Source organism: Synechococcus sp. OH30, from assembly GCF_047462175.1.
GTDB lineage: Bacteria > Cyanobacteriota > Cyanobacteriia > Thermostichales > Thermostichaceae > Thermostichus.
In genome coordinates, this window is sequence record NZ_JANSIP010000010.1 from 1 (window position 1) to 57,671 (window position 57,671).

Sequence of the window (57,671 nt, forward strand, 5' to 3'; positions counted from 1 at the left end):
TTGGCTACGAGTTCTAGGGAGGGCTAAGAGGCTGGCAGGTGCAACAGGCACTCTCTTGGGGGGTGGTGATCCTGAGCAGAGAACCACCCTGCAAGGGGACACCGCTGCTGGGAAGGAGCGACCCACCTAGGTGCGCCCGTGGAGCCCAGAACAAGAATCCCCCTGCCTTCAGGCAGGGGGGTAGGTCAACCTTTATCCTTAGCTTTTCTCCTCGCGGAGAGGGGAAGCTAAAACTTTATCCTCCATAGGTTACATGACGTTCGGTGGTGCGGAATTGCAGGATCGTCAGGCCTACCACAATTAAGAAGAGCACAATTGATTGGGCGGCTGCTCTGCCCAAATTGCCCGACGATATACCGATTTTGTAGATCTCGTAGATCAGCACCGAGGTGGATCCAGAAGGGCCGCCAGCAGTCAGCAGATCAATGGTGCCAAAAATATCAAAAAAGGCGTAGGTCATGTTGGTGATTACCAAAAAGAAGGTGACAGGGGAAAGCAGCGGTAGGGTGATGGAAAAAAAGCGGCGAAGGGCCCCCGCCCCATCGATGGCAGCCGCCTCCTGCAAGTCTCTAGGCAGGTTTTGCAGCCCGGCCAAATAAAACAAAATGTTGTAGCCCATCTGCTTCCAAACGCTGGCAAAGATCACCACCCAAGGGGCTAGCTTAGGATCCCCCAACCAGTTCAAACGTGGGATCCCTACCAGCCCCAGTAAGTAGTTGGCTACACCGCCCAAGGGGTTGAAGATAATGAAAAAGATGATGCCGGCCACTGCTGGCGAAATGGCGTAGGGCCAGATCAGTAAGATGCGATAGATCGCCGCTCCGCGAATGGGCTGGTAAAGCAACGTGGCGATCAACAGGGATCCGCTCAGCCCTAGCACCACGATAGCCGCCGAAATGGCGAAGGTAATCCCTAGGCTGCGCAGATAGGTGGAATCTGTCAGCAGAGCGGTAAAGTTATCCACACAGACGAAGCGGCTGGGCGGCGCCCCCACAAAGGTGAGCAGAGTGGAAAGGCGCAGGGTATCCAGCCCTGGATAGTAGAGAAACACCACCAAGATCGTGAAGGTGGGCAACAAGAGCAGCCACGCCAGCCACCCCTGCTTGAAGATACCCCTCTCTTGGGGGGTTGCACTGGGGATCCCCAGGCGGCGCTTCCGCTCCTTGCCGACCCACGCCAGCAGCGGCCAGAGGGGGATGGCCATGCCCGCCAGCACCAGCCCCACGCCAAAAGCGAAGTCGATGGCCTTGCGCTCTGGCGCAAAGGTGCAAAAATCCAGCGGCACCATGAAGATTAGGGATCCCAGCCCTCCTGCCAGCCCTCCCAGAGCCGTTCCTAGCAGTACAGGCTGCCCGATGCGCCGAAAACGGGATCCCACCCAGAGGGCCCCTGACAACCCTGCCAGCAGTGGCACCAGCACTTGCATCCCTTCCCTCATGTTCACTTTCCCCTCTAACCTTGCAAAAGCCAGGAAAGGGGCAGGTCGCCGCCCACCCCCTATCCTCGATTTCGCCGTCAATCTGACAGCATCCCAGCTACCGGCCAATTACTGATAGAGGGAGTTGTACTCGGCCAGCAGGCGGTTGGCCTCCTCGTTGGCCTTGGCCATGGCCTGGGCCGGATCCCCGCCCTTGAGCATGAGATCTTCCATAGTCTGGGTCACCACGTTGCGAATCTCAGGAAAGGCTCCCAGCAACGCCCCACGGGTGGCAGGGGTGACCTTGGAGTTGTTGATTTGGTCGATGGCAGTGAAGAAGTTGGGGTTTTCCTTGAACCAGCCCTGCGACTCCAGCAAGGCTACCGAGCTTTTGCGAATGGGCAGATAGCCAGTTACCTTGTGCCACTCGGCAGCATTTTCGGTGCTATTCAGCCACAACATGAAGGTCAGTGCCCCCTCTTCCACCTCTTTGGGCAGATCCTTCAGCAACCAAAGGCTGGCTCCCCCAATCAAGTTTCCTGTCCAACCTTCGTCGGCGTTGTAGGGCATGCGGGTGGTGACCAGCTCGATATTGTTCCGCTTGGCGGCGTTGGTGATGTTGGCCGCATCGGCGCTGCTGGTGATGGCCATGGCGACGGTGCCGGTTTGGATGGCCTGTTCCGTGGCCGCCCAATCCCGTTGCTTGCCGCTGTAGAGGTAGTAGCCTTTGTCGTACATCCTTTTCCACCAGGTGGCGATGGCTACCGAGGGCTCCGAGTCTAAAAAGACCTGGGTGGCACGGGCGGCGCGGCCATTTTCGTTGTTGGCCAAGAGAGCATTCTGCTGCGCCATCCACTGCTCGTAGAACCAGCCGTGGTTAGGCCAGGTAACGCAACCCTGGGGCGCATCGGGGAGGGCCATGATCTTCTCGCAGGCGGCTTCCAGCTCCTGCCAGGTGGCCGGTGGCTTCTCGATCCCAGCTTTCTTCAAAATGGCGGTGTTGGAGTAGAGGATGGGGCTGGAGCTGTTCCAAGGCATGGAGGTGAACTTGCCATCCAGGGTGTAGTAGCTCACCACCGGCTCGATGAAATCGTCGAAGTTCACCGGGATCCCGTTCACCTCGGTGCGGTTGCCCAGCGCCTCGGCGATGGACTTGAAGTAGCCGAAATCCCGTGCCCGTTGGGTGCCCACCTCAAACCACTGCACCACCGCCGGAGCGGCATTTTGTTGAATAGCGAGGTCGGTAGCCTGTTGAATTTCTTCGTAGTTGCCGTAGCCCTCAACAGTTACATTGTACTGAGGAAATTGCTTGTTAAACTCTGCCGCTTTCGCGCGGGCCCAATCGAGACGGTTATCGGTAAAGGCAATCCAAACTTTAACGTTGGCAGGAGACTGGGCAAAGCTGTCGGCAGCCAGGAAGGCAGCGCCGGCAGTAGCCACCAAGCCAGCGATGAAAGCCAGGAAAGTACGACGGGTTTTCATAGAAAAATGCAGTTGTATTCACTAAAGGCACCTCCGAGAATACTGCACCGACATTAAGAGCGGGTTAAATCTAGCCGGGATCCCCTCAGAAAGTGAACCCTCAGTCCGCAGTCAGAGTCAGATGAAATGAGCGCCCAGCCCAGGATTGGCAACTTCTCAAGGGGTCTCGAACATGAAAATGATGAAAAATGCAAGCTTTTGCCTGTTATTGGTTACTGCTTTACTAATGGCGCTTGCTCCCTTTGCGCAGGCTCGCCCCCGTCAACGCGCCCACTCCGGCACCTACACCCGCAGCGGGCCAAGCGCCAGAGCGGGTAGTGGAGGGATCCCGGCAATTCCTTCCCGGTCAAGGGGTGGAAGGGGACTATTCCGGCCAAGTGACCACCCAACAAGGCCAGACCTGGAACCTGAACCATCGGCACACCACGACTCGCACAAGTGAGGGTTGGCAACGGCAGGGCAGCACCACAGTGCAGAACGCCGAGGGCCAGACAGTGGGCAGCAGTTTGGGCCTGCTCGAAGGCCAAGCGGGACAAGGGTGTCAAGGCAGCGGCCAATTCAGCAACTCTCGCAGCCAACCCTACTCTACCGAGTCGAGCGGCACGCCGACCGGGCCAGGAGGCTGGCAGCGGGAAACCCGTGTCTTCAATGTCGAAGGGGATCTGCTTGGTGGCCCTGAGGGGGACGTGCAATGCTAATTTGTGCCAGCGCAAGGCTGGGTGAAAACAGTAGAGGGCAAGCAATCCATCCGCCACGCCGCCATAGTCAGCCCTAATCCGCGAAAGACCCGGAGGGATCAGGCTGCCCGACGTGCCGCTGCAGCGCCTGGATCCCGGCAGCCAGGGCAAAGAGAACGAAGACCAGCAGGGTGCTCAGGGCTGCTGCCTGGTGGGTGTAGCCCCCTTGTTGTAAGCCAAAGATGAGCCACCCAAAGGTTTCCGAGCGGGAGGTTACCAAGAGAGCAGAGAGGGTCAGCTCGGCAAAAGATTGCAAAGACACCAGCAACACCGCTGCCGTCAAGGCCGGTGCCAGTAGGGGCAGCAGAATGTGACGGAAGGTTTGCAGCAGAGATGCCCCATCCAGGCTGGCTGCCTCCTCTAGGCTGGTGTCCAGGCTGCGCCAAGCAGTTTGCAGCGGCTGTAGCGCCAGGGCCAAGAACCGCCCCAGATAGGCCATCAGGATCAGCCCTAGGGTGCCATAGAGGCTCAGCCCCGGCAGGGGCGGGGGCAGCCACACCAAAACGAGGGACAACGCAAAAATCAGGCCCGGCAGGGCATGCCGAGTCAATGTCGCCATCCCGCTGCAGAGCAGTGCCGCTCCTCCTGCCAAGCCCAAACCGTGCAGCGTGGCGCGGCGGGCCCGCTCCAGAGCGAAAAGGACGAGGCGGAAATGCTCCAGCGTCAGGTTAGACCAGACTAAGGGCAGGCCATAGGCCTGCAGCAGGGCAGTTGCAGCCACGGCCAGCAAAGGCCCGAGAATGAGCAGCATCGCCAATCAAGTGGGGGTGGCCCTCTTACAGGCAGAAGCCTACCAGCACCTGGAAGAGCTGAATTGCCGGCTGCAGGCTGCTGCAGGCTTTGGATCAGGCCAAGTCAGAGCAGATCGCTGAGCACAAGCTGCGCACCCCTTTGTCTACTGGGTCTAGAGTCTTTCGCCAGCGATCCCTCTATGCCCTTGGAGAGGGGCCAGGAGATGTTGAAGGCAGCCCTGCAAGTGCTGGTTGGCTGCGGGAGCTGCTGCAGGGTTAAGCTGGAAAGCAGCCTTGACCCTCCTACTGACTAAAGTTGGGGGATTCCTACGCAGTCCCCATACGGACTCGTAAAGGCGTTGTCAAACCGCCTCTACCCAGTTCCTTGAGGCAAAGCCCAACTTGGGTAGGAACTACCCCTTGTCTTTGGTATCGTCCTTGCGCAGAGGCTCGCCACCGGTCGGGTTTTTCACTACAGTTAGGTGGCTAGAAGCTCGCCAATGAGCTGTAACAAGCCGCCCTATGAGTGTTTATGGCCTTTTCCGCCTCGCCCTAAGGTACAGAGCTACCAAGCTATCCCTCTGGGTAGCCGACAGTGGGCAAGGCATCAAGCCGGAGTGCTTACAGGTTAAGGAGACAAAAAGATGCGGCGTGCTGCTCTAACCCTTGTGACCACGGGCCTTTTGGCCACAGCGTTGACTGCCTGTGGAGATGGCGGCAGCTCGGGGGGATCGCTCGTCATCCCACCCCCAAGCCCAACCGTTTCCTTTATCAATCCGCCCACCTTGGTGCGGGTGGGCACCTCCACGCCAGCTTTTACAGTGCAGGTGAGTGTGCCGGGCGGCGCCCGCTCAACCCAGTTTGTGGAACTGGAAACCTTTAACCCGCTTGGCACGCGCGTGCAAAGAGAGATCTTTAGCCCCCAGCAGGTTGGCTGCAGCCCAGGTGCCACTTTCTGTAGCTTCAATACCGACTTCCGGGTTGCTCCTGGCGATCCTGCCGGCGTTTGGCAGTTTCGAATCACTGCCTTTGACCAGCAAAACCGCTCTGGATCCCAGACTCTACTCATCACAGCCTTGCAGTAGGCAAGCTGGGCTGCTGTGTTGAGCTGAGGACTACCGGGGAGGGGAGGGGTTGGGCACCCCCTCGAGGCCTAGGTTCCTCAATTTTCCTGGACAGATCCCTCACTCCAGATCCCGACGGTTGGGGTTGCGGGCGGGGTCGTTGCTCAAGAAACCAAAGACAAAAAGCCCCACAAAAAAGATCACCACCGCGTAAACCGAGATTTTCAGTAACAGCATAGTTTCAACAACCCCTTTTCAACTGGACGAAGCCAACAAGCAACAAAGCACTGCCGCCGCGCCAGGAGCTCGTCAAGCTTGAGGCTCGGCAAAACTTCTTCACAACATCATACCTCTCTCCGGTCTCTATCCCCTAATGGAACCTCAACTCTCTCCCAGTTTGCAGGCAGGGATCCGGAGAAAGCCAAGGTGGTTAACTGGGAGTGCAAAGGAGAATAGCACCTTCTCAGGGACGACGGGGGAGAATGGAAGACCGACGACGCGTTGTTTGGGGATCTGCCCATGCCCTTCGACTTGTCCAGCAGTTCAGCTCCGCGGTTTGGCTGTCGGGATCCTTTGGAGGAGCAGGGGTCAAGCGGGGCGAGGCCTTGGTCGTCCAGCGGGTATCAACCGTGGCAACTGCAGGTTGCAGAGGGGATCTCAATTTTTCTCCACCACTGGCAGCCGGGATCCCCGCGGGGCCGGGTGTTACTGCTGCACGGCAAAGGGGATCACAGCGGGAGGTTTGGCTCCCTGGCAGAGGGGCTGGCAGCTCAGGGGTGGGAAGCTTTGGCACCCGACATGCGGGGATTTGGCCGCTCAGACGGCATCCGCTGCTGGATCGACTACTTCGGCCAGTACCAAGCAGATCTGGAGGCCATCGTCAAGCAAGTTTGGCCCCAGCGAGAGCTCCCGCAGATCTGGTGTGGGTACAGTGCAGGGGCCAATTGGGTTACGGAATATGCGCTTGCTCACCCCGACCAGGTGCAAGGTTTGATCCTTATCTCCCCGGCCTTTCGTATCGACCACTATTTCAACCACTTTACCTGGGGTCTTTTACAGGTCTTAGACAAGGTTTTGCCCCAGCTTGCTCTAACTGGCCTCTACGAACCCGGGCGGGTGACCTCCCTAGCGGAGCAGCAGGCAGCCTTGGCTGCAGATCCTTACGTGTGTGGTGTTACCCGGGCCCGGTTTACGGCGGAGCTGGTGCGCAGCGGCCGGCGCTGCCTTGAACAAGCCCACCGGCTGGAGCTGCCAGTTTTGGTGCTCTACACCTCTGCCGATGTTGTTGTCAATCCTGCTGGCGCTGTGGAGTTTGCCTGTCGGCTTCCCAAGGGTGAAGTCTACGATTTTCCCCAGTCGCGCCACGACCTTTTGCACGACTGCGAGGCTGCAGCTGTTCAGCAAGCAATTGGCTGCTGGTTGGAGCGGCATTTTCCCCCTCCGCTTTGACTCAGCTCCTGGGGCCCTCATGGCAAAATAGAGAGGCCCTCTTTCTCCTGCTCCTATGAGCCAAGACCTGATCTACCGTCCCCGCCGGCTGCGGCGCACCGAGGCCCTTCGCCAACTGGTTCAGGAGACCCACCTGCGGGTGCAGGATCTCATCTACCCCCTGTTTGTTATGGAGGGAGAGAACCAGCGGCAAGAGGTGGAGTCGATGCCCGGCTGCTACCGCTACACCCTGGATCTGCTCCTGAAGGAGGTGGAGGAGGCGGCCAACTTGGGGATCCCGGCTGTGGCCCTCTTCCCGGTGGTGCCCGAAGAAAAGAAAGACCCCACGGGGCGGGAGTCCTTTAACCCAGACGGGTTGATCCAACGGGCGGTGCGGCAGATCAAGCAGGAGATCCCGGAGATCCTCGTGATAACGGATGTGGCCCTGGATCCCTACAACAGCGACGGCCACGATGGCATTGTGCGGGATGGGGTAATTCTCAATGACGAGACAGTGGAGGTGCTGGTTAAGCAAGCCCTCTCCCAGGCGGAAGCAGGAACTGACATCGTTGCCCCCTCCGACATGATGGACGGTCGCGTTGGCGCCATTCGCGAGGCGCTCGATGAGCAGGGCTATACCGACGTGGCCATCCTGGCCTACTCCGCCAAGTATGCCTCTGCCTTCTACGGCCCCTTCCGCGAGGCCCTGGGATCTGCGCCCAAGTGGGGGGACAAGAAAACCTATCAGATGGATCCCGCCAACGCCCGCGAGGCTCTCAGGGAGGTGGAGCTGGACGAGGCCGAAGGGGCGGACATCGTGATGGTGAAGCCGGCCCTGGCCTACTTGGACATCATCTACCGTGTGAAAGAGGCAACTAATTTGCCCGTAGCTGCCTACAACGTGAGCGGCGAATACGCCATGATTAAGGCTGCCGAGCAAAAGGGCTGGATTGACGGCAAGAAGGTAATGATGGAATCCCTCTTGGCCATGAAGCGGGCCGGCGCCGACATGATCCTCACCTACTTCGCCAAAGAGGTGGCCCTGCTCCTACGGCAGTCCTAGCTAGGGCCTTCTAGACACCTGGGGAGATTGTCCAATCCAGGTGGGGGGCGTCCTTTTCTCCGCGTCGGCCACCAGGGTACTGGGATCCACCAGGCGCACCTGGAGTTGATCGGGCGGCACGCGGTTGAGACGTTCTTTGATCAGAGCCTGTCGTTGAAGGGGATCCATGCCGCGATCCACCTCCTCTTGCAGCCGCGAGACTCGGGCTGAGAGAACTTTGAGGTCTTGCTCCAAAACCTGCAGGCGGTGATGCTGGGCCAATTGCACCGGCAAAAGGCGATACAGGCCGCCGAGGGCAGCCGCTGTAAACAGAAGGTTCACCCCAATGCGACAGACCAGTTCCCACGCTTGCGGCTCTGGCTCTGGCCGTCTCCGCACTCGGGTCAAGGTTTTGTAACGGGAGGGCTGGCTGGGGACCGTGCGCGGGCCGCGAACCTGGGGAGAAGCAAGCGCTCCCTGCCCACCTACCCGGACCAGGGATCCCTGACCCTGCAAGCAATGCCGTCGTGGAGCCATAGAGACGACCCGCCCAGGCCTAAGAGCCTGCCCCGCCTCTACAGACAGGAGACGAGCCGGGGTACGCAAAGAAGACTTGGGTGTCACGGGAAATAGGGGGATGAGAGGCTACCTCTGCTGGCAGGAAGCGCAGCTAGGGCTTATTGAAGCCGATTTTCCCAGGTATGTCAGGGGCTGGCCCCAGACTTTTTTCTTTTCCGTCTTTTCAGCGCCAACTCGGCATGGCCTGGGCTGGTTTTGCAATTCCCCCAAGACGACCACGGCCAAGACTGCAGACGCGCTAGGCTAGAGGTTCAAGGGGGGAATGCTCTGCACAGATCCCAGGGAGTTGAAGAAGGGAAGTCCTATGCGCATTGCCATCACGGGTGGAAGTGGTTTCATCGGGCGCCGCCTGGTGGCCCGCCTGCTGGAGCGGGGAGATGAGGTGTTGGTCTTGAGCCGCCGCCCTGAGCAGGCCCGCCACGTTCTGGGAGCATCCCCCCACCTCAAGCTGCTGGGGTACGATCCCTACCAACCGCAAGCCTGGGCCTCAGCTCTGGAAGGGTACGAGGCCGTTGTCAACCTGGCTGGGGAGCCCCTAGCCTCTTCCCGCTGGACAGAAGCCAAGAAAAGAGAAATCCGCCGCAGCCGCGTGGAAACCACCCAGGCTCTCGTCCAGGCTCTTGCCTCCCTCGACCCAAAGCCCCAGGTGCTGATCAGCAGCTCGGCAGTGGGTTACTACGGCTCCCGACCCGAAGGGGATCCCCTAACGGAGGCGGCTCCGCCAGGCCAGGGCTTTTTGGCAGAAGTCTGTCAAGCTTGGGAAGCGGCTGCTCGCCCGGCGGAGGAGCTGGGGATCCGCCTGGCCATCCTGCGCACGGGGATTGTCCTGGGGCCCGCTGGGGGAGCCCTGGCCCAAATGCTCCTTCCCTTTCAGTTTTTCCTCGGTGGCCCCCTTGGCTCTGGCAAGCAGTGGGTCTCCTGGATCCACCGCGACGACTGGGTAAGCCTGGTCTGCTTCCTGCTGCAACAGGGATCCGGTGTCTTCAACGCCACTGCCCCCAACCCTGTGCCGATGGAAGAGTTCTGCCGCACTTTGGGACAAGTTTTGGCCCGCCCCTCGTGGCTGCCGGTGCCGGCGCTGGCCCTAGAACTGCTGCTGGGCGAAGCGGCTCAGGTGGTTCTAACGGGGCAGAGGGTGATCCCTCAGGCCGCGCTGCAGCTGGGTTTCACCTTCCAATATCCCCACTTAAAAGAAGCCTTGCAGCAAATCCTCATTCCCCAGGCCAACCGCTAGGCGCAGCTCTCTGGCAAAAAGCGAGAGGCAAGCCCTCACCGCCCCTTCCAAAGATCTGGGGAAGACTCTCTGGATCCCAGCCCTAGAAAGCCTCTTGGAGACAGTAGCCATCCCTAGGGTGACTTCAGGCCAGCTGGAGGCACCTTTTAGGCTTTCCTAGGGGATCGGGCCAGCGAGGCGCCTTCCGGATCCACCCGGTTGGCCAGCGCTGCAACCCCGATCATCGGCAAGCTCACCAGTAGACAGAAGGCCCACTGCGCCCAACTCAGGGGTGCCGTCTCGAAGAGAGTGTTGAACAGGCTCCATTGGCTAAAGAGGATCTGCAGTAGGATGGCCGCCCCAATGCCAATGGCAATAGCCGCCACATCCATCAAGCGTTCGTGGCGCTCCAACTGGCTGGCGCGCCCGCGGCCCAACAGGGTAGGGATAGCCTGGCTAAGGCTGAGCAAGTAGAAGATGCGCCCAATTACCAGCGCCTGAATGGCCATGCTGCGGGCCAGGTTGAGGTTGCCGGTGGTTTGTTCCACGTACTCGAAAACCCCGAAAATCAAGATCCAGTTAAATACCGACACCAGTAGGATGCGCTGCAGCAGCCTAGGAGAGAGCAAATTGGCGTTGGGATCCCGCGGTGGTTGGGTCATCTCCCGCCCCGTGGTGGGCTCGAAGGAGAGCGGCACCGTCATGGTGATGGAGTTAATCATGTTCAGCCATAGCACTTGAATGGCCAAAATGGGCAGCTCGCGGTTGAGGAGCACGCTAAGAAGAAGGGTCATCGACTCTCCCCCGTTCACCGGCAGGATGAAGGCGATGGCTTTAAGGAGGTTGTTGTAAACGGTGCGCCCCTCTTCGACGGCAGCCTCGATGGAGGCGAAGTTGTCATCGGTCAAGATCATGTCGGCGGCAGCCTTGGCCACCTCGGTGCCACCTCGCCCCATGGCAATGCCCACATCTGCCTGCTTCAAGGCCGGCGCGTCGTTAACTCCATCGCCGGTCATGGCCACGATCTGACCCTGCGACTGCAAGGCCTTCACCAGGCGCAGCTTTTGCTCCGGCACCACCCGCGCAAAGACGGATCCCTCCTTGGCGGCAGTGACAAACTCCTCTGGGCTAAGCTGCTCCAGATCCCGGCCGCTGTAGGCTTTTACCGGTTTGCCACCGCCCAGGCCCATCTGCTCAGCAATGGCTTGGGCTGTAAGCACATGGTCGCCGGTAATCATCTTGACTTGGATCCCGGCAGTCTGGCAGGAGCGCACAGCGGCAATGGCCTCCGGCCGCGGCGGGTCGATCATCCCCTGCAAGCCCAAGAAAATCAGCCCTTCCTGCAGATCTGAGTGATCCACCTGAGTTTGGCTAGGGGGGACGGCTTTTTGGGCAAAGGCCAGGACTCGCAGCCCCTGCCGCGCCAAGGCCTCCACCTGCTGGCAAATCCGCTCTGCTTCCAAGGGCTGGATCTCCCCTTGGGGACCCATCTGGCTGCGGCAGCGGGGCAAGAGAGCTTCTACGGATCCCTTGACGTAGATACAGTGCTCCTCCGGCCCCAACCGGTGCAGGGTGGCCATGTACTGAAACTCGGATTCAAAGGGGATACTGTCTAGGCGAGGGCGACGGCGCTGCAGATCGTCTCGATCCAGCCCCCCTTTCTGGGCGGCTACGAGCAGAGCCGCCTCGGTGGGATCCCCTACAACTTCCCACTGACCGTCGTCCTTGGGTTTGAGGCGGCTGTCGTTGCAGAGGCAGCCGGCCACCAGGCAAGCCTCCAAGGCAGGCCATTGGCGAAGTTCGACAGGGGAATTGGCCTCCTGAAACAGGATCTGGCCCTGGGGGCTGTAGCCACTGCCGGTAACCCGGTAGAGCCGGGATCCGGCGTAGATGGCCTGCACCGTCATCTGGTTTTCTGTGAGGGTGCCGGTTTTGTCCGAGCAAATCACCGTGGCGCTGCCCAGGGTTTCTACCGCCGGCAACTTGCGGATGATGGCATGGCGGCGGGCCATGCGGGAAACCCCAATGGCCAGGGTTACGGTAACTACCGCCGGCAAGCCTTCGGGAATAGCACTCACCGCCAGCGCCACTGCCGCTTCAAAGACGCTTGCTGCCGCTTGGCCCTGCACCAGCCCCACCAAAAAAGTGAACGCAGCCAAGGTGAGGATAATTTTCAGCAAGGTCAGGCTGAAGGCCTCAAACTTGCGCGTCAGGGGAGTTTGCAGGGATCCCCCTTCTTCAATGAGCTGGGAGATGCGACCTGTTTGGGTCTGGTTGCCGATGGCCACCACCACCCCCGCCCCTTGGCCAAAGGTGACGAAGCTGCCGGCGTAAGCCATGTTCTGGCGGTCGGCCAAAGGCGTGTCTTCCGGCAGGGATCCCAGCCGTTTTTCCACCGGCACCGACTCTCCCGTGAGGGCCGATTCGTCCACCTGCAAGTTGCGCGCACTCAGCAGGCGCAGGTCGGCGGGCACCCTGTCTCCCGAGCTCAAGAGCACCACATCCCCCGGCACCAGCTCCCGCGAGGGCAGCCGCACTTTCTGCCCCTCCCGCAGCACCGTGACTTCAGTCACCACCGACTTGGCCAGGGCAGCGATTGCCTCCTCCGCCTTGGCCTCTTGGATGTAGCTGATGAGGGCGTTGATCACCACCACCGCCCAGATCACGATGGCGTTGCGCCAGGATCCCAGGAACGCCTTGACCGCCCCAGCCACCATCAGGATATAGAGGAGGGACTGGTTAAACTGCTGCAGAAACTTGACCCAGGCCGGCGTTGCAGCTTTGGCTTTCAGCTCATTGGGGCCGTATTGCCGCTGCCGCCGGGCCACCTCGGCTTGGGAAAGGCCCCGCTCCAACAGTGCTGGCAAAGATAGCTCCTCTCCGAGGAGTTCCTGGATGGCTTGCTCCTCCGACAGGGCATGCCAGGCAGGGGCTGGGAGCAGCTCGGGGGATGAAGATTTAGCCATGATTCGGAGTCTTGAGTTCCAACACCGCGAGGGGTGGATGGGCTGCCCGCCCTCCTTACCTCTGATAGCCTAACCAATGCTATGGGCCCTTCCCGGCAAGGTGTCCTTCGAGCGGCTCCTTACCAAGGCAAGCGTCAACAACGGAGCCGGCTAAGTCTTGCTTAAAGTTCTCGATAGATAGAAAGGATGAGCATATTCTTATTAGGTAGCTAGAGCCTGTGGGGAGCCAAAGGGCTTCGGCTGACCTGTCCGAGCTCCTGGACGGGTGAGTTGGTTCTCTGGCTGTTTATATGGCCAATTGAGTCCAGCGGTCTCTTTTTTTGTTTCCGTTTTGAGGGAGTTATGGTAGTACCGACTACAAAGCCAAGGGAGTTGCAAGCCCAGTCAGCAGCAGTGCCGCAAAACGGCGCGCGCTCCGAGGTGCAGGGGGCTGCTTCTGGGAGTTCTCCTACAGTTATTCGCCATCAGATTGTTGTCGTCGGGGGAGGGGCAGCCGGCATCAGTGCAGCCGCCCAGTTGCTGGAGCGCCAGCGCAACCTCGACATTGCCATCATCGAGCCCTCCGACAAGCACTACTACCAGCCCGGCTGGACGCTGGTGGGCGGGGGCATTGCGCCGCTGGCCAAGTTTGTTCGCGATGAAAAAACCGTCATCCCCAGGGGAGCCAAGTGGATCCAGGCGCGGGTGGCCGAGCTGGATCCGGATCACAACCGCGTCATCACCGAGGCCGGCCAAGTTATCGAATACGACTACCTCATCATGGCCCCCGGGATCCAAATTGACTGGCACCTGATCGAGGGTCTGCCGGAAGCATTGGGCAAGGGCGGCGTGACCAGCAATTACTCCAAAGACTACGCCCCCTACACCTGGGAGACCATCCGCAACTTCCAGGGGGGCACAGCCATCTTCACCCACCCTGCCACTCCCATCAAGTGCGGCGGCGCGCCCCAGAAAATCATGTACATGGCCGACGACGTCTTCAAGAGCAAAAGCGGTGTTGGGGTCAACACTAAAGTTCTCTTTTGCACCGCTGCTGCCACTCTTTTCCCTGTGCCAGAGTACAGCGCGGCCCTGGAGAAAGTGGTGGAGCGGCGCGGGATCCAGGTAAAGTTCAAGCACAACCTCAAAGCCATCCGGCCCGAGACGCAGGAGGCCATCTTTGAAGTCACCACCGACAAGGGCAAGGAAGAGGTAAGCCTGCACTACGACATGATCCACGTGGCCCCGCCCATGAGCGCCCCGGACTTTGTCAAGCGCAGCCCCCTTGCCGGGCCGGGCGGCTGGGTGGAGGTGGACAAGTGGACGCTGCAACACCCCCGCTACCCCAACGTATTTGCTCTGGGGGATGCCTCTTCCCTACCCACTTCCAAGACGGCAGCCGCAGCCCGCAAGCAGGCGCCGGTGCTAGCGGAAAACCTCTTGGCGGCCATGCAGTCGAAGCCGCTGCCGGCCCGCTACGACGGCTACACCTGCTGCCCCCTGATCACCGGCTATAACTCCCTAATCATGGCGGAGTTTGCCTACGATGGGAAGCTCGCCCCTTCCTTCCCCCTGGATCCAACGCGGGAGCGCTACTCCATGTACCTAGCCAAGGTGCACCTCTTGCCTTGGCTGTACTGGAACCGCATGCTCAAGGGCAAGAAATTTGAGGCGGATATCTTCAAGCCCCTCAACAAGCTGGTGCATCGCTACTAGGGCTCTCCACCCCCCTCACCCCCAGCCCCTCTCCCCAAGGGAGAGGGGAGTTCTTTTACAGAGCTTGCTCGCTCTGCTGCTGTGTTGTCTTAGGTGTTACTGAGAAAGCTTGCTGGAAAAGCTACAAAGCATCTCTTAACGTTAACAACTTTTGAGATGTTCTCCTGGTCTCGGTGAAAGCTGAATAAGCTGAGGAGGAGAGTCTCACTCAAGGGCGTTGTTGCATGGGTTTCAGCGAGGGGGAGCTAGAGTATCTCCTTGATCTCCTCAGAAGGCGAGAGGACGTCATACAGCAGGAGAGAGAGATTCAAGCCATTACTCAGTCTCCAAGAAATTGGCGGAAACGGGATATCTTGCGTCAAGCAAGAGAGTGGGGTTGGGAAATTATCCATCGTCGTGCCAGACATCACACGCAAGCCGTTCTCGGGAATTTGAGGGTTACTATTCCCGGACATGGCGACGGCGATTGCTTGGGGATAGGAATAGCTCATAAAGTGTTGAAGGAATTAGCAGAGCCTAGACTTAGAGAACTGCAGCTCCAAAGACAAGATTGTAGCGACTTACTTGTTAGCTTTCTACTGAGTAGGGGTATTAGCCTTAATTCTTTGCTTGAGTCAAATTTATTAATCGAGCAGATTGAGTCTCTGGAAGAGCAGAACCTAAAGCTTGAGCTTAAAATAGTCGAGACTGAGGAAGCAGCTTTAAGTTTGCTCACCGAGAAAGAGCTTGAAAATCAAAGGCTAGCCAATAGAATAAGAGAGCTTGCGGAAGAGCAGCTTCGAGTCCAGGAGATTGTCAGTCGTGCCATTTTAGATCTGAAGAGACTTAAGCATCTCTTTGACCAGCTTCAGAATGTGGTGGATCACCTTCCCATGCCGGGGGTTAGGAGCTTGCTGCAAAGTTACCTGAACAAGATCATGTCTATTTTTGAAACTAACCTGCCTTCTGCCGGTTCTAGAAAGTTGCTTCCGGAGAACGAGCAGGATATTTACTATCAAGAGAAGTTACCTCTGGAGGATAACCATGGGTCTCATCGAGAGTCTTGAAACGGCAATCGCCGCCTCGCGGCGCAATTATGCCGAGCTCCTTGAGTTGACAGGGCAACTTGTTGCTGAGAGACAACAGCAAGGTCAACGGAATTGGCTACGGCTGAATGCCAAGCCCTGGACAGCAGCGACCCTCAAAAAATCTTTTGCTTCCTTTGCAGCTGCTCGGGCTTACTTTGGCAAGCGCTACGGTGTGAAAGCAAGAGGGTGGAAAGCTCTAGCAGAGCAGGTCAATACCGTTGAGACAGCGCTGATTCACCTGGGGCTGGCTGTTCGTGAAGACCCTCGGGCAGCTTCCCTTTTGGAGAAAGGAGGGAGCGCCCAGCAACCCTCTCCAATTCCTTGAGGAAAGGTGCGGATACTCTCACCTTTTTTCGCCGTTTGCTATCCCAGGGAGAGAAGAGTTTTTTACAGGCAGGCTTTGAACTTTTTCAGTACCGCCCGATCCAGCATCAGCAGCGCCGCGCGTAAGCCACCTGAGTAGCCCCAGAAAAAGCCTACCGGCAGATGGCCCTTGGGCGCTTCCAAGTTGGTTTTGAGCTCCCCGTACTCCAGCCAGCGGCCCTGGATCTGCCAGCCCACTCTCTCTCCCATACACGCTTCGCGGGGCAAGGCCGAGAAGGATCTCGAGCTGAGCCCTCCCCTTTTCTCCGAGTCACACTCCTGCCAGAGCTGCTTCTGGACGGTAAAGCCAAAGCGTCCATGGCTGGCCTGCGTCCAAAGTTGGTCGATTAGCCGCAGCATCGGGCAGGGGAAAGCTTCAACATCCTTGGGATCGAAAAAGCCCACCTGGGAGCGCCCACTGAGTTTAAGCAGCAAAGCCGTCGTCCAGCGATCGGCTTCCCCCCACTGGCCGGCCTGCAGCCGATCCCACAGCCCTTGCAGGGCAGGAGCCGCTTCTCCCACCCAGTCGGGCCAGGAGGGGGTTGCAGGCAGGGATCCCTCTCGACCGACCCTAGGGAAAATTGGGGATCTGGAGCCTGCCTCCCTTTTTGCTGTGGCAGGGGTAGGGGGTGCCACCAGGCGCTCCAGCTCTTCTGCCGAGTGCTGGGCCAGGAGCTGCTCCAGCTCATCTTGAGGTTGCTGCTGGACCAGAAGCCGTTCCAGTTCCCGCAGCTCTTGAGTGCGGATGGCGGGCTCAAAGGTAGCTGGCTGCTTCTCTGCCGGCAGCAGAGCCAGCCACTCGGCTACCGTTTGCGGGCGATCCTCGGGGTGGAGAGCCATCCCTTTGAGGATGGCGGCCTCCACCTCTTCAGGAATACTGGGGTTGAGGCTGCGGGGAGGATCCAACTGACGGCCTGTAGCCCGCACCGGCGCGCACAAGGGCACCATCCCTGTCAGCAGGGTGTAGAGGGTGGCGGCCAAGGCGTAGACATCGGTGAAGGCGCCGCGGCGGCGCAGGCTGTCGTACTGCTCCAGGGGGGCGTAGCCATCGGTGCCATAGGAGGTGTGGCGTTGGATGAGCCCCTGCGTGTAAGTCCGCGCCAGGCCAAAGTCGATCAACACCGCCTGCCCAGATCCCTCCCGTACTAGGATGTTGGCCGGCTTCACATCGCGGTGCAGGATCCCCTGTTCGTGCAGGGCCATGAGGGCAGATCCCACCTCCCGCGTCAGGCGCAGGGCTTCCGGCAGAGGCAACGATCCCTTTTGGCGCAAAAGCTGGTGCAGAGTCTGGCCGCGGATGTACTCCATCACAATGCACCAGCGATCTTGCTCCCAGATCACCTCTTCCACCTTCACCACATGGGGATGGCGGCAGCGGGCCAGTTGTAGCGCCTCGTTCATGAAGTTCTGCTGAAGGCGAGGATAGTCGGGATCCTCGCGGAGGCTGTCGTTCAAGACCTTGATAACCACATAGTCAGCACGGACACTATCCCAGGCGCGGTAGGTGATGCCGAAGCCCCCTTCCCCCAAAACAGCCTCGATGCGGTAGCGCCCCCCCTGCAATTTCTCGCCAACTGCCCACGCCATGCCACCCCCCCAGGGCTCTGCTGTTTACAGACATCCCTGCTACGGATTCGTCTAGAAGTCTGGGGGCAACACGCCCGTTTTCACTTGGAAGGTACGCACCTCGCCGTCGCGGATAACTCGCAGCGTCAGCGTCTTGCCCACGCCAGCAGCATCCACCAACTGCTGCACCTGCTCGGCGTCGCGGATGGGTTGGCCATCAATCTCGACAATGACATCCCCTTCCTGCAGGCCAGCTTGCTCAGCGGGAGATCCGGGAACCACCTGCCCAATCAACACCCCTTCTTGTACCGTCAGTGGGGTGGGCCGGCCTGGGTCGCGGTTGAGGCGCGCCACCAAATCGGGATCGAGGGTAATCATGCGGATGCCCAGGAAGGCGTGGTCCACCCGACCATCGCGGATCAACCGCTCGGCAATTTCCATGGCGCGGTTGATGGGAATGGCAAAGCCCACCCCTTGGGCCCGCTGAAAAATAGCTGTATTCACCCCAATGACACGACCTTCTGCATCCAGCAGGGGACCGCCCGAGTTGCCGGGGTTGATGGCTGCATCCGTTTGCAGGAAGGTCACCCGCTTGTTGGCAGCTCCAATCTGTCCGGAGGAGCGCCCAACGGCACTAATGATGCCGGCGGTTACAGTGTTGTCCAGACCCAGCGGGTTGCCAATGGCGATGGCCCAATCTCCTGGCCGCACCCGGTCAGAGTTGCCCAAGGTAACGGTGGGCAAATTTTCGCCCTCGATCTGGACCACGGCGATGTCCGTCACCGGGTCTGAGCCTTTGACCTTGCCTTCGAAGGTGCGTCCATCCAGCAGATGCACCGTCACTCGCTCGCTGCCCTCCACCACATGGGCATTGGTGAGGATCAGGCCGTTGGCATCGATGATAAATCCAGATCCGGTGCCTTCCTGATGAAACTCTTGCGGCAGTTGCGGGATTTGTCCCCCAAAGAAGTGGCGGAACAGGGGCTGGTTAAACAGTTCGGGATCGAGGGGGCTGGCCACGGTGCGGGTGGCGTCGATCCGCACCACCGCCGGTCCCACCTTTTGGGCAACGGCAGCAATAAAGTTGGAGGGGTGCACGGCATCGGCAGGAGAAGCAGAATCTTCGGCCGTGGGACGGAACACCGAGGAAGGCAGAAGGGATCTCATTTCTTCGTGGACCTGCCGCGTCCAGATGGCAAGAGGAGTTTGCTGCAGCCATTCCTGCCCCCTTGGCGAGGACAACCAAACCCCGTAGGCAACGCCGCCGCCAAACAAAGCCATTGCCAGAAGTGTTTGCCGTAGAAGCCGCGTCATGATCCCTCCCAGCGCTAAGCCGTATTGCCCGAAAAGCACTGCAACAAGGAAGCTCAAGAAGACCGGCGCTACCCACTTTTGCACAAGCAGAGCCGGCTTACCCTTGGGCTATTCTATTCTCTGGTTTAGGGGATACGTGCCCAACCTAGCAAATTTTGCGCGTCAAGGCAGGGCTCAAAGGCCTAGCGATGATCGGGGATCTCGGTAACCTCTATTCCTCAGCACCGCTGGAGCGGAATCCGTGGCAGCGCCACCGCGCCTGGATGCAGTTGGCCCTGCAAGAAGCCGAGCGGGCAGGAGAAGCGGGCGAGGTGCCAGTGGCAGCGCTGGTGGTTGGGCCAGGGGAAGAGCTGCTGGCTTTGAGCGGCAACCGGCGGGAGCGGGATCGGGATCCCACAGCCCACGCGGAAATTTTGGCCCTGCGACAGGCGGGGCAGCGCCTGGGCAACTGGCAGTTGCAAGGCTGTCGGCTGTACGTGACCCTGGAGCCCTGCCCCATGTGCGCGGGGGCAATCAGCCAAGCGCGGCTGGCCCAGGTGATCTACGGCGCCGATGATCCCAAGGCTGGCGCGCTGCGCAGCGTCCTCAATTTGCCCGCTTCTGCTGCCAGCTTTCATTGTCCAGAGGTCATTGGTGGGGTTTGCGAGGCCGAGTGTCGTCGCCTGTTACAGGAGTGGTTTAGCCGCCAGCGAAGGATCTCGTTTGGGGAGCGAAAACCCTACTCCTGCCCTTCTGTTAGCGCATAGAGTGCGGGCTTCAATGGCTTACGCCACGCTCTGCGAACGCTTCAAGGGGATCTTCTTGGAGTCCCTCCCCCAGCAGACACGGGACGTCCCACCCTGGGGCTGTACCCGAGTGCAGCCAAGACCCCCCCTTTGCGGGGGTGTCTGAATCCCGACTCTGACTCTGCAAGGATAGGGGGGCGGGGCTTATCCATCCCTGCACCTCCAGCAGCTAAGGAGGTGCCTCCGCAGGCAGTTTTTGATATACCCTCATAACGGGTTGGCTGGCTTTGCGGGCAACTTTTCTGCTTCCGAGGAGTCTATTGCGGAGGATTAGGGCTGTGACTAGAAAGCGGTTTTCTGCTCCCCTGGCTTGGCTAGCTGGCCTTCTGGGTTGGGCTTGGCTTTGCTTGACCTTCCCAGTTCAGGCGCGGGTGCTGTTGCGCGTGGGCATTGCCGTCAACAAGCCGCAGGTCAGGCTTGGCAGCTCTACCCCGGCCCGCCTTCTGAATCCCCAAGGACAGCTCCTGGCTGAGGTTCCCGCCATGCAGCCTCTTCAGGCCAGCCGGGTAGGCTCAGGAGTGAGCGTGGCCGGCCACCAGGCAGAACGCCTCTATCTCCAGCCCACGGAGCCGGAGGGGTTGGTGTTTATTGACCAGAATTGGTACCGCGGCTGGGTAGAGCTGGTCCCCGGCGAGAGGGGGGTCACCGCCATCAATCAAGTTGGTTTGGAGGACTACGTTTCCAGTGTGGTGGGCAGCGAGATGGGTCACCGTTTCCCGATGGAGGCCCTCAAAGCCCAAGCCGTGGCCTCCCGCACCTACGCCCTCTACCACCGCAGCCGTCGCTCCCAGCAGCCTTTCGACTTGGGAAATGGCATCGATTGGCAGGTTTACAAAGGGGTGGCTGCCGAATCCAACCGTACCCAAGCGGCGGCCCGCGAGACTGCTGGGCAGGTTCTCATCCACCAGGGGCAGGTGATCAATGCTGTTTTTCACTCCTCCAGCGGCGGGCACACGGAGGATGCTGGCAATGTTTGGCTGGAGGCGCGGCCTTACTTGCAAGGGGTGCCGGATTTCGATCACCACTCGCCCGTGTTTAGCTGGACGGCTACCATCTCTGCCCAGCAGCTCCAGCCGTTGGCTGCTGGGATCGGGGCCATCCGCTCCATCGAGATCCTGCGCAGCTCCCCCTGGGGACGGGCCATCACCCTACGTCTAGTGGGATCCCAGGGTAGCAAGGAGATCAGTGGCAAAGAGTTTCGCAAGGCTCTGGGGTTGCGCAGCACGAGGATTGCCATTAGCCCCCGCGGGGAGACGACCGCCACAGCCAGCCTGACCCCTGCTGCAGCAACCTTCCCGGCTTTCTTCGAGATCCAGGGGCGCGGCTACGGCCACGGAGTAGGCATGAGCCAGTGGGGAGCCGCCGCCTTGGCCAGCCAAAACTATTCCTACCAGCAGATCCTCAGCCACTACTACCGCAACACCAGCCTAGCTGTGCTGGAGGGGTACTGAAGTTCAAGGGGAGCTCCTCTACGGAGAGGAATTGTTCGGAGTTTAACCCTTTGGCCCTGCGCTGCTGTGGCAAGATTGGAAAGAAATTGGGTGGCCTCTAGTGCAGACGTAGAGCCCTGGAATCCTTCCGCCAAAACCCCCAAGAATTAAGGTGCAGGGGTTTGCCACCTCTTTTTTAAGACTCTCCCTTCCGACCCAGGTATCTGTCCTATGTCCCTTGCCGCCTTAGCCTCTGCTTTTCCTGAACGTTGCCCGGCACTGCCGCAGGCACTTACCCCCTTGTGCGAGATTGCCCGCAACTACTGGTGGACTTGGAACCCAGATCACCTCACCATTTTTCGAGAAATGGATCCCGCCCTGTGGGAAAAAACCTCCCACAATCCAGTACGCATGCTGGAGGAGGTTTCCTACTTGCGCTTGGCCGCTTTGGCCACTGATGTCAACTATCTCAACACCCTCAATCGGATGGTGCAGGCCTATCGCAAGTACATGGCAGCTGAGGACACCTGGGCCAAGCGCACCATGAAAACCTACGACTGGCGGCGCCCCATCGCCTACTTCTGCGCTGAGTACGGTCTACACGAATCTTTGCCAATCTACTCTGGTGGCCTGGGCATGCTGGCTGCCGATCACCTCAAATCCGCCTCGGATCTGGGGGTGCCACTGGTGGGCGTGGGATTGCTCTACCGTCAAGGCTATTTTCAGCAGCGCCTAGACATGAGCGGCTGGCAAGGGGAGCTCTACGAAGATTGCGATTTCGACTCCCTGCCCCTGACGCTGGTGCGGCAGCCAGATGGCAGTCCCCTGCTGGTGGAGCTAGTGATGCGGCAGCGGCTAGTCAAGGTGCGCGCCTGGCGGGCAGACGTGGGCCGGGTGCCCCTCTTTCTGTTAGACACCAACCTGCCAGAGAACGATCCCATTGACCGCTGGATCACCGCCCACCTCTACGGCGGCAGCACTGACACGCGCATTGCTCAGGAGTTTGTCCTCGGCATTGGCGGGGTACGGCTGCTGCGTCAGCTGGGCTTGGATCCCATGGTCTACCACATGAACGAGGGGCACTCCGCCTTCTTGACTTTGGAGCTGCTGCGGGAAGAGGTGGCCCGGGGCACGCCTTTTGAGGCGGCAGAGGCCAAGGTGCGGGAAAAGTGTGTATTCACCACCCACACGCCGGTGCCGGCGGGGCACGATGCCTTCAGCCCCAATGAGATGGATGCCTTCTTTGCCTCTTTCTGGCCGCAACTGGGGCTGACGCGGGAGCAATTTTTGGCTTTGGGGGCCCGCCATAGCAGGGATCCCTGGGAGCCTTTTAACATGACGGTGCTGGCTTTGCGGTATGCGCGGGCGGCCAACGGCGTGAGTAAGTTACACGGGCGTGTCTCTCGCCAGATGTGGCATGTGCTCTATCCCGAGCGCTCGGTGGAGGAGGTCCCCATCGACTCCATCACCAATGGGGTGCACGCCCGCACCTGGGTTGCTCCTCTTTTTTGGAACCTCTACGACCGCTACTTGGGCCCCGACTGGCCGGAGCGGGTCTCTGATCCCAACCTGTGGGCCAAGGTGGAGGAGATCCCTGATGAGGAACTATGGCAGTGCAAAGAAGCCCTGCGGGAGCGGTTGGTGGCTTTTACCCGTCACCGGGTGTTGCGGGCGCGGCGCAATCGCGGCGAAAGTAACGAACGTCTTCAGGCCGTCAACCAGTTGCTGGATCCCAAGATTCTGACAATAGGGTTTGCCCGGCGCTTTAGCACCTACAAGCGAGGAGACCTCATCTTGCGGAATTTGGAGCGCATTACCCGCATCTTTACCAACAAAGAGTACCCCGTGCAGATTATCTTTGCCGGCAAGGCTCACCCGCGCGATGAAGAAGGCAAACGCCTAATCCAACGGGTGGTGGAATGGTCAAATCGACCTGAGGTAGCTCACCGGGTCGCCTTTATTGAGAACTACGATGCCTACGTCAGCCGCAACTTGGTCCAAGGGGTGGACCTGTGGCTCAACACCCCGCGCCGTCCTCTGGAGGCCTCTGGCACCTCCGGGCAAAAAGTGGGCTTCAACGGGGGGCTCAACCTCTCTGTTTTGGATGGTTGGTGGCCCGAAGGCTACAACGGTCGCAACGGCTGGGCCATCGGCCAAGAGATCGAAGGCTTGGATCCAGCCACCCAAGACGATCTGGACGCCAACTCCCTCTACGATGTGTTGGAGCACGAAATTATCCCGATGTTCTACGACCGGGATGAAAAAGGGATCCCCCGCCGCTGGGTTGCCCGCATGAAGGAGGCGATCCGCACCCTCAACCCGGTTTTCAACACCGACCGCATGGTGGCCGAGTACGTGTTGAAAATCTACGAGCCTCAGCCCCTGGAAGTAGAGGTAAGCCGGACTTTGTCAAGTTCTGAGGTCAGCTAGAGTCCCCCACCCCCTCTCCCAGAGGGGAAGGATCCCTACCCTCCTCAAGGGAAAAGGCAGGGATCCCTGGAAACTAGACGCTGGCGTTGACGGTTACAGGAAGATTCAGGGGCTCTGGCTCCTCCTCCGGCGGCAGCATCACCACTTCGGAGCTATCGATGAGTGCCTGCAGCTCTTCCCCGTCAATGGTTTCGGCCTCCACCAGACGGCGGGCAATGCGATCCAGGAGGGCGCGGTTTTCCCGGATGAGATAGATAGCCCGCTGGTAGGCTTCGTTAACCAGGCGCCGCACTTCCTCGTCGATGAGGGCGGCTGTCTCCTCGGAGAAATCCCGCTCGGCAGCAATCTCGCGGCCCAGGAAGATGTTGGTGTACTGGCGGCCCAGGGCTACATTGCCCAGGCGGTCGCTCATGCCAAAGCGAGTCACCATGTTACGGGCAATACGAGCTACCTGCTGCAGGTCGCTAGCTGCCCCCGTGGTTACCTCCGCCTCCCCATAAACCACCTCTTCGGCTGCCCGTCCGCCCAGGGCGACAGTCATCATGTTTTTCAGATGGGCACGGGTAGTCAGGCCCATATCGTCATCGTTGGGCACAAACCAGGTAAGGCCGCCCGCCTGGCCGCGGGGGATGATGGTGACCTTCTGGATGGGATCGTAGTTGGGCAGAAGGGATCCCACCAAGGCGTGGCCCGCCTCGTGGTAGGCCACCAGCTCCTTGCGCCGCTCGCTCATGAGCCGATCTTTCTTCTCTGGGCCGGCCAGTACCCGCTCCACCGCATCATTGATCTCGTCCATTGAGATCTCAGTAAGGTTGCGGCGGGCTGCCAAGATGGCTGCCTCGTTGAGTAGGTTGGCCAAATCCGCACCGGTAAACCCAGGGGTACGGCGGGCTAACTTCTCCAAATCCACATCGGCCGCCAGGGTTTTGCCGCGGGCGTGCACCTTGAGGATCTCCAGGCGGCCCTGGAAGTCAGGGCGATCCACTGTTACTTGGCGGTCAAAACGCCCCGGTCGCAGCAGCGCCGCGTCCAACACATCGGGACGGTTGGTAGCTGCAATAACAATGACACCGGAGTTACCCTCAAAGCCATCCATCTCCGTCAGCAGCTGGTTGAGAGTTTGCTCCCGCTCGTCGTTGCCACCTCCCAAGCCAGCTCCCCGCTGCCGACCAACGGCATCAATCTCGTCGATGAAGACAATGCAGGGGGCATTTTGCTTGGCCTGCTCGAACAGATCCCGCACTCGCGAGGCCCCCACTCCCACAAACATCTCCACAAACTCGGAGCCGGAAATGGAGAAGAAAGGCACCCCTGCCTCCCCGGCCACAGCGCGGGCCAAGAGGGTTTTACCGGTGCCTGGAGGGCCAACCAGCAGCACTCCGCGAGGGATCCTTGCCCCAAGAGCGTTGTAGCGCTCAGGGTTTTTCAAAAAGTCCACCACCTCCGCCAGCTCCAGCTTGGCCTGGTCTACGCCCGCCACATCGTTGAAGGTAACCTGGGTTTTCGGCTCCATCTGCACCCGCGCCCTGGACTTACCGAAGTTAAGCGCTTGACTGCCAGGGCCGTTTTGGGCTCGCCGTAGCAGGAAAAATAGACCCAGCAGCAGCAAAATAGGCAGAAAGAAGGTGCTAAAAAGGCGCCCCAGCAAACCCTCATCTTGAACAGGGCGCACTGCCAGTTCTACTCCCTTGGCAACCAAGGTGTTTTCAAAGTCAGGAGTGAGGGGGGGGAGATTGACCTGCACTCGAGTAGCGCGATTGTTGATCTCCACCTCGGCAATGGCAATTTGGCGACCATCGGGGGCAACCTCAACCAAAACCTTGCTGACTTCACCCCGTTCCACACGGCTCATCAGGTCGGAGTAGCTGATCTCCAAGCGCTCAGCCGGGCGGCTGCCGAAGAAGGTTGTGGCCAGGGAGATCAAGACAATGGCCAGCAAGGCATACAAGCCCGCACTCCGCCATTTTTTGTTTTTACCTTTCTGACTCACGGAAGTGTTTCCTCCCAAAAGGTGCTTCTTATCCAATGGTGCCTGGGGCCCACCGGCGAACTATTAACCAATATTAACCTAGCTGAGAAGCCAGCGGAAATAGGAGATGGCTAAAAGCGAAGCATCCAAAGAATGGCGCACCTTCTGAGGCTAGACTTGCCGCTAGAATCAGAAGCAGGCAGATGCCCTCCTCCTCCTGATCTATCCCTATGCTGACTCAGCTGCGCCAACTAAGCCTGGCCGCCGACGGTCGCTATCTCCGCGACGAGGAGGTGCAGTTCATGGAGGCCTACCTCGCCTCTTTCGAGTTGCGGCTGAGCGCCTACCGCAAAATTCAGGAGGCAGAAGCCCAGATCATCAGCGAGGTGGAGGCCAAGCTGCGCGCTTTGGATCCCTATTTGCTCATGCGGGGGGTAGAAGACTTCCGCAACAAGTGGAAAGCAGACACGGTCCGGGTCTTGCGCCTTTCGGCCTTGGCCATGCTTTTGGACGATGAGCAACGCTACAAGGAGCGATTCCTCTACTGGTTTCAGACCTTGATGCGGGCCTTCCGTACGCAGCGCAGTTGCGAGGCTACTTACCGCCTCCTGCAGGAGGTAATTGCCAAGTACCTCACCCCTGCGGAGTTTGCTCTGATCCAGCCAATTTTGGAAACCAACCGCACCCTGCTAGGTCTTCCTTAGGCAGCCGTTTCCGGAGAGGGGGCCGCCTTGATCAGCTCCAGTTCCTCCGCCTGCAGGTGGGCGCTGAACTTGTTACCAAACTGCACCTGAAAGGGAAAGTTGGCGCTGACGGGACGACCATTCCAGTCCCGGATTACAGCTATTACTTCTCCCTCCATGCCCTTGAGGTCAAACGGTTGATTGCGATGTTCCGGGTGGTGATAGACAATCACGCTGGTGCGCACCCGTACTCGATCTCCCACCTTCATCCTTTGCCCTCCCGAAGAGGCAGACAATCGCAGGAATTCTCTGGGAGTACTCTACCTCAATTCCTAACAACAGCTGCAGAATGTGGAGAAATGTGTAGGGATCGGTGCAGTAGTTTGTCTTCTCTGGGATCCCGGAGCGACTAGGGTTTACTGGGGTCCTTCTGCGCTGTAAGCCTAGGAAGCCCCGCCGGCCCGTTAGCTTCTTCTTCCCTTCCCTGGTCCAGGGTAGTTGGGCAAAAGTAACCCCTGGGATGGAATTTTGCCCTGGTCATTGGCTTGACCTAGATGCCTGAAGAGTGATTCTTCACCTCCTGTCGGCGGCGATCGCCAATGCCACAGTCGCCGCAGCACTCGGGTCGCTTAAGATCATCCCAGTGAATGCAGGCGCGGCAGCCCTTGAGCATCTCCGGCCAGCGTTCTCGAATCAACAGTTGCCGCAGCCTTACTGCCTGCGACTCCGGAAAGGGAGTGTGAAATCTATCCATAGCCCTGCCCAGCTCTCCGTCTATGGTATAGGAGCAAATTAGATCCTTGGAGCCAGAAACATTGGTATAGTTTAAGGTTTGCATTTTTCTAATAGCTCAGCCTGGTCTAGCTCTATTGCTTTAGAAAAATTTTTGCAAGAATTAGAAAAGAATCCTCTCAGACTATTTAGAGCCTTTCTCTCCACTTAACACAAAGGTGGGATCCAGAGCCAGCAACAGCTGGGTGCGGCCTCGCGGTTCCAGACGGTTCACTGCTGCCTGGATAACTTCAACATGATGGGCTCCCACAGCTGCTAGGCCGGCGGAGAGGCCGTAGAGATCTTCCAGCGAGTTGGTGGTGGCCACGACGCGGCCGTTGGGTTTGAGATAGTGCCAAGCAACCTCCAGGATCTGGCGGAGGGGATGGCCTCCCTCAATGCAGATGCGATCGGGTGGGGGGGAAAGCTGATGCAGACACTCGGGGGCAGTACCTTGGATAACCCGCACATTGCGGAGGCCGAATTTCTCGCAGTTGCTCTCGATGAGGCTGACCACCTCGGCATCTCGTTCAATGGCAATTACGCAAGCCTGAGGGCAAAGCACGGCCGCCTCGATGGCAATGGTGCCTGTCCCGGCACCAATATCCCACAAGCAGTGGTCTTCCCCGAGGCGCAACTGGCTCAGCACCAGCACCCGCACCTCACGAGGGCTCATGGGGATCCCTGGGATCCGCTCAAAGGCAGAGTCTGGGATGCCGGGGGTGCGGTAGGGCCAAGGAAAAGGAATTGCCATTGCCAAAAGCCGGGGCCGGGAAGATAAACCTGCCCCTTAGCCTGGGGGATAAGGGGGTAGTCCACGACTCTTCTAGCTATCCCCCTCCCACCCCAAAGATCTCCCTCAAGCTAAGGCAGCCTGGGAAGCTGATGATCGGACTCGAACCGATGACCTGCTCATTACGAGTGAGCTGCTCTACCGACTGAGCTACATCAGCAAGGAAGGCTTTTACTCTACCTGGGGATTTTAGCGCATCCTGGCCTAACTTGGGATCCCCAGTACCCCAATCCCAAAGAGAGACCCAAGGTCAGCCAAGCCAGCCAATCCCCCGTGCGCGTGTAGAAGGTGACCTGAGATTGCCGCCTGACCTCTCCGCTGACCACCCCGCGCTGAAAAATCGGGCCCACCCGTTGCATTCGACCGGAGGGATCCACCACTAGATTGCCGCCGGTGTTGTTGACGAAGACCACGCTGCGCCGGTTTTCAACCGCCCGGAAAACCGAGAGCCGCCCGTGGAGCAGCGGCCAGTGGCTGTTGCCAAACCAGCTATCGTCCGAGATGACAATCAAGGACTCGGCTCCCGCGCGGGTCAGAGCTCGGCTGGGGGCAGGCAGAACGCTCTCCAGGCAGATCATCACCCCCAAAGGCCCAAACAGCTCTCCTCCCGCCAGTGGCCGATAGCCATCGGGGGAGGGCACGTAGCGCCCTGACTCAAAGTAGGGGAAGATCCACTGCTTGCCAAACCAATCCAGCACTTGGCCCCGGGCGTCAAAGAGGAGGGCGGTGTTGAAAAACCGTTGCTCCTCCTCCGGCAGGTGGGCTGTGCGGGGATCCGGCTCCGTGGCTCCCGTAATCAAGGCCCCTTCTGCAGGGAGGATGACCTGCATTGGCTCAATCACATAGGGTTGCAGGGGGGTGTTCAGTAATCGGGCCCGCAGGGCTCCTTCCGGCCAGATCACCAACTGCGCCCCCTCGGCCACCGCCTGGGCCGAAAGCTGATGCAGCTCCCGGTAGCGCTCGCTGCGGTAGTCCCAACTGCGATCCGCCTCCAGCCAGGCCACCTGCTGCACCGCCCCCACGCGAAAGCTGGGAGCCCCTTCCGCCGCCAAGGCATCAAAGTAGGCCAGCCGCAGGCTGCCGTAGGCTAGGACCAGCCCCCCTACACCTAAGCCGCAGACCAGCGTGGGCCAGATATCTGGGTTCTTGGCCCCCGAGCCAAGTGCCCCCCTTAAAGATCCCTCCGCCCGCCACTGGCGGCAGAGCTGCTCGGCCAGCTGCCAAACCACGCCGTTGACGAACACGGCAAAAAAGGTCACTCCCCAAATCCCAGTGAGATCGGCAATTTGGATCCCAAGGGGCCAGTCAAAGAGCAGGGATCCCCAATGAAAGGGGATCGGCCACCAGAGCAAGCCCAACAGCCCATCCAAGCCCGTCCAGACCGTGGCTAGGCCTAGGGGACGGGCCCAGGGGGGAAGTGGCTGGCTCAGCTGCAAACTTAAGACTGTGGCCGTTGTGAAAAACAGAGGGATCAGGGGGGCCACCACTGCTCCCCCCAGGATCTCCCAAGCGCTGAGCACCTGAAGGGAGAAGGGATCTACCCAGAAGGCGTACAGGCACACGCACAACCACAGGCCATAGGCCAAACGCCAGCGCCTCCACCCCTGTCGTTGTTCGCAAAGGTGAAACAGGGGCGCCAGCCCCAGCAGCGCTCCCGGAAACCAGTGCAGCCAGCGGTTGGGAGATCCCAAGCACAGCAGCAAAACGGTTAACCCCGCCAACCCTCGGGATCCTGGGTTTTGGCGAACCGGTGGGAGCAAATCCAGGTGTTGAGGCAGGGAGGGCAGCTCTAGGGCCATTGGCAATGCAGGAGAATCCCTTGGGTACTGGGGACAGCAGCAGGAGCCGACCTTGCTCGCCTCCCCTCATCTTCCCAGACCCTGCTGAAGCTTGCCAACTGTCCCAGCAGCCCTACTGCGGAGACCACCGCTGTTGCCAGGCCCGCATTTGCTCAATCTCTGCCTGCTGGGTGGTAACAATGGCTGTTGCCAGTTGTCGGATCTCGGGGCGCTTGGATTTTTCCAGGGCCTCCTGGGCCATGGCGAGAGCCCCCTCGTGGTGCTGAATCATAGCTTCCAGAAAGCGCAGGTCAAACTTGGGGTCAGCGGATCCCAGGTCGGTAGCCATGCGTGCGGCAGCAGCCATCTCCGGCGTCATCGCCATCTGGTGGCCCATCTCCTCATGCCACATGACGGGATTCTGGGGAGCTTGCGGATACCACTTCAGCCGCCAGCTTTGCATCTGCTTGATTTCTTGGCTCTGGGTGGCCAGGATCGCTTTGGCCAACTGACGAATTTCCCGCCGCCGGGACTTTTGCAGGGCCTCTTCCGCCATGAGCACGGCCCCTTCGTGGTGCAAAATCATGGCGTCGATAAAGCGCAGATCAAAAGAGTCATCTGCAGGGCCAAGGCTGAGCTGATGAGCTAGGTGGGCGGAGGGATCCCCCTTGTTGACCTCTGCCCTCAACTCCTCCTTGGCCAAGGGAGCCCCAAGGGCAAACCCGCTGGCCAGGAGAAGGCCCCAGATCCTCTTGCTCAACTGCATGCTCCTCTCTCCCGTAAGACGAACTTGAGGTCTCCAGCCCGCAGCTCAGGGTATAGGCTGGCTCTGGTTGTTGGATCCCAGCCCTCCCCGCTAGGGAGGGCTGGGGAGTTGTCCACTCAGGAGGTCGGCTTGGGGGCTAACAAGTACTCCCCTTGCAGCATGCGGGCGGCAGCGCTGAGCAGCTCCTCCTCCAGGTAGGGCTTGGTAAAGTAAGCAGTTGCTCCCAGCTCCCGGGCTGTCTGCCGGTGCCGTTCTGCCCCCCGCGAGGTAAGCATAGCTACCGGAATATGCTTGAGGTTGTTGTCTGCCCGTATGCGGGAGAGCAGCTCCAGGCCGTCCATGCGCGGCATCTCAATGTCGCAGAAGATGAGATCGCAGCGCAAGCCACCGCGAAGCTTTTCCCAGGCGTCCTGGCCGTCGCGGGCTTGCTCCACCCGGTAGCCCACCTTTTGGAAGGACATAGAGAGCAGCTCCCGCACCGCAATCGAGTCGTCCACAATGAGCACCGTGGTTTGATGGGTTTCCTCAGCCTGCGGCTCCTCGGCCCGACGGTCTAACCAGAGGCGGACGAGCTCGCGACGGCGGCCTTGGGCCATGTCCATCAGCTCCAGGACATCGGCAATTGGCAGCACGCGGCCATTGCCCAGCACCGTTGCCCCAGAAATGCCAGGAGGTTTGGGCACAGGCCCGCGCAGCTGCTTGATCACGATCTCCTGCTCCTCGACAAAGCTGTCCACCTGCAGGGCCAAGTACTGGCCAGCACTGTGGAGGACAACGATGGGCAGGATGCCCTCCTCTTGGGTAATGCTATAGACCTCCGAGCGGCTGCGGCTATGGCTACGGCTGTAGGACAACAAGCTGGAGAGGGGCTGGAAGGGAAGACGCTGATCCCGCCAGGGAATGGTGGGTCGCCCCTGCTCATCCAACTGCACCTCGTCGACGGGAACATCCAGCATCTCTTCGACCCCGTCGAGGGGGAAGGCAATCAGGGCCTTGTCGCTGACACACACCATCGCCTTGGAAATGCTCAGGGTGAGGGGGAGGCGAATGGTGAAGGTGGTACCCTTGCCGCGCACAGAATCCACCTGGATGCTGCCCCGCAGCTTGGTGATGTTGCGCCGCACCACATCTAAGCCAACCCCTCGCCCCGCCAGATCGTCCACTTCGCTGGCCTCACGGCTGCTAAAGCCGGGGTGGAAGAGAACGTTGAATACTTCGTCTTCGGTTGCCTGCTCCGACAGCAGCCCCAGCTTTTGCGCCTTGGCCTTGACTTTCTCCACCGGGATGCCAGCCCCGTCGTCAGAGACAACAAGGATGGCTTGGTTGCCCTGATAGAAGGCCCTGACTGTGATCTTGCCCTCTGGGGGCTTGCCCAAGCGGCGCCGCTCCTCAGGAGGCTCGATCCCGTGCACTAGGGCGTTGTTTACCAGGTGAGTCACCGGGTCGGAAAGCTCTTCCAGGATGGCTTTGTCGATGAGGGTGTCGCGGCCTTCCACCACCAGGCTGGCCTGCTTACCTGTTTTGAGGGAGAGGTCACGAACAGCCCGGGGCAGCCGGTCGGCAATTTGCGCAAAAGGCACCATGCGCGCCCGGTTCAGGCCCTCTTGCAGCTGGCTGGTGACCTGCCGGAATTGGCGGGTGATCTGCTCTGCCTCGTCCACCGCAAACTCGATGTCGGAGGAAGACTCGCGCACCCGCACAATGAGCTCGATGATCTCCTGCGCCAGGGCGTGGAAGGCCGTAAACTGGTCCATCTCCAGCTTGTCGAACTCCTGCCCTATGGAATGGCCCACTCTTGCACGGCTGGATCTCTCGCCGTTCCGGCCTAACTCCACTGTTACTGGGCTGCTGCGGCTGGAGAACAGCGCCGCTTCCAGTAACGAGCGGTCGTACTGATCCCGCATGCGCTGGCCCAGCTCCCCTAGCTGTTGCACCCGGGCCAGTAGGCTCTCGAGAAACTGGCGCAGGCGAGTTTGGTTTTGCTCTATGCTGTTGCGAATAACCACCAGCTCTCCCACCAAGTTGTTGATGAAGTCGAGGTGGCGCACCTCCACCCGCATCACAGGGGTGCTGAGGGCAGATCGCCGTGGGGTCGGTGGGGCTGGGGTAGCCGCTGTCGGGGGGGCGGCTGCTGCCGGAGCGGGGGGTGCCGGGGCAGTGGCGACAGCGGGGGGAGAAGGCGCCGGCGCTGCTGCCGAGGCCTGGGGGGCAACCTCGAGATCGCCCAGGAGGGATTCCAGTTGGGCTGCGAAATCGTCGGCGACCTCGCCACTTGCGGCTGCAGGGGATCCCACGAGGGGAGCAATGGCCTCTTCCAGCTCAGGGGTCACTGCTGGCTCGGCAACATCAAAGAGGGCGGCCAGATCGTCTAAGCTGGGGGCAGAAGAGACTTCTGAATCTTCTTCTGCTAAAGGCTGGATCTCTCCTTCAGCAACAGTTGCGCTCGGGGCAGCTGAGGGCTCATCCTCGGCAAATAGGCTTTCCAGTTGCCTGGCAAGCTCCTCCTCTAGTGGTTGCAGGGCGCTTGCCTGGTCTGCTACCTCTGGCAGAACCTCTGCAGCTAGGTGGCTTGCTGGTGGGGACTCTAAGTCAGGCAGTTCAGGGGGAAGGTCTTCCTGGGTGTCTGCTGCTTCAGCAAAGAAATGGCTCAGCTCCTCTAGGTCGACCTGGCCATCGCCATCGGTATCCATGGCTGATGCAGGTTCACTTCCCACCCTGCCCAGCTCTTCGGCCTCGGTCTCCGAGGCAAATAAAGCCTCGAGGCGGCTGAAAGCATCCTCAGGGAAGGAGGCCGTGGCTTCTGCAGAGGGCTCTTCTTCGGGGGCTGGGAACATCTGCTCCAGCAGCAGCTGGTCTTCTGCAGTCTCCCCTGTCTCGCTGGCAAAGAGCTCGGCCAGGCTTAGCTCAGCGGTGAAGTCCGGGGTTGCTGCAACCTCTAGCTCATCGCGGCTTTCAGACTGCTCAGCTGCCGCTTTAAAAGCTTCCGACCAGGCCAGATTTGGCTCCAGACTCTCCTCAGCAGGGGATCCCTCCTCCTCCGTCCCAAGCTCTACCTCGGGAGTCACCTCAAAGTTAGGCAAGGGAGACAGGTCTTGCCGGGGAAAACTCTCGACGGCCAGCTCCTCCAGCTCAAACGGGGTCTCTACGCCGCCACCTGTAGCCGCAAGGTCGGGGATGGCAGCAGAGCCCGTCTCCGCTGCCGCTTCACCTACTACTTCCGCAAATAGCGCTGCTAGATCTGCTTCCCCTCCCCCCTCTTCTAGGCTCAGCTCCTCGAACACTGCCGAGGAGAGCTCAGGGGAAGGAGGGATCAGCTCCGGCGGTGGCTCTTCAATACTCGATAGCTGCTCTGCGTTGGCAAACAGCTCCTCAAAGGCTGAGGAGGCTTCTGCTTCCAGGCCCAAAGGAGGAGCGTCGAAGTCGCCGGGGCTCAAGCCCAGCCCCTCCTGCGACCCCCCAAGCGCTGCTGCAGCTTCTTCCGGCGCAGCCCTGCCCTCTTGGGCAAGATCGGCGGCTACTTGCCAGTCTTCCTCTGGCAAAGCCTCGGTGGAGCTCTCCTCGCCTGCCAGTAGGCTCTCCGCCTCCTCGGCGTGCGGGGCTGCTGCGACAGGGGTTACCTCTTGGCCCCCGTCGAGGGCAGAGGGTTCTGCTGCCGGGGCAACCGTGCTCCCGACTTCGGAGAAGAGCGGCTCCGGCTCTCCAACGGGGCCCAGGTCGAAGGAGGTGGGGATCCCTGGCTCCTCAAGGGCCGGTGGCACAGGGCGGAAGGCCAACAACTCAGAGGAGGGCTGGATGGTATGCGCTGCTCCGCTGGCCAGAGCCTGGTGAGCCTGTTTCAAATCTCGCAGAACCGGCAGAGCCACCTGCCGTAAATCCTGGGCAGGATCCGCCAAAATCTCCCCAATCAGGCAAGTCAGGGCCCTCCAGCCGCCCAGCTCCACACCCTCCGCCTGCCCTACCTCCTGGAGGGATTGGGCCACCCTCTGCAAGGCAGGCCGCGTAGCTGGGTCGTCGGGCCGTTTGAACAGCTCCAGCATCTGGCGCAGCAGGGCCGGGATCCGCTGATGGATGACCTCTTCCAAGGGATCAGCGGGTGCAGGAGGCGCTGTCAGGCGGGCCAGTTGCTGTAATTCTGCAGAGGCGCTCACCTCCTCAGCCCTGCCTGCCAAGATAAGCTGCTGTCCCTGCTTCAAGTCCCGCAGGGCAACCAACGCCAACGTTCGCAGTTCGGCATTGGGGTTGCTCAGAGCTTGCTCGAAAGTTTCCGTCAGCTGTTGCCAGCCTCTTAGATGATGGGCCTGCCCTATCTGCTTGAGGACAGCATTTGCCTCCCGCAACTGCTCGCGTACGCCCGGCTGATCCCCCCGCTTGAACAGCTCCAACATCTGCCGCAACTGCCGCGGCACCACTTCCGCCATCTCCTGTTGGAGGCTACGACCTGTCGACCCGGGGGCACTAGCCGGAGCAGGAACAGAGGGCGGGCCTTCCCCAAGAAGACTCTGAATGTGCTTTCCAGCCTCCTGAAAGACCGGCTCTAGTCTTGCCAAAGTGGAGGCACTGAACTCCTGCGTGAGGCCCTGAGGACTCTGCAGCTCGTCCAACAGCGCTGCCAGACCATCAAAAACCTGCAGCAGCAGCGTTTCTAAATGCTGATCCACCGGCACCTCGCCCGGACGAGAGCGAAAGATGTTAAAAAAGTCTTCCAGGCGGTGGGCTGTTTGCTGAATGCTGGCAAGACCCAGCATGGCTGCTCCCCCTTTAATGGAGTGAGCAGCTCGAAATAGCTCATTGATCTGCTCGGGATTGCTAATCGTGTCCCGCAAGCTGAGGAGACCCTGCTCAATCGTGGCCAAGTGGTCGCGGGCCTCTTCGATGAAATAGTTGAGAATTCGCTTTTGCGCTTCTTCATCCATGGCAGGAGGCTCCTCCTACAGCCCATAGGTATCCATTAGTCATAGCAAAAGAACCCTTTCCTCTGCCCTGATTTCCTCTCCAACCGACAAGGGGGACTGGCTTGGGGCAGCAGGATCCCTACTCCCTAGAATGCCCTCGGAACAAGCAAGTTTACTCATTCATCTCCCACGCGGAAGCGACCCACAGAAGCTTGGAGCTCACGGGCAATGCTCACCAGCTGTTGAAGCGAGGCAGCCACCTTCTGCGCTTCCTCAGACGTCTCGTTGGCCGTCAGCGCCACTGACTGCATGAGATGGGCTACAGCGCGGGAGGTCTCTGTTTGTTGCACGGTAGCGTCAGAAATGGCTCGTACCAACCCATCGATCTGTTGGCTGACCTTGATGATCTCATCCAGACTGTTTTTGGCCTGCTCGGCCCGCCTTGTTCCCTCTATAACCACCTGCGTCCCCTCCTCCATGGCTGTCATGACGTTGCTGGTTTCCGACTGGATCTGCAGCACAATCTGCTCAATCTCTTTCGAAGCTTTGGCAGACCGGTCAGCCAGTTGTCGCACCTCGTCAGCCACGATGGCAAAGCCTCGTCCAGCCTCGCCGGCCCGAGCAGCCTCGATACTGGCATTGAGAGCAAGCAGGTTGGTGCGCGAGGCAATTTGTGAGATCAAAGCCACAATCTTGGAGATCTCCTGCGAGGATTCTGCCAAGCGTTTCACCTTGCGGGTTGTCTCTGCTGCCACTTCCCGAATTTCCAGGATGCTGGCCACCGTGCGATCCACTGCTTCTCCACCCCGGGCAGCTGCTTCTGTGGCCTGGGCAGTGACATTGGCTGCCTCGCGGGCGTTGTTGGCCACCTCCTGAATGGAGTTCGTCATTTCCTGGATGGAGTCAAGGAAGTTGGAAATCTCCTCCGCCTGGCGCAGGGCGTCGGCAGAAAGGTTGCGGGCAAAGTCCTCGCTCTGTAAAGCTGCCTCGTTGACAGCGGCGGCAGCCCGCTTCACTTGGATCACAATGTCCCGCAGGCTGCGGATGGTCAGGTTGAAAGAGTCAGCAACAGCGCCGAGGACATCGGCAGTGACCTCCGCCCGCACCGTCAAGTCCCCGCGGGCTGCCCCCTCCACATCATCCAGGAGGCGAATTACCTGCCGTTGCAAGTCTTCCTTGGCTTGGCCTTGCTCGGCAGCCCGCTGGCTTAGATCGGCAAAATGGGCCTCAAGGGCGGCGGCCATTTGGTTAAAGCTATTGGCCAAGCGCCCCAGATCGTCCTCTCCTCTCGCCTCTGCTCTTACGGAAAAATTCCCCTGGGCCAGGGCGGCGAAGTGGTTGGACAGCTCTTGGGCAGTGGAGTGAATGCGTTTGGCACTGCTAGCCGCCAGTACAGCCCCAACTCCTGCGCCGACAACTCCCCCTCCAATGACCCCCCCAATCCAGCGGGCTCCCCCATTGGCTGGGATCCCAAGGCCGATGACCAAGCCAGCAGCCAAACTCACAGCTCCTTGGATCAGCGCCAGCGTCAACTGATTGGCCGTCAGTCGGCTAGGCAGTTCCTGCCCGGATAGGCTAGGGAGAGGAACAGTGAGCGTAGGCAGGCTTGGTACCGTTTTACTCGTCTCTCCCGTCTTGCCCTCCTCGGGAGAAAAGGCCGCTGGCTCGCTGGGCTCCATGCCAGCCAGCTCGCGATCCAGACGGTCCAGCTCACCGAGCTCGAAAGAGGCGGAGGCAACGCTGGTCGTGTCTTCTTCAGGGGCAGGGATTGGCTCACTCATGGGAGCAGCCAATTCTGTTGGCAAGCTCTCCTCTAGGGATCCCCCCTCCTCTACCGCGAACGGGGGAAGTGAGAAACCCCTCTCGTCTGGAAAATCCGCATCGCTAGCCAATTGAGTAGTGGCCTCACTTTCCAGATCCTGCAGCTGTTGCTCGAATTCACTGAGGAAAGCAAAGTCGTCCTCGACGACTGGATCTGTCTGAGCCTCTCCTCGATCCCTCTCTCCCCTCGTCTGAGGAGTCGTAGGCAGGGGCTGAGAGAAACCCAACGAAGCTGCTGGCTCCATTGGGAGTGGCGCGGCAAAGCTGGGGCTTTCCCTGGCAAGGGGATCCGCCTCGAGTTCCCTCCTCTCCTCGACCACAAATTGGGAAAAGGGATCCGACTCCTCCGGTTGAGCAACAAACCCCTCCTGAAACTGCGGGAAAGGAGGAACATCCGCCAGCTCCGGTGCCATCTGCAACAGCTCCTCCAGGCCCCTGCGGGCTGCCTCTAGCTCCTCGGGATCGCTGGCCGTTTTGAGGATGCTATCATAGGTGTAACGGGCTTCCAGCAATTGCCCTGCCTGTTTCTGAGCTGAAGCCAGCAGCAACTTGACGGCCGTATCCTGGGGTTGAGCAGCGGCCACCTGGCTAAACAGCTGTACTGCCTCGGCGTAGTTCCCCTGCCAGAAAGCAGCCATCGCCTTGGCAAAGTCTCTCTGATTGTCTGCACTGGAAACCATAGTTCCTCCCTTTGCTACGGGGCTAGCTTCGTTGCTGCCTTAACCCAACTCCGCGGAACTCACCCCTTCAGAACCGAGAAGCAGGGCAGACGCCCCCAAGGATGCTCCCCTCCCCTTCCTAGGGGGCTTTCTCTTGACCAGCTCATAGCCCGGCTGCCCATCAACCCCAACGGTTAGATCTTAGGATGGCCGACGGATCCAAGAGCGGCAAGTGGGCTCCTGTTTCTGGCACTACCCATTCTCCCCGCAAGAAAGGAGCCAGCGACTCAGGCGCTTGGAGAACAGGCCGCACCAATTCAGTTTTCAGCCACTCCATGCCCACGATGGAGTCCACAGCCAACCCCATCACCAAATCCTGCTGATCCATCACAGCCACCACCGGCAGCTCAGTGCGGTCAAGATTCAGGGGTGGGCTGATCCCCAGGAATTGCCCCAAGTCGGCAACCCAGATGATTTCGCCCCGCAAATTTAGCGTGCCCAGCAGAACCGGCGCGACATTGGGCATGGGGGTAATTTTCTCAGGGCCAATGCTCATTACCTCCACAACCGATACTGCTGGCAGGGCAAATTCTTCGCCGGTGACAAGCTTGACTTTCAGGAATAGCTCCCCTTCAGGAGCCTCGATTTCTCGCAATTCTTGGGTTTCATCCCCTATCAATAAGTCCAGATCCCCAACCATGATGCTCCCCCATAGGGATGGTCTTCTGGAGAGGTTGCCCAGGGCCTAGAGTCCTCTTGGGCTCTGCTGGAAGGCCCAGAAGCGGGATGGGCGGTCCCTAGCCTCTCAGTAATTGCTTAATCGTACCCACCAGTTCCTGGGGCTGAAAAGGTTTGGCGATGTAGGCATCTGCTCCCTGGCGGAGCCCCCAGTAGCGGTCAGCTTCTTCACCTTTGGAAGAACACATAACAATTGGAGTGTTCTGAGTAAGCGGGTCAGACTTGAGAAGACGGCACACCTCGTAGCCGTTCATACGGGGCATGACAATGTCCAGCACAATCAGGTCGGGCTTGTTCTGCTTCACTGCCTCTACGGCTTCCACTCCATCTCCCACCGTCATTACCTCGAAGCCGTTTTCCTGCAGCAGCTTACTGATCATCTCCCTCTGGGACTGGCTATCTTCTACCACCAAAATGCGACTCATCTTTGGCTGTCCTCCTTGATCCCTTGCAACTGCTGTTTAAGGTTAGCCAGGAGCTCTTGGCGCTTGAAAGGTTTGGTTACTCAGGCAGCTCCCGAATGGCACCTGGCCCACTTGATTTCAATGGTGGGGCCCAAACTTGGTGCTTTTAGCTATTCCTGCATGGCCTCCGGGTACACCAGCCTTTTGCCCATTGCCTGCACCTCCACAGCTGTTGGCTTGTTGCAACTAAGGCTTCTTGCCCAGCTCTATGGCTCTGGACCAGCCCTACTAGTGCTCTATTGTTTTGGTGCAGCCCTCCTCTGTCTAGCACTTCACCTCTAGTTTGGCTGTTCCAACGCCTATTCGCCGCTGCTCCCTTTGGGGGGTGGCCCCACGTAGGATTCGACGACGGTCAACAACTCCTTTTCAGAAAAGGGCTTGCCCAGAAACTCGTTAGCGCCGGCCATGCGGGCCTTAATTCGGTCGGCAAAACCATCCTTGCCAGTAAGCATAACGATGGGGGTTTCACGGAACTGGCTGGACTTGCGCAACATGGCGCACAGCTCATACCCATCCAGCTTGGGCATGGCCACATCGCAGAGAATCATGTCAGGGTTGAGGAGAAACGCTTGTCCCAGGGCCTTGAGGGGATTGCCAATGGTAGTGACCTGGTAGCCCTTGTTTTGCAGGATGAACTCTACGGTTTTCTGGATGGCCATGGAATCGTCGATGCAGAGGATGTGGGCAGGCCTGTCGCTGGGCTTGAGGGGACGGCTGGGCTGGGGATTGGCAGGGGAGACAGGCTCTGACAAGTGAATTGCCCCCTGCTGCACATAGGGATAGAGAGCTTTGGCCACTGCCAAGGTATCTCGGCCCAGGTAGCGACTCATCTGGCGAATGCTGGTTTTGCCGTTGGACCACTCGCTCAGGGCTCTGAAGACGGGAGCAGGCAGGGTTTGCTGGAGCGGTAGGGGATTGACGATGGTGGGGGCTTGGTTGGGGGCTTGGATGTAGGGGTACAGCTTCTTCCACTCCTGCACTTGCGTCACCATCTCGGTGAGCAGGGGAGTGACAGGGAAGGTGGTTAATTGCGGAGCCAGGGGAGGGCCGGCCTCGAAAATGAAGGAGCCATGGTGGAGGCTGAGCAGATCAAAGAGGACTTCCCGCACCATGCCCAGCAAGATTTGCTTGCCCTGGTTGGGGTTGAGCTTGTGGTTTTCCAGCAAAGACCAGAGGCGGCTATACTCGGGGGCATTGACTGCTGCTTTGGGAGGCATCTGAACTTCGTCTAAGGCGGCTTCGAGCTTGAAGCGGTGCAGGTAGTCTCTGAGACGGGCAATGTTGCCTTCGCCTTCAGAGGCGTAGATGATCCGCCCATTTAGGAAGAAGACAAACCAGTAAACCGAGGGGCCGGCCTCTACGAAAAGCTCACCGGTGCGCTGGCCCAGCTCAATGAGCTGAAGGATACTGCGGATATCGATTTCTTGTAACCTTCCCTGCATGGGATTCCTGCCTGCAGTCCAGCAAGATACGACCATTATGACGCTAGCTTTCTTGCTGCTATCCCACAAGGGGAGCTTTTTGGGGATTCTTTGGGATTCCCCGCGCTCTCCAGTTGGAACTGGCTGGAAGTGGCTCCAGGGATCCCTTTTCAGCAACCAAAGGACTCCCCTCCGGCTTGAAAGCAAGCCAATGGATCCGCACAGGCGGCTCTCCCTAGAGCAGAATGGAGGGAGAGCCTCCCCTGAAACTTAGTTGTTGCAAAAGCAATGCTGCTCATTTTCACCACTTGGGTGCTGGGCCCACTGCTGGCGCTCTACACCGTCTTGTTTGTATTGCGCATTTTCCTGTCCTGGTATCCGCAGCTGGATACTTCCCGCTTACCCTACTCCCTGGTGGTTAGCCTGACGGAGTTTTTGTTGCGCCCGACACGCCGCCTAATCCCGCCTTTGGGAGGGGTGGACCTGGCGCCTGTGGTGTGGGTGGGCCTGGTTACCCTGTTGCGGGAGCTGTTGCTGGGACAGCAGGGCCTGCTGACTCTGGCCCTGCACCAGGCCTTCTAGGGCCTCTGGAAGAGAGGAATCCCGCTCTGGAAAAGTTGTTGGCCATTGGCCCCTTCTTGGATCTCCTCCTGGACCTGCCTCAGGTGCCGGATTAGCTCGGGCACCACCTGGTAGAGATCCCCGACGATGCCATAGTGGGCAAACTTAAAGATGGGGGCAGAGCTGTCTTTGTTGATGGCGATAATGGTCTGAGACTTGTCCATACCAACCCGGTGCTGGATGGCTCCCGAAATGCCGCAGGCAATATAGAGCTGGGGACGGACAGTCTTTCCAGTTTGGCCCACCTGGTGGGCATAGGGGATCCAGCCGGCATCCACCGCCTTGCGGGAGGAGCCAACGGCGCTGTTGGGGAAACAGGCGGCCAGCTCCCTTATTAGCTCAAAGCCCTCGGCGCATCCCAGGCCGTAGCCGCCTGCAACGATGACCTTAGCCCGGCTGAGATCCACCGCCTGGGAGAGGTTGCGCACCGTTTCCACAATTTGCAGCTGGAGATCCTCCGGCTCCAAGTTGACGGGCACTGGGATCACCTCCCCTTTTCGGGATCCGTCCCAGGGCAAGGGCAGCATCACGCCAGGGCGCACCGTGGCCATTTGCGGCTTTTTCCAGGGGCCGAGGATGCGGGCCTTGAGGGACTCGCCAAAGCTGGGCCGAATGGCGTATAGGCAGTCGGGGAAGAAACCGGACTTGCTGGGATCGCGGCTGTTGGTGTACTCGAAGGGACCAATGTCAAGCTCAGTGCAATCAGCGGTCAAGCCTGTTTCCAGGTGGGCCGCCAAACGGGGGGCCAGGTCTCGGCCCGTAGTGGTGGCGCCAAATAGCAGGATGTGGGGCGGCTGAGGCCAGCTTTTGATGAGATCCAGGATGACGCGGCGGTAAGGCAGAGTGCGGTATTGGGCCAACTCTGGGTGATCGGCAATGAAGACTTGGTCCGCCCCATGGCCAATGAGGAGCGGGGGCAGATGGGCAATCCTGTGCCCTAGGACAAGGGCGCTCAGGATCCCTCCTAGCTTGTCAGCCAGCCGTCGCCCTGCTCCTAGCAGCTCCAGCCCAATGGGCTGCAACTCCCCGTCTAGCTGCTCGGCGAAGACCACTACCCGCTTACTCTCCATAAGGTGGGACTCCTCTTAAGAGTGGGAAGCTAAGAGGTTAGGGTGTAGCGGAACAAGTCAACCGCTTGGGTGAGTTGTTGCACCAGTTGGGGCACCGGCTGTCCCTGAAAGACCTGACAATTGCCGCCCATTTCCCCTACTTTTTCAGTAGCGGCCACAATGGTTGGGGATCCCTTGAGACCACACCGCTCTGGATCGGCTCCTACGTCGTCTAGGCTAAGAATCTGGATAACCTCGGCCCGCGCTGCCTCATCCCGCAGGAGCTGCTGCACCCGACGCATGCCACGCAGGGTGGGGTAGGCTAAACGCCGCGCTGTGTTGGCCACCGTCACCAAAACCGGCAGGGGCACCCTCACCGTCTGGGATCCCCCCTCAATGGCCCGCCGCGCCACCAAGATTCCCTCCTGGATCTCGAAAGCCTCACAATAGGTAACCTGAGGGATCCCCAGCCGCTCCGCCAGCTGGGGCCCCACCTGGGCTGTATCCCCGTCGGTGGTCTGCAGCCCGCAGAAGAGGATATCAGGCTGGCCCGCATAGCGAACTGTCTGGGCCAGAGTGTAGGCAGTGGCTAAAGTGTCCGAAGCAGCCAGGCGGCGATCGGTTATTAAAATGCCCCGATCCACGCCGTGGGCAATGGCCTCGTAGAGCACCTCGATGGCCGGCGGTGGCCCCATGGTAATTGCCGTTACTCGGGCTCCGTGCTGTCGCTTGGTCTGTAGAGCTGCTTCCAGGGCATAGCGATCAAAGGGGTTTAACATCCGTTTGGCCCTGGTCCGGTCAATGGTGCCGTCACTGTTGATGCCGGTTTTGCTGTTAGGGTCGGGAACTTGCTTAATCAAAACAAAGGCTTCCAAGGGCAGCCGCTCCCTACGAACTTCCTCCAAGGTAGAAGGGATCTCCTACCCCACAACACTTATTTGGCTTTTTTTTGGGATCAATCCCGGGTTTAAGTTAGCTGTGATTCGCTGTTGCCGTTGATCTCTTGGCTCCCTCTCCAAGCTTGCCAGAGAGGCCTCCCTTGTAAGCCAATAGAGCGAAATCTCCAAGCCACCAATTTGTAGAGGACGGCTTCTTGGTCCTCAAGTTTCTTATCTCCAAGTAAAGTGCTGTTGGTTGCAGTTAAGATTAAGCAGCAACGGACTTCATGCCACCAACCTAGCAGCGTTTAACGGGGGAGGGGACTTTGCCAAAATAGCGGGGTTAATCTTTACCCCTTGGAGCTCCGGCTCTGTCATCCCCCCAGCCCACAGGCTGGCCGAGGTAAACAATTATGTAAAATCAAGACACCCGTCGGTGCCAAGTTGAGCTTTTGCAGAGTGTTTTGCTACCCTCACCATGGTCACTCAACCTCTATCGACCTCGCTAATTCGCTTTCTCGCCGCTGCCGTGGCCGAAAGTATTCAACGGGCAGCAGCAGCAGGGCAACTGGGATCCCTGACTCCTGAGCAGGCGGCTGGCGTGGTGCCAGTTGTCCAGATCCCGAGCGATCCTCGCTATGGCGATTACGCCTGTCCCACTCCCTTGGGGATGTCCAAGCTCTGTCGCCTGGCGCCGACTCAGATTGCGCAAACCCTGCAAAAACACTTGGATTTGCCGGATATTGAAACAGAGGTGGCGGGGGGAGGGTATCTCAACTTCCGGCTGGGAGATCCCTTTTTGGCCGAGCGATTGCAAGAGTTGTTGAGCTTAGGGGAAGACTTCGGAAAGACAGCCACTCCCCATCCTGAGCGCATCTTGCTGGAATATGTTTCCGCCAACCCCACAGGGCCGCTGCACGTGGGGCATGGGCGCTGGGCTGCAGTTGGCTCCACCCTGGCTAACCTGCTGCGCTGGACAGGACACCAGGTGGAGCGGGAGTTCTACATCAACGATGCCGGCAATCAGATGCGCCTCTTAGGTCAGTCCCTGGAGGTGCGAGTGCGGCAACTCCAGGGCGAAGAGGTAGTCTTGCCAGAAGATGGCTATCACGGCAGTTACTTGATCGACATTGCCCGGCGGCTGCTGGAGCAAGTGCAGGCCGGGATCCGCCCTCTGCCCGCTAGCTTGGAGGAATACACGGAGTTTGCCTATAGGGAAATCCTGGCCTGGCAAAAACAGACTCTGCAACAGTTGCGCACCGAGTTCGATCATTGGTTTAGCGAGCGCCGCCTGCACACCCCCGATCCCCAAACAGGCCTCAGCGCAATCCAGCAGGCCTTGCAAGAGCTGCAAGAGCGCGGTTTTCTCTACAAGGCTAAAGCGCCGCGAGGTGAGGATCCCAAGCCAGAGGCCGAAGAGGCCGTTTACTTCAAAACCCAAGAATTTGGCGACGACAAGGATCGGGTCGTACAGAAGGCCGATGGCTCCTTTACCTACCTAGCTGCTGATATTGCCTACCACCGCGACAAAGTGCAGCGGGGCTACCAGCGGCTGATCAATATCCTTGGGTCGGATCACCATGGCTATATTGCTCGCTTAAGGGCAGCGGTGGCGGCCTTCAACCCAGAGGTGAAGTTGGAAATCCTCATTGGCCAATTCGTCAAGTTGTTTAAAGCTGACCCAGAAACTGGCCAGAAAGTGGAAGTGCGCATGTCCAAGCGCACCGGCAACTTTGTTTCGCTAAACGACCTCATCGAGGATCCAGAAATTGGCGTGGGGGTCGATGCAGCGCGCTGGTTTCTGCTCAGCAATAGCATGGACAGCCCCATCAACTTTGATTTGGATTTGGCTGTCCAGCAAACTTTCGATAACCCGGTGGTTTATGTCCACTACAGCCACGCTCGCTGCTGTACCCTGTTGCGACGGCTACAGGAAGAAGAAAAGGTGGAGCTAACCAACACCGTTACTTTAACTGAGGACAAAAAACTGCCTTACAAAGAAACCGAAGAACGGGCTCTGCTGCTGCGCCTTTTGGCCCTGCCAGATGAACTGATTGCCGCTGCCGAAGAACGCGCCCCCCACAAAATCATTCGCTACGCAGAAGCCCTTGCTGCCGATTTCAACAAGTTTTACGACAACTGCCGCATCATACCCCTCTTGAAAGAGGATCCCTTCTTGGCGCAGGCTCGCATCCAACTGGTACAGGCTACGCGGCAGGTTTTGTTTAACGTGCTTACCGGTATCCTCGGCCTTAGCGCCCCTGAGTCCATGTAAAACCTCCGCCTGGCTCCGACTCCAGCCATGGCCTGTTCCTACCCAAGGTTTAGGTAGAGGCAAAAAAAGGGATCCCCCGAGGGGATCCCTTTAGTTGCCCCAGCTCGGCAGTTAGCCGGACAAGGAAGCCGTCGAGGCAATGAGGAAAGCTGCGTAGGTTAGCACGTACCCCACCGTGAAGTGTGCTAGACCTACCAAGCGCCCCTGCACAATGGACAGGGCCACTGGCTTATCCTTCCACCGGATCAAGTTGGCCAGGGGGGTGCGCTCGTGCGCCCATACTAGCGTCTCGATCAGCTCTTGCCAGTAGCCGCGCCAGGAGATGAGGAACATGAACCCCGTAGCCCACACCAGGTGGCCGAACAGGAACATCCAGGCCCAAACCGCCAGGTTGTTCATGCCGTAGGGGTTGTAGCCGTTGATCAACTGGGCAGAGTTGGCCCAGAGGTAGTCCCGCAGCCAGCCCATCAGGTAGGTGGAGTTCTCGTTGAACTGGGCAACGTTGCCGCTCCAGATCGCCAGGTGCTTCCAGTGCCAGTAGAAGGTGACCCAGCCAATGGTGTTCAGCATCCAGAACATGGCCAGGTAGAAAGCATCCCAGGCAGAGATGTCGCAGGTGCCGCCCCGACCCGGGCCATCACAGGGGAAGCTATAGCCGAAGTCTTTTTTATCCGGCATTAGCTTGGAGCCGCGGGCATCCAACGCCCCTTTGACCAGGATCAAGGTAGTGGTGTGCAGGCCCAGGGCAATGGCATGGTGCACCAGGAAGTCACCAGGACCAATGGGCAGGAAGAGGAACCCATTGGGATCGTTGATGGCTTGCAGCCAGCCCGGTAGCCACACATTGCCGTAGTTGGGCCAAGCTGTAGAGGCAATGCTGTTGGGATCGGACAACAGCACATTCATGCCGTAGAGCATCTTGCCGTGGGAAGCTTGAATGAACTGAGCAAACACTGGCTCAATTAGGATCTGCTTCTCCGGCGTGCCGAAGGCTTGCATGACATCGTTGTGGACGTACAGCCCCAGCGTGTGGAAGCCCAAGAACAGCGATACCCAGCTCAGGTGGGAAATGATCGCCTCCTTGTGATCCAGCACCCGCGCCAGCACGTTGTTCTTGTTGGCTTCGGGATCGTAGTCCCGCACCAGGAAGATGGCCCCATGGGCAAAAGCCCCCACCATCAAGAATCCAGCAATGTACTGGTGATGGGTGTAGAGAGCCGCCTCCGTGGTGTGATCCATGGACATGAACACGTAGGGGTTGAGGGCGTACATGTGCTGCGCTACCAGCGAGGTCACCACCCCCAAGCAGGCCAGCGCCAACGCCAACTGGAAGTGCAGGGAGTTGTTGACTGTGTCGTAGAGGCCCTTGTGCCCTTCGCCCAGCAAGCCCCCGAAGGGCGTACCCTTGGGCGGGTTGTGGGCACCCAGGATCTCGCGGATACTGTGACCGATGCCCCAGTTGGTGCGGTACATGTGGCCCGCCACGATGAAGATTACGGCAATGGCCAGGTGGTGGTGGGCCATGTCTGTCAGCCACAGGGACTGGGTGTTGGGGTTGAAGCCGCCCAAGAAGGTGAGGATAGCTGTGCCTGCCCCTTCTGCCGTGCCCCAGACGTGGTTAGCCGTATCTGGGTTCTGGGCATACACCCCCCAGTTAAGGGTAAAGAAGGGCTTCAGTCCTGCCGGGTGGGGCAGCGTAGTTAGGAAGTTGTCCCAGCCCACGTGTTGCCCCCGCGATTCGGGGATGGCCACATGGATGAGGTGGCCTGCCCAGGCTAGCGAGCTGACCCCAAACAAGCCGGCCAGGTGGTGGTTGAGGCGGGCCTCAGCATTCTTAAACCAGCTCAGGCTGGGCCGGAAGCGGGGCTGCAGGTGCAGCCAACCGGCAAACAGGAACACCGCCGCCAACAACAACAGGCCGATGGCACCAATGTAGAGATCGCCGTTGGTGCGCAGGCCAATCGTGTTGAACCAGTAGTAGAGGCCGGAGTAGGCTGCGTTGACAGGGCCGCTGCTGCCGGGTTGGGTGAAGGCTTCCACCGCCGCCTTGCCGAATTGGGGATCCCAAATGGCGTGGGCAATGGGGGTGACGCCGGTGGGGTTGGCCACCCACTGCTCATAGTTGCCCTGCCAAGCGATGTGGAAGACGTTGCCCGAGGCCCACAGGAAGATGATTGCCAGATGGCCGAAGTGGGTGGCAAACAGCTTTTGGTAAAGCCGCTCCTCCGTCATGCCATCGTGGGTCTCAAAGTCGTGGGCAGTGGCAATGCCATACCACAGCCGTCGAGTGGTGGGATCGCTAGCCAGGTCTTGGCTGAATTGCGGAAAACGAGTTGCAGTTGTCATGATTTTCTCTTCCTCCTTGCCTTAGCCGAGTGCGGCAAACCGTGCCAGGAAGAACGCCCACGTGGTGACGATTCCGCCCAGCAGGTAGTGGGCCACACCGACCGCCCGCCCTTGAATAATGCTCAGGGCACGGGGTTGAATGGCCGGAGCGACTTTCAGCTTGTTGTGGGCCCAAACAATCGACTCAATGAGCTCCTGCCAGTAGCCGCGACCGCTGAACAGGAACATCAAGCTGAAGGCCCAGATGAAGTGGGCGCCCAAGAAGAGCAGCCCATAGGCCGACAGCGCCGAGCCGTAGGAGTTGATCACCTGCACCGATTGCGCCCACAGGAAGTCCCGCAACCAGCCGTTAATGTTGATGGCGCTGGCTGCAAAGTTGCCGCCCGTGAGGTGCTCAATCGTGCCGTCCGGGTTGACAGTGCCCCAGATGTCACTCTGCATCTTCCAGCTGAAGTGGAAGATCACAATTGAAATGGCGTTGTACATCCAGAACAGCCCCAGGAAGACGTGATCCCAGCCGGAGACCTGGCAGGTGCCGCCGCGGCCTGGCCCGTCGCAGGGGAAGCGGAAGCCCAGCTTGGCCTTGTCCGGGATCAGGCGGGAAGAGCGGGCAAAGAGCACTCCCTTGAGCAGGATCAGCACCGTGATGTGGATGGTCATGGCGTGGATGTGGTGCACCATGAAGTCCGCCGTGCCTAACACCATCGGCATCATGGACACCTTGCCGCCCACGGCCACCACGTCGCCGCCGAAGATGGGGCTTACCGAAGCGCCCACGTAGGGAGCAGTGCTGGCGATGGCCTTGGTGTGCAGGGATTGAATCCACTGGGCAAAAATGGGCTGCAGTTGAATGCCGGTGTCCGAGAACATGTCCTGCGGACGGCCCAGCGCCTGCATGGTGTCGTTGTGGACGTAGAAGCCGAAGGCGTGGAAGCCCAGGAACAGACACACCCAGTTCAGGTGGCTGATGATGGCGTCGCGGTGGCGGATTACCCGATCCAGCACGTTGTTGCGGTTCACCGCCGGGTCATAGTCCCGCACCATGTAGATGGCCCCGTGGGCAGCGCCGCCAACAATGAACAGCCCCCCTATCCACATGTGGTGGGTAAAGAGGGAGATCTGCGTAGCGTAGTCGATGCCCATGTAGGGGTAGGGGTTCATGGCGTACATGTGCTGGGCCACGATGATGCTCAGGGATCCCACCATGGCCAGGTTGATGGCCAGTTGGGCGTGCCAGGAGCTGGTCAGCACTTCGTAGAGACCCTTGTGGCCTTCGCCGGTGAAGGGGCCCTTGTGGGCTTCCAGGATCTCTTTAATGGAGTGGCCGATGCCCCAGTTGGTGCGGTACATGTGGCCCGCCACGATAAAGAGCACCGCAATGGCCAGGTGGTGGTGGGCCTGATCCGTCAGCCAGAGGGCGCCGGTTTGCGGATCCAAGCCCCCCTTGAAGGTGAGGAACTCCGCGTACTTGCCCCAGTCCAACGTAAAGAAAGGCACCACCCCGCTGAAGAAGCCCCAATCCACACTGGGGAACATCTCCTTCATCAGGGCCGGCTTGAGGATGAACTCGTGGGGCAGAGGGATCTGAGCCGCCGGCACCCCCGCGTCCAACATCTTGTTGATGGGGATGGCCACATGAATTTGGTGACCGGCCCAAGCCAAGGAACCCAGCCCCAGCAGGCCCGCCAGGTGGTGGTTGAGCATCGACTCCACGTTCTGGAACCACTCCAGCTTGGGAGCCCGCTTGTGGTAGTGGAACCAGCCGGCAAACAGGCAGAGGCCAGCCATCACCAAGCCCCCAATAGCGGTGCAGAGGAGTTGAAACTCATTGGTGATGCCGGCAGCCCGCCAGAGGTGGAATAGGCCCGACGTGATGCGGATCCCTTCAAAGCCGCCGCCCACATCGCCATTGAGGATCTCCTGGCCAAAAATGGGCCAGACCACTTGGGCACTGGGTTTGACATTGATGGGATCAGCCAGCCAAGCGGAGTAGTTGGAAAACTGAGCGCCGTGGTAGTACATGCCGCTCAGCCAGACGAAGACCACCGCTAGGTGGCCAAAGTGCGCAGAAAAGATCTTGCGAGAGACGTCTTCTAAGTCGCTGGTGTGACTGTCGAAGTCATGAGCAAGAGCATGCAGGTTCCAGATCCAGGTCGTGGTCTTGGGCCCCCGCGCCAGGCTGCGATCAAAGTGCCCTGGCTTGGCCCATTTCTCAAACGAGGTGGGAACTGGATCAATATCAACCGCAACCTTGACTTTTGGCTCTCGCTCCTTGGGTGTAGTTGTCATCAAGAACTCCTCTCTTGCAACCAGGAACGAAGCACTCCCGCCCCGGCAAAATTAGGTATTTTCCCAGGGCGGGACTTACCTGGCATTATAGGTCAGCCTTTGGGAGCCCCCCGTTGCTTCACAATAATTAAACCTAGGGATCCCCTGCCTCACTGGAATTACGGCAAGCTGGGGATCCCTTCCTCAATCACGGTTGTAACTGTAACGAACTTGCAGCTCACCCAAAAACGCAGCGCGGAAGCCCTGGAGAAGAAGTGCCGCTTGCAAGCAACTCCGATGGGGGTCTGCAAGCTCGCTTCCACCGCAGGGTAGGAGGTTCCCCACCAACCGCCAGGTTGCACCAGAGAGAGCAGGTTGCTCCAAGCACTACCCTGAGTTTAGGGAGCTGCCACCGCAGAGCTGCCCGAGCACTGTTAAGGCCGGCAACGCGCAGATTTTCTCCTGCTGCTTGGGCTAGCGGCAGCTGTCTGCCAAGGCAGGGGGGCGGCGTTCTACCCTTTGCGGCAGGGGAAAGTGCTCTGAGTCTCCCCGCCGGTGCTGGGGAAGAGGCCAAGGCTTGCCCCCTGCAGGGCTACGTTGGCGCCGGCGGGACGCAGTCCTTGGAGTCCCTGGCTACTGCTTTGCGGAAGCCAGCTATACCTGTGGGGTAGATAGAAGAACTGGCCAGGATTGGCTATCCGGTCTTGGTAGCTAGCCCAGCGAAGGCCGTTTCGCTCCTTAAGCTAATCGCAGTCTGGCCGCAGAAGGGCAGCGCCTACCCCAGTAGCATAAAGAAATTGCGGGGCAGGGATCCTCAGGTGGTCAGCAAGATACGTCTGCTAAACTGTGGACAATTTGCCGGCAGGCTCTGGCGATGACCCCTCCCACCTGCACGTTTTTGCATTTGGCTGACGTGCATCTAGGCTGTGACCGCTACGACAGTCCGGAGCGCAGCAAAGATTTTTTCTTTGCCTTTCAGGACGTAGTGCGTCGCCATGCCATTCAAAAGCGGGTAGACTTTGTCCTCATTGCCGGGGATCTGTTTGAGCATCGACAAATTCAGCCTGGGGTCCTCAACCAAGCCCAGCTGGTCTTGCGGGAGCTGAAGCGGGCTGGGATCCCTGTCTTAGCCATCGAGGGCAACCATGACAGCCGCCCTTATGGCGTCAAAACCAGTTGGCTGCGCTACCTAGCTGAGCACGGGGAGTTGATCCTACTGGAGCCGGAAGCAGGAGAGGAAGGCCTGAAGTTGCGCCCCTGGGCAGGGGGACAGGGAGGCTACATAGATCTCCCCTGTGGAGTGCGGGTCATTGGCTCTCAGTGGTATGGCTCGGCAGCTCCCAAGTCCATCGAGCAGTTGGCGGCAGCCATTCGCCAGCTGCCCCCTGGCCCTGAGCGGGTGGTGTTAATGTTCCACCACGGACTGGAAGGCCAAATTGCCCGCTACCAAGGCGCCTTGCGCTACCGGGATCTCCTGCCCCTGCGGGAGGCGGGGGTAGGCTATCTAGCCTTGGGACATATCCACAAAAGCTATGCAGAAGAAGGCTGGATCTTCAATCCAGGATCCCTGGAGGCCACCAGCACTGCCGAATGGGAGCTTTCGCGGGGGGCCTATTGCGTCCAGTGGGGAGAGGGACCACCCCGGGCTGAGTTGGTGCAGGATTACTACCAAAGACCCTGCCGACGACTCTATCTCGAAGCGAAGGGCCGAGAAACGCCTGCCGAAATTGCTGCAGCAGCCCTTGCTATAGCTAGGGAAGTTGGGCCACCAGGCAGCGGGCCGGAGCCAGTGGTGGAGTTGCGGCTGGTGGGCCAGGTGGGCTTTGCCAAGCACGAGCTGGATAGCCGAGTCCTGCAACGGCAAATTCAGCAGCTTACCGGTGCCCTAGTCGTCCTCTTTCGTTTTGAGGCCACTTCTCTTGAGATTGGCTCGGCCACTCTTTCTTTTGAAGAAGAGGAGCAAAGGCTTCAAATTGAAGAGAAGGTCTACAGGGACCTGCTGAGCAGCCACGCCCACTACCGGAAACGCAGTAAAGAGCTGGCACAGCTACTTTTGGATCTCAAAGAAAGAGTGTTGGAGGGCCAAAGCGAGGCAGAGATCTACGCCCACCTGAGCAGCGCCTTTGTAGGGGAAGAAGACTGACCATGCGGATCCTTTCAGTAGCTCTCCAGAACTTTAAATCCTACGAGGAAGCTGTCTTTGAGTTTGAACCTGGTATCAACGCTATTTGTGGAGAAAATGGAGCTGGAAAAACCAGCATCCTGGAAGCTATTGCTTGGGTTCTGTTTGACTACTGTCCCTACAACCAAGAAGAGCTGATTCGCACAGGTGCCAACGATGCGGCGGTTACCGTACAGTTTGTCTCGAAATGGGATCAGCGCACCTACACTGTCCGCCGCAGTGTAACCCAGGGGTATCGCCTCTTCGATCCCCAGCTCAAGCAGCGCCTAGACTACGAGCGTAAAACAGATGTACTGGCTTGGCTGAGGCAACATTTGGGAGTACCTGCCGGTACAGATTTAGCGCGCCTGTTTGCTACAATTATTGGTGTTCCCCAGGGCACCTTTACAGCAGACTTCCTCAAAACCAGCAAAGAAAGAAAGGAAGTCTTTGACCGTATCTTAAAGGTAGAAGAATATCAGCAAGTTGCCAAGGATCTGCAAGCAGTTGAAAAATACAGTGAGGCGCAAGTTCAAGCTATCAAGTATCGAATTGAGCTGCTTCACCAGCAGCTACAAGACTGGGATCTATTGCAAGAAGAGCAGAAAAAGATCGAGCAAGAGCTAGGCTACTGGCAGGAGAATATAAATCAATGCACTCGCACTCTGAGTGAAACTAGGCAGAAAGTTGAGCAACTGGAGGAACTGCTTGAGCAAATCCAAACACTTGAACGGCAAATTGCCCAGCTGGAACAAAAGAGATTGCTTCTAGACCTATCCCTTGAGCAAGCAGAAAAGCTATGGGAAGAAGCTAAGCAAGCTCAGGCAGAGCAAGAGCAATCTCGAGCAGGAGCGCAGCGCTTCCTGGCTATAGAAGCCCATCTGCAAGAGTTGGAAAAGCAACAGCAGCAGCGCTTGGAGTGGCTAAGAAAGCGAGAGAACCTACTTTTGCAAAAGCAAAACATTGAAAATCAACTGGCAAGACTTCAGGAAAAACTAAGTCAACAGCAGCGCTGGAAACAGGAGTTGGAGGATCTGGCCCCCAAAATTCAGATCCAGGAAGAACTGGAGCGCCAACAAAGCCGATGGACTCATCAACTCAATACATTGCTACAGCTATACCAGGAATGGGAACAGCTACAAGGAAAGTGGTTAGCCCAAGCTGAACGTTGTCAACTCCTACAGAGCCGAGTTCAAGAGGCAGAACAAGCTCAGGTTATTTGTCAACAGCACCAGCCAGCCTATAGTCGCTATCTAGAGCTAGAAAGTCTTATTGTCGACCAAGAAAAACTGCGGGGGATCCGACAAACTCTAATAGCTCAGCGAGAGGCTCTATGGCAGCATCTTCGCCAATTACAGTTGCGAGGATCCGAATATCGGCAACAGCTCCAGCTTTTGCAGAAAATGGAGGCAGAGAGGCTTTCTTTGCAATCTCTCTGCCAAAAACAGGTTGAATTGGAACAACTTTATAATCAAATTGGCCAAAAGTTGTCCTACTTTCAGGCACTGCGCCTTGAACTTAAGCAACAAGAGGTAGAGCAGGAGCAGAGCCGCGCCCAACTGGAGCAACTGCAGCTGCAGCTTCAACAACGACAGACCGACCTGGAGCGCATAGCCAACCTACCCCACCTTGAGGCTCAACAGGAGTGGTTGCAAACCCAGCTAAGCTGTATCGCAGCAGCACGTCAGTTTCAACAAAAGCTGCAAGCCCTCTTTGAGGAAAGCTCTTGCCAGCTTGCTGAGCAGCACCGCCGCCTCCAGGACCTTGTCCAGGAGCTGGCTACCTACCAACAAAGCTATCCGCAGTTTCAGTCCCTATGGCGGCGGATCCCGGAAGTTCTCTATGAGTCTCTAGCTCTAAACCAACATTTGCTACAGTCAATCCACCAATTCCTGCAGGACCTTGCTCCACAAACAGATGAGACTCACCTGCGCCAGCAGCTGGCTGACATCCAGAAGCAACTTAAGACCTTGCAGCCCCTGATTGGCTTGACCACCCAGATTCCCGAACTGGAGGCTCAAATTGAACGATTGACACACCTGCAGAACGAGCGGCAATGCAAAATTGATGATCTGCGATGGAGCCTTGAAGCTGAGTACAACTTCCTCCGGCAACACCAGGAAATTGGCCAGGCCCTCCAGGCAGTGGGGGATCCTAGGGGCCAGCTCCAGCGCCTAGAAAAAGAGCTTAGCAATAAGCTGCAAGTGGAGCAGGAATATCAGCAGATTGAGGAGCAGATCCATCAACTCCAGCAACAGATTCAAACTCTAGAGCAGAAGCTTGATCCTCTGTTAGATCTGGATGAAAAGATTAATGCTTTGCAAGAGGAACAAAGGTGTCACCGCAACAGCTATGAAACCTTTATCCGTATGCAGACCCTAGCCCAAAGTTTGCCGCAGCGGCAAGATGAACTGCAAGCGGCTCGGCTGGTCTTAGATCAAATTCAGAAAGCTAAGCAAGAAAAGCAAGCTCAGATTACCTATTGGGAACGAACAGAGGGATCCAAAGACTACCTGCAGGCCCAAATTGCAAAAGCTGCTGAAACTTTGAGAGAATTAGGGGATCCTAGAAGTCAGGCTGAGCGGCTCAAGGCAGAGCTTAGGCTGGAAGAGCAGTACCTATGCCTGCAAGCCAACTACCTACAGCAAATCCGGGACTTAGAGGTAGCACTCCAACCTCTCGAGGAAGCACTATCCCAAACTGAACACCTGGAGCAAGAGCTGGGATTGCTGAAGGAAGAGCGCGAAAGGTATCGACCAGATCACGAACACTATCTAAGGGCAGAGCCTATTGCCAAGCTGCTAACTGAACGGGAACAAAAACTAGCCGAACTCAAGGCCCAACAGCAAGGGTTGCAAACGCAACTAGCCCAACTGCGGAGAGAGCTGGAGCTCCTAACTTCCCTCTACCAGCCCCAGGAGCACCAACACCTTCGATCCCTCCTGCAGCTTACTGAGATCCAAAAAGCCAAGGCCCAGGCTCGTCTGGAAAGCCTTTTCCCACAGTTGCAGAAAATCCAGGAAAGACTGCGGCAACTGGAACAGGTAAAGCAAGCTTTAAAACAAGCTGAGGCGGAAAGAACCGAGAAAGAAAGGCTGCACCGCTTCATTAAGTTTAGTCGAGATACCTACAAAAAAGCTGGTCCTCAAATTACCCAGTACTACCTGCAACAGATCAATACCGTTGCTGATCACCTCTTCCGAGAAATTCTCAACCGCTTCGATGTCAGCCTCAGCTGGGAACCTGACTATGAGATCCGCATTCAAGAAAGAGGGGGGCCCAAACGGCGTTTTGCCTGCCTTTCTGGAGGAGAGCAAATGGTAGCAGCTCTAGCTGTCCGCCTAGCTTTGCTCAAGGTACTGGGACAGTTAGACGTCGCCTTTTTTGACGAACCTACTACCAACATGGACGCTCAACGCCGCCAGCGGCTGGCGGAAGCTATCACCAACTTGCATTCCTTTGAGCAGCTATTTGTGATTAGCCACGACAACACCTTTGAGCAAGTGACAGAAAACGTCATTCGTGTGGAAAGGCACTCTGGATCGGGTCAGATGGAGAAGGGTAACAGCTATGGTTTTTAGGGCAGATCGGGTGCTAGCTGTATTACAGAAAAAGCGCGAAGCTTTCGCTGCTTTCGATCAAGGAACTTCAGAGCGCAGAGAACGGTATCGCCAGGCAATGGAGAAATTGTGCCGGTGGTCCAGGGCAGAGATTACTGAGAAAATAGCTCCCTCAGCCTTTCCAGGTGCCTTGCCCACACAGGAATGGGATCTTTACTCCAGCTGGAGAGTCCCCTTTCAACAAAAATGGAATAGCTATGAGGAAAGCTATGAATGGGCAAGACCAGTTATCAAAGACGTTCCCACATTTGCAGTAGATGGATCTCAAATCTACCCCAGTAAGGATTTATCAATACCAGTAGCCTTAGTGCAGATTGGCTGGTACGAGAACTATCACTGTGACCAGGGCCTTTACGAAAAAGATATCCAGGTCGATGTACTAACCCCAAAAGATCTAGAAGTCAGAGATAGCGGAGAACCTAAGGAGAGCATTGTTAATAAGCGTCGCTTTCAGATGGAAACAGGAAAAGTTGCTGAGTATATTTGGCAATCTCAACCTGGATCGCGAAAGCTAGCTTTCCTAGATGGGGTACTAGTAGCCACCTTTGCCGAAACCTTTGATAGCAAAAGTCGAGATTTCTATGTGGAGTGTTTGTTGCAAGTACTGCGCGCCAGTGAGCAAAACAGGATCCCTGTCGTAGCTTACATTGACACTGCGTACAACTCAGATTTGGTCACACTGCTAAGGAACTGCTTTGATCTTCCCGAGGCTCCCCATCTGCACGATGCACAGCTGCTTAGCTCCTGGTTGGAATGGGGAGACCGAACGCCCTTCTTTGTCTGCGCCTGCAGTGGCGTTCTTAATCCCCAAGAAGGGATCCTCAGCCGCTACCAAGAAATGCAAGGACGAGTGGGGTTTGTGTACCTGCGTACCAATGACAACTTTCCAGCTCGACTAGAAATACCTGTTTGGGTTTATGAGGCAGGCCTGTTGGACTGGCTGGTAGATTTGGTACGCTGTGAGGTGATTATTGGCCGAGGCTATCCTTACGTACTGGAGACGGCGGATCAGGTAGCTGTTATTCGCAATGAAGATCGCAACCTTTTCTTACGTCTAATGCAGGAGTGGGCCAGCCGCGAGAATCTTAACCTCCGGCTCTCTCGGAAGACTCTCAGCAAGCTGCAGCGGAGGCGGGTCTGATGAGACTAGGCAAGGTGGTTCGCTCGAACAGCCACTGTGACTACGTAGTACAAGTGGATGATGCTTTAGAAGTCAAAAACCCTCCCTCCCCCGAAGACTATGGCTTCGGCAGCTTTGTCAAGTTAGAAAGCAATCAGCGCCACTGGGCTGTAGGGTTGGTTTACAACAGTCAAATTTTAAATCCTATGTTTCTTAACGCTGGGCCCCGTCTTTCCAGCCAGCCGGATCCCTATTTCTCCCCTGATTTGCAAAATGAGGTGCGCACATTACTTTCAGTAATTCTCATCGGAGCTTTGGACGAAGAAAGACGTTGTGGCTGGCAAGGGATCCCGCGCGTAGTGGTACCTGTCAATACACCTGTCTTTCGCATGAGCCAAGAGGAAATCCTGCGCTTCCATCTCAATCCTCAAGGTCAAACTCAATTTTCATACTACGGACTACTCTTGAGTAGCGGCGGCAACTTTGCCAACCACCTTGTCTATCAAGTCTTAAACGATATCATCCCTATGTTCTCCGACCCATCCCAACGACGAGCTCTGCAAATTCTAAGCAAAGAACTAGCCTGGAAAATAACTGTAGGAGCAATGCGCCGATGAACCAAAAGGCCTCACTCATTTCCATGGAAAGTTCCCTTTCCTTAGCAGAGGATACCCCAGAGGTGATCGGTACTGTTAAGGGCCCTGGTGAGACTCCCAACCAATATGTGTTTATTACCTCCAACACCCAAGCAGTCAAGGTGGGCGATTTTGTCTATTACGAAGTGCGGGATACTCAACCCCAACCTTTAAAAATCCTGGGTAGAATCACCCAGGTCCAGCTTCTGGATCACATCCCCGACCGCATCTTTGCCGACACGGAGATCGACCCCAGCACCATCGTGGCTCTGGTCGGCTTTACCCATCCCAACCCGGAGATCTACGCCGTAACCGTTGAAGTTATCGGCTATTTTGATCGGGCCATGGGCTTTATTAACCCCCGTCGCCCTCCGGATCCCGGTGCCAAGGTCTTTTTAGCTCCCAATTCGCTCTTGAAGTCAGTCTTGAACAAGCGGGGGGAAACGGAAGTTGGCGGGGCCCATTTAGGCAGCCTGCTGCTGCGCGAGGAGGGAGCGGTGCCTGTAGTACTGGATGTCAGGGAGATGGTTAGCACTCATCTGGCCATCTTAGCGGGGACGGGATCCGGCAAGTCCTACACGGCAGGAGTTTTAATTGAAGAGCTATTGTTGCCCAAAAACCGGGCTGCCGTTCT

42 protein-coding genes and 1 tRNA gene (1 of these 43 running past the window's edge) are annotated in these 57,671 nt (G+C 58.5%); 19 read left to right on the forward strand and 24 right to left on the reverse strand.

Features of this window, described 5'->3' with window-relative positions; genetic code table 11:
• Positions 1–235 precede the first annotated feature (235 nt).
• Together NW830_RS10325 and NW830_RS10330 are read right to left on the reverse strand one after the other, a co-directional pair.
• Positions 236–1,438: a carbohydrate ABC transporter permease gene (locus tag NW830_RS10325; RefSeq protein WP_414362625.1), complete on the reverse strand. Its 1,203-nt coding sequence runs from the start codon at positions 1,436–1,438 to the stop codon at positions 236–238.
• Between the two features lie 108 nt (positions 1,439–1,546).
• Complete coding sequence (locus NW830_RS10330; protein ID WP_414362626.1) at positions 1,547–2,899, reverse strand: ABC transporter substrate-binding protein; 1,353 nt, start codon at positions 2,897–2,899, stop codon at positions 1,547–1,549.
• Between the two features lie 242 nt (positions 2,900–3,141).
• On the opposite strand from NW830_RS10330, the gene NW830_RS10335 reads away from it, so the two are divergent.
• The gene (locus tag NW830_RS10335; protein WP_414362627.1) at positions 3,142–3,597 is read left to right on the forward strand and encodes a hypothetical protein; all 456 of its coding nucleotides are present in this window, start codon (positions 3,142–3,144) and stop codon (positions 3,595–3,597) included.
• Positions 3,598–3,670: 73 nt separating this feature from the next.
• Here NW830_RS10335 and NW830_RS10340 read toward each other — a convergent pair whose 3' ends face one another.
• Entirely contained in the window at positions 3,671–4,387 is a 717-nt protein-coding gene (locus NW830_RS10340; protein ID WP_414362628.1) for an ABC transporter permease subunit, read from the reverse strand.
• Between the two features lie 624 nt (positions 4,388–5,011).
• Between NW830_RS10340 and NW830_RS10345 the strand changes: the two genes are divergently transcribed.
• A complete protein-coding gene (locus NW830_RS10345) occupies positions 5,012–5,452 on the forward strand; it encodes a hypothetical protein (RefSeq protein ID WP_414362629.1) in 441 nt (146 codons plus the stop codon).
• A 99-nt stretch (positions 5,453–5,551) separates the two neighbouring features.
• On the opposite strand, the gene NW830_RS10350 is transcribed toward NW830_RS10345, so the two are convergent.
• Positions 5,552–5,668, reverse strand: coding sequence for a photosystem II reaction center protein I (locus tag NW830_RS10350; protein WP_414362630.1), 117 nt, complete (start codon positions 5,666–5,668; stop codon positions 5,552–5,554).
• 282 nt (positions 5,669–5,950) lie between these two features.
• Here NW830_RS10350 and NW830_RS10355 point away from each other — a divergent pair, with 282 nt between their 5' ends.
• Positions 5,951–6,880 carry a lysophospholipase gene (locus NW830_RS10355; RefSeq protein ID WP_414362631.1) on the forward strand — a complete coding sequence of 310 codons (930 nt, stop codon included), beginning with the start codon at positions 5,951–5,953 and terminating at the stop codon, positions 6,878–6,880.
• Between the two features lie 55 nt (positions 6,881–6,935).
• Positions 6,936–7,922, forward strand: a complete 987-nt coding sequence (gene hemB, locus NW830_RS10360; protein WP_414362632.1) for a porphobilinogen synthase — start codon at positions 6,936–6,938, stop codon at positions 7,920–7,922.
• Here hemB and NW830_RS10365 read toward each other — a convergent pair whose 3' ends face one another.
• On the reverse strand, positions 7,923–8,438 hold the full coding sequence (locus NW830_RS10365; protein WP_414362633.1) for a hypothetical protein: 516 nt from the start codon (positions 8,436–8,438) through the stop codon (positions 7,923–7,925).
• A gap of 346 nt (positions 8,439–8,784) precedes the next feature.
• Between NW830_RS10365 and NW830_RS10370 the strand changes: the two genes are divergently transcribed.
• Entirely contained in the window at positions 8,785–9,714 is a 930-nt protein-coding gene (locus NW830_RS10370; RefSeq protein WP_414362634.1) for a TIGR01777 family oxidoreductase, read from the forward strand.
• Between the two features lie 146 nt (positions 9,715–9,860).
• On the opposite strand, the gene NW830_RS10375 is transcribed toward NW830_RS10370, so the two are convergent.
• On the reverse strand, positions 9,861–12,659 hold the full coding sequence (locus NW830_RS10375) for an HAD-IC family P-type ATPase (protein ID WP_414362635.1): 2,799 nt from the start codon (positions 12,657–12,659) through the stop codon (positions 9,861–9,863).
• A 342-nt stretch (positions 12,660–13,001) separates the two neighbouring features.
• Here NW830_RS10375 and NW830_RS10380 point away from each other — a divergent pair, with 342 nt between their 5' ends.
• The 3 genes from NW830_RS10380 to NW830_RS10390 all read left to right on the forward strand — a co-directional run bounded on the left by NW830_RS10380 (position 13,002) and on the right by NW830_RS10390 (position 15,746).
• Positions 13,002–14,354, forward strand: a complete 1,353-nt coding sequence (locus NW830_RS10380; protein ID WP_414362636.1) for an FAD/NAD(P)-binding oxidoreductase — start codon at positions 13,002–13,004, stop codon at positions 14,352–14,354.
• Between the two features lie 224 nt (positions 14,355–14,578).
• Positions 14,579–15,400, forward strand: a complete 822-nt coding sequence (locus NW830_RS10385; protein WP_414404688.1) for a hypothetical protein — start codon at positions 14,579–14,581, stop codon at positions 15,398–15,400.
• On the forward strand, positions 15,378–15,746 hold the full coding sequence (locus tag NW830_RS10390; RefSeq protein WP_414362638.1) for a hypothetical protein: 369 nt from the start codon (positions 15,378–15,380) through the stop codon (positions 15,744–15,746). The genes NW830_RS10385 and NW830_RS10390 overlap by 23 nt, the downstream gene beginning before the upstream one ends.
• Before the next feature lie 62 nt (positions 15,747–15,808).
• On the opposite strand, the gene NW830_RS10395 is transcribed toward NW830_RS10390, so the two are convergent.
• Complete coding sequence (locus tag NW830_RS10395; protein ID WP_414362639.1) at positions 15,809–17,371, reverse strand: protein kinase domain-containing protein; 1,563 nt, start codon at positions 17,369–17,371, stop codon at positions 15,809–15,811.
• Between the two features lie 51 nt (positions 17,372–17,422).
• Positions 17,423–18,664, reverse strand: coding sequence for an HhoA/HhoB/HtrA family serine endopeptidase (locus NW830_RS10400; RefSeq protein WP_414362640.1), 1,242 nt, complete (start codon positions 18,662–18,664; stop codon positions 17,423–17,425).
• 188 nt (positions 18,665–18,852) lie between these two features.
• Between NW830_RS10400 and NW830_RS10405 the strand changes: the two genes are divergently transcribed.
• From NW830_RS10405 to glgP, 3 genes are all read left to right on the forward strand, one after another.
• Entirely contained in the window at positions 18,853–19,410 is a 558-nt protein-coding gene (locus NW830_RS10405; RefSeq protein ID WP_414362673.1) for a nucleoside deaminase, read from the forward strand.
• Positions 19,411–19,796: 386 nt separating this feature from the next.
• Entirely contained in the window at positions 19,797–20,900 is a 1,104-nt protein-coding gene (locus NW830_RS10410; protein WP_414404689.1) for a SpoIID/LytB domain-containing protein, read from the forward strand.
• A gap of 210 nt (positions 20,901–21,110) precedes the next feature.
• Complete coding sequence (glgP, locus tag NW830_RS10415; RefSeq protein WP_414362642.1) at positions 21,111–23,309, forward strand: alpha-glucan family phosphorylase; 2,199 nt, start codon at positions 21,111–21,113, stop codon at positions 23,307–23,309.
• A 73-nt stretch (positions 23,310–23,382) separates the two neighbouring features.
• Here glgP and ftsH read toward each other — a convergent pair whose 3' ends face one another.
• Complete coding sequence (gene ftsH / locus NW830_RS10420; protein ID WP_414362643.1) at positions 23,383–25,299, reverse strand: ATP-dependent zinc metalloprotease FtsH; 1,917 nt, start codon at positions 25,297–25,299, stop codon at positions 23,383–23,385.
• A 209-nt stretch (positions 25,300–25,508) separates the two neighbouring features.
• Here ftsH and NW830_RS10425 point away from each other — a divergent pair, with 209 nt between their 5' ends.
• On the forward strand, positions 25,509–25,982 hold the full coding sequence (locus NW830_RS10425) for a phycobilisome protein (RefSeq protein WP_414362644.1): 474 nt from the start codon (positions 25,509–25,511) through the stop codon (positions 25,980–25,982).
• On the opposite strand, the gene NW830_RS10430 is transcribed toward NW830_RS10425, so the two are convergent.
• The 11 genes from NW830_RS10430 to NW830_RS10480 form a co-directional block, all read right to left on the reverse strand.
• Positions 25,979–26,230, reverse strand: a complete 252-nt coding sequence (locus NW830_RS10430) for a ferredoxin-thioredoxin reductase variable chain (RefSeq protein ID WP_414362645.1) — start codon at positions 26,228–26,230, stop codon at positions 25,979–25,981. The two genes, NW830_RS10425 and NW830_RS10430, sit on opposite strands and share 4 nt — an antisense overlap.
• Before the next feature lie 281 nt (positions 26,231–26,511).
• Positions 26,512–26,715 carry a hypothetical protein gene (locus NW830_RS10435; RefSeq protein WP_414362646.1) on the reverse strand — a complete coding sequence of 68 codons (204 nt, stop codon included), beginning with the start codon at positions 26,713–26,715 and terminating at the stop codon, positions 26,512–26,514.
• A gap of 162 nt (positions 26,716–26,877) precedes the next feature.
• Positions 26,878–27,486: a precorrin-6Y C5,15-methyltransferase subunit CbiT gene (gene cbiT, locus NW830_RS10440; protein WP_414362647.1), complete on the reverse strand. Its 609-nt coding sequence runs from the start codon at positions 27,484–27,486 to the stop codon at positions 26,878–26,880.
• Between the two features lie 126 nt (positions 27,487–27,612).
• Positions 27,613–27,685: transfer RNA gene (locus tag NW830_RS10445), tRNA-Thr, on the reverse strand.
• Positions 27,686–27,701: 16 nt separating this feature from the next.
• Positions 27,702–29,324: an apolipoprotein N-acyltransferase gene (locus NW830_RS10450; RefSeq protein ID WP_414362648.1), complete on the reverse strand. Its 1,623-nt coding sequence runs from the start codon at positions 29,322–29,324 to the stop codon at positions 27,702–27,704.
• Between the two features lie 112 nt (positions 29,325–29,436).
• Entirely contained in the window at positions 29,437–30,063 is a 627-nt protein-coding gene (locus NW830_RS10455; protein ID WP_414362649.1) for a DUF305 domain-containing protein, read from the reverse strand.
• A gap of 122 nt (positions 30,064–30,185) precedes the next feature.
• Positions 30,186–34,982 carry a response regulator gene (locus NW830_RS10460; protein ID WP_414362650.1) on the reverse strand — a complete coding sequence of 1,599 codons (4,797 nt, stop codon included), beginning with the start codon at positions 34,980–34,982 and terminating at the stop codon, positions 30,186–30,188.
• 155 nt (positions 34,983–35,137) lie between these two features.
• On the reverse strand, positions 35,138–37,462 hold the full coding sequence (locus NW830_RS10465) for a methyl-accepting chemotaxis protein (RefSeq protein ID WP_414362651.1): 2,325 nt from the start codon (positions 37,460–37,462) through the stop codon (positions 35,138–35,140).
• Positions 37,463–37,622: 160 nt separating this feature from the next.
• Positions 37,623–38,141: a CheW domain-containing protein gene (locus NW830_RS10470; RefSeq protein ID WP_414362652.1), complete on the reverse strand. Its 519-nt coding sequence runs from the start codon at positions 38,139–38,141 to the stop codon at positions 37,623–37,625.
• Positions 38,142–38,238: 97 nt separating this feature from the next.
• On the reverse strand, positions 38,239–38,604 hold the full coding sequence (locus NW830_RS10475; protein WP_414362653.1) for a response regulator transcription factor: 366 nt from the start codon (positions 38,602–38,604) through the stop codon (positions 38,239–38,241).
• A gap of 338 nt (positions 38,605–38,942) precedes the next feature.
• The gene (locus NW830_RS10480) at positions 38,943–40,085 is read right to left on the reverse strand and encodes a response regulator (protein ID WP_414362654.1); all 1,143 of its coding nucleotides are present in this window, start codon (positions 40,083–40,085) and stop codon (positions 38,943–38,945) included.
• 267 nt (positions 40,086–40,352) lie between these two features.
• Here NW830_RS10480 and NW830_RS10485 point away from each other — a divergent pair, with 267 nt between their 5' ends.
• The gene (locus tag NW830_RS10485) at positions 40,353–40,646 is read left to right on the forward strand and encodes a YggT family protein (RefSeq protein ID WP_414362655.1); all 294 of its coding nucleotides are present in this window, start codon (positions 40,353–40,355) and stop codon (positions 40,644–40,646) included.
• Here NW830_RS10485 and NW830_RS10490 read toward each other — a convergent pair.
• Entirely contained in the window at positions 40,643–41,755 is a 1,113-nt protein-coding gene (locus NW830_RS10490; RefSeq protein ID WP_414362656.1) for an electron transfer flavoprotein subunit alpha/FixB family protein, read from the reverse strand. The genes NW830_RS10485 and NW830_RS10490 overlap by 4 nt on opposite strands.
• A 29-nt stretch (positions 41,756–41,784) precedes the next feature.
• Positions 41,785–42,639, reverse strand: coding sequence for an electron transfer flavoprotein subunit beta/FixA family protein (locus tag NW830_RS10495; RefSeq protein ID WP_414362657.1), 855 nt, complete (start codon positions 42,637–42,639; stop codon positions 41,785–41,787).
• A 451-nt stretch (positions 42,640–43,090) separates the two neighbouring features.
• On the opposite strand from NW830_RS10495, the gene argS reads away from it, so the two are divergent.
• Positions 43,091–44,887 (forward strand): arginine--tRNA ligase, encoded by a 1,797-nt coding sequence (argS, locus tag NW830_RS10500; RefSeq protein ID WP_414362658.1) that lies wholly within the window; start codon positions 43,091–43,093, stop codon positions 44,885–44,887.
• A 111-nt stretch (positions 44,888–44,998) separates the two neighbouring features.
• Here argS and psaB read toward each other — a convergent pair whose 3' ends face one another.
• Entirely contained in the window at positions 44,999–47,233 is a 2,235-nt protein-coding gene (gene psaB / locus NW830_RS10505) for a photosystem I core protein PsaB (RefSeq protein WP_414362659.1), read from the reverse strand.
• 21 nt (positions 47,234–47,254) lie between these two features.
• Positions 47,255–49,522, reverse strand: a complete 2,268-nt coding sequence (psaA, locus tag NW830_RS10510; RefSeq protein ID WP_414362660.1) for a photosystem I core protein PsaA — start codon at positions 49,520–49,522, stop codon at positions 47,255–47,257.
• A gap of 853 nt (positions 49,523–50,375) precedes the next feature.
• Between psaA and NW830_RS10515 the strand changes: the two genes are divergently transcribed.
• The 5 genes in view from NW830_RS10515 to NW830_RS10535 are tightly spaced (at most 23 nt apart) and all read left to right on the forward strand, a layout consistent with a single transcriptional unit that may run on beyond the window.
• Complete coding sequence (locus NW830_RS10515; RefSeq protein WP_414362661.1) at positions 50,376–51,644, forward strand: metallophosphoesterase family protein; 1,269 nt, start codon at positions 50,376–50,378, stop codon at positions 51,642–51,644.
• A gap of 2 nt (positions 51,645–51,646) precedes the next feature.
• The gene (locus NW830_RS10520) at positions 51,647–55,243 is read left to right on the forward strand and encodes an AAA family ATPase (protein ID WP_414362662.1); all 3,597 of its coding nucleotides are present in this window, start codon (positions 51,647–51,649) and stop codon (positions 55,241–55,243) included.
• A complete protein-coding gene (locus tag NW830_RS10525; protein WP_414362663.1) occupies positions 55,233–56,423 on the forward strand; it encodes a DNA double-strand break repair nuclease NurA in 1,191 nt (396 codons plus the stop codon). Before NW830_RS10520 ends, NW830_RS10525 begins: the two co-directional genes overlap by 11 nt.
• 14 nt (positions 56,424–56,437) lie before the next feature.
• On the forward strand, positions 56,438–57,019 hold the full coding sequence (locus tag NW830_RS10530) for a hypothetical protein (protein WP_414362664.1): 582 nt from the start codon (positions 56,438–56,440) through the stop codon (positions 57,017–57,019).
• Between the two features lie 23 nt (positions 57,020–57,042).
• Positions 57,043–57,671: the 5' end (the start) of an ATP-binding protein gene (locus NW830_RS10535; RefSeq protein WP_414362674.1), read on the forward strand. 1,045 nt of this gene lie beyond the right edge of the window; only the first 629 of its 1,674 coding nucleotides appear in the window; the start codon lies at positions 57,043–57,045; its stop codon lies beyond the right edge, outside the window.

Bases quoted from the DNA above. Each gene is read 5' to 3' on its own strand.
- NW830_RS10515 (WP_414362661.1), top strand. From the start codon at position 50,376: ATGACCCCTCCCACCTGCACGTTTTTGCATTTGGCTGACGTGCATCTA.
- psaB (WP_414362659.1), bottom strand. From the start codon at position 47,233: ATGACAACTGCAACTCGTTTTCCGCAATTCAGCCAAGACCTGGCTAGC.
- NW830_RS10465 (WP_414362651.1), bottom strand. From the start codon at position 37,462: ATGGTTTCCAGTGCAGACAATCAGAGAGACTTTGCCAAGGCGATGGCT.
- NW830_RS10480 (WP_414362654.1), bottom strand. From the start codon at position 40,085: ATGCAGGGAAGGTTACAAGAAATCGATATCCGCAGTATCCTTCAGCTC.
- NW830_RS10450 (WP_414362648.1), bottom strand. From the start codon at position 29,324: ATGGCCCTAGAGCTGCCCTCCCTGCCTCAACACCTGGATTTGCTCCCA.
- NW830_RS10520 (WP_414362662.1), top strand. From the start codon at position 51,647: ATGCGGATCCTTTCAGTAGCTCTCCAGAACTTTAAATCCTACGAGGAA.
- NW830_RS10340 (WP_414362628.1), bottom strand. From the start codon at position 4,387: ATGCTGCTCATTCTCGGGCCTTTGCTGGCCGTGGCTGCAACTGCCCTG.
- NW830_RS10345 (WP_414362629.1), top strand. From the start codon at position 5,012: ATGCGGCGTGCTGCTCTAACCCTTGTGACCACGGGCCTTTTGGCCACA.
- cbiT (WP_414362647.1), bottom strand. From the start codon at position 27,486: ATGGCAATTCCTTTTCCTTGGCCCTACCGCACCCCCGGCATCCCAGAC.
- NW830_RS10325 (WP_414362625.1), bottom strand. From the start codon at position 1,438: ATGAGGGAAGGGATGCAAGTGCTGGTGCCACTGCTGGCAGGGTTGTCA.
- NW830_RS10435 (WP_414362646.1), bottom strand. From the start codon at position 26,715: ATGGATAGATTTCACACTCCCTTTCCGGAGTCGCAGGCAGTAAGGCTG.
- NW830_RS10490 (WP_414362656.1), bottom strand. From the start codon at position 41,755: ATGGAGAGTAAGCGGGTAGTGGTCTTCGCCGAGCAGCTAGACGGGGAG.
- glgP (WP_414362642.1), top strand. From the start codon at position 21,111: ATGTCCCTTGCCGCCTTAGCCTCTGCTTTTCCTGAACGTTGCCCGGCA.
- NW830_RS10405 (WP_414362673.1), top strand. From the start codon at position 18,853: ATGATCGGGGATCTCGGTAACCTCTATTCCTCAGCACCGCTGGAGCGG.
- NW830_RS10390 (WP_414362638.1), top strand. From the start codon at position 15,378: ATGGGTCTCATCGAGAGTCTTGAAACGGCAATCGCCGCCTCGCGGCGC.
- hemB (WP_414362632.1), top strand. From the start codon at position 6,936: ATGAGCCAAGACCTGATCTACCGTCCCCGCCGGCTGCGGCGCACCGAG.
- NW830_RS10470 (WP_414362652.1), bottom strand. From the start codon at position 38,141: ATGGTTGGGGATCTGGACTTATTGATAGGGGATGAAACCCAAGAATTG.
- NW830_RS10395 (WP_414362639.1), bottom strand. From the start codon at position 17,371: ATGGCGTGGGCAGTTGGCGAGAAATTGCAGGGGGGGCGCTACCGCATC.
- NW830_RS10525 (WP_414362663.1), top strand. From the start codon at position 55,233: ATGGTTTTTAGGGCAGATCGGGTGCTAGCTGTATTACAGAAAAAGCGC.
- NW830_RS10330 (WP_414362626.1), bottom strand. From the start codon at position 2,899: ATGAAAACCCGTCGTACTTTCCTGGCTTTCATCGCTGGCTTGGTGGCT.
- argS (WP_414362658.1), top strand. From the start codon at position 43,091: ATGGTCACTCAACCTCTATCGACCTCGCTAATTCGCTTTCTCGCCGCT.
- NW830_RS10485 (WP_414362655.1), top strand. From the start codon at position 40,353: ATGCTGCTCATTTTCACCACTTGGGTGCTGGGCCCACTGCTGGCGCTC.
- NW830_RS10400 (WP_414362640.1), bottom strand. From the start codon at position 18,664: ATGACGCGGCTTCTACGGCAAACACTTCTGGCAATGGCTTTGTTTGGC.
- NW830_RS10425 (WP_414362644.1), top strand. From the start codon at position 25,509: ATGCTGACTCAGCTGCGCCAACTAAGCCTGGCCGCCGACGGTCGCTAT.
- NW830_RS10460 (WP_414362650.1), bottom strand. From the start codon at position 34,982: ATGGATGAAGAAGCGCAAAAGCGAATTCTCAACTATTTCATCGAAGAG.
- NW830_RS10350 (WP_414362630.1), bottom strand. From the start codon at position 5,668: ATGCTGTTACTGAAAATCTCGGTTTACGCGGTGGTGATCTTTTTTGTG.
- NW830_RS10385 (WP_414404688.1), top strand. From the start codon at position 14,579: ATGGGTTTCAGCGAGGGGGAGCTAGAGTATCTCCTTGATCTCCTCAGA.
- NW830_RS10430 (WP_414362645.1), bottom strand. From the start codon at position 26,230: ATGAAGGTGGGAGATCGAGTACGGGTGCGCACCAGCGTGATTGTCTAT.
- psaA (WP_414362660.1), bottom strand. From the start codon at position 49,522: ATGACAACTACACCCAAGGAGCGAGAGCCAAAAGTCAAGGTTGCGGTT.
- NW830_RS10370 (WP_414362634.1), top strand. From the start codon at position 8,785: ATGCGCATTGCCATCACGGGTGGAAGTGGTTTCATCGGGCGCCGCCTG.
- NW830_RS10375 (WP_414362635.1), bottom strand. From the start codon at position 12,659: ATGGCTAAATCTTCATCCCCCGAGCTGCTCCCAGCCCCTGCCTGGCAT.
- NW830_RS10355 (WP_414362631.1), top strand. From the start codon at position 5,951: ATGCCCTTCGACTTGTCCAGCAGTTCAGCTCCGCGGTTTGGCTGTCGG.
- NW830_RS10380 (WP_414362636.1), top strand. From the start codon at position 13,002: ATGGTAGTACCGACTACAAAGCCAAGGGAGTTGCAAGCCCAGTCAGCA.
- NW830_RS10475 (WP_414362653.1), bottom strand. From the start codon at position 38,604: ATGAGTCGCATTTTGGTGGTAGAAGATAGCCAGTCCCAGAGGGAGATG.
- NW830_RS10365 (WP_414362633.1), bottom strand. From the start codon at position 8,438: ATGGCTCCACGACGGCATTGCTTGCAGGGTCAGGGATCCCTGGTCCGG.